34 protein-coding genes and 1 pseudogene (1 of these 35 cut by a window edge) are annotated in these 42,158 nt (G+C 67.7%); 7 read left to right on the forward strand and 28 right to left on the reverse strand.

Annotated features, from left to right (window positions below; all coding sequences use genetic code 11):
• Window positions 1–51: 51 nt before the first annotated feature.
• Window positions 52–810 carry a hypothetical protein gene (locus tag V5F78_RS00490; protein ID WP_394072093.1) on the forward strand — a complete coding sequence of 253 codons (759 nt, stop codon included), beginning with the start codon at window positions 52–54 and terminating at the stop codon, window positions 808–810.
• A gap of 168 nt (window positions 811–978) precedes the next feature.
• Here the strand turns inward: V5F78_RS00490 and V5F78_RS00495 are convergent, their stop codons facing one another.
• The 3 genes from V5F78_RS00495 to V5F78_RS00505 form a co-directional block, all read right to left on the reverse strand.
• Entirely contained in the window at window positions 979–1,665 is a 687-nt protein-coding gene (locus tag V5F78_RS00495; RefSeq protein WP_394072092.1) for a fumarylacetoacetate hydrolase family protein, read from the reverse strand.
• Between the two features lie 113 nt (window positions 1,666–1,778).
• On the reverse strand, window positions 1,779–2,435 hold the full coding sequence (gene msrA / locus V5F78_RS00500; protein ID WP_394072091.1) for a peptide-methionine (S)-S-oxide reductase MsrA: 657 nt from the start codon (window positions 2,433–2,435) through the stop codon (window positions 1,779–1,781).
• Window positions 2,436–2,641: 206 nt separating this feature from the next.
• Window positions 2,642–2,956, reverse strand: coding sequence for a hypothetical protein (locus V5F78_RS00505; RefSeq protein WP_394072090.1), 315 nt, complete (start codon window positions 2,954–2,956; stop codon window positions 2,642–2,644).
• A gap of 359 nt (window positions 2,957–3,315) precedes the next feature.
• Here V5F78_RS00505 and V5F78_RS00510 point away from each other — a divergent pair, with 359 nt between their 5' ends.
• On the forward strand, window positions 3,316–3,825 hold the full coding sequence (locus V5F78_RS00510; RefSeq protein ID WP_348847490.1) for a GNAT family N-acetyltransferase: 510 nt from the start codon (window positions 3,316–3,318) through the stop codon (window positions 3,823–3,825).
• A 52-nt stretch (window positions 3,826–3,877) separates the two neighbouring features.
• Entirely contained in the window at window positions 3,878–4,426 is a 549-nt protein-coding gene (gene ppa, locus V5F78_RS00515; RefSeq protein WP_394072089.1) for an inorganic diphosphatase, read from the forward strand.
• A 91-nt stretch (window positions 4,427–4,517) separates the two neighbouring features.
• On the opposite strand, the gene V5F78_RS00520 is transcribed toward ppa, so the two are convergent.
• The 12 genes from V5F78_RS00520 to V5F78_RS00575 form a co-directional block, all read right to left on the reverse strand.
• Entirely contained in the window at window positions 4,518–7,208 is a 2,691-nt protein-coding gene (locus V5F78_RS00520; protein WP_394072088.1) for a nitrate reductase, read from the reverse strand.
• Between the two features lie 13 nt (window positions 7,209–7,221).
• Window positions 7,222–8,829, reverse strand: a complete 1,608-nt coding sequence (locus tag V5F78_RS00525) for a sulfite reductase subunit alpha (protein WP_394072087.1) — start codon at window positions 8,827–8,829, stop codon at window positions 7,222–7,224.
• Window positions 8,826–10,586 carry a NirA family protein gene (locus V5F78_RS00530; protein ID WP_394072086.1) on the reverse strand — a complete coding sequence of 587 codons (1,761 nt, stop codon included), beginning with the start codon at window positions 10,584–10,586 and terminating at the stop codon, window positions 8,826–8,828. The genes V5F78_RS00525 and V5F78_RS00530 overlap by 4 nt, the downstream gene beginning before the upstream one ends.
• Before the next feature lie 11 nt (window positions 10,587–10,597).
• On the reverse strand, window positions 10,598–11,809 hold the full coding sequence (locus V5F78_RS00535; protein ID WP_394072085.1) for an NAD(P)/FAD-dependent oxidoreductase: 1,212 nt from the start codon (window positions 11,807–11,809) through the stop codon (window positions 10,598–10,600).
• Window positions 11,810–12,094: 285 nt separating this feature from the next.
• Window positions 12,095–12,523, reverse strand: a complete 429-nt coding sequence (locus V5F78_RS00540) for a globin family protein (RefSeq protein WP_394072084.1) — start codon at window positions 12,521–12,523, stop codon at window positions 12,095–12,097.
• Between the two features lie 14 nt (window positions 12,524–12,537).
• Entirely contained in the window at window positions 12,538–13,332 is a 795-nt protein-coding gene (locus V5F78_RS00545) for an ABC transporter ATP-binding protein (RefSeq protein WP_394072083.1), read from the reverse strand.
• Between the two features lie 10 nt (window positions 13,333–13,342).
• Entirely contained in the window at window positions 13,343–14,248 is a 906-nt protein-coding gene (ntrB, locus tag V5F78_RS00550; RefSeq protein ID WP_394072082.1) for a nitrate ABC transporter permease, read from the reverse strand.
• 62 nt (window positions 14,249–14,310) lie between these two features.
• Window positions 14,311–15,666, reverse strand: coding sequence for a CmpA/NrtA family ABC transporter substrate-binding protein (locus tag V5F78_RS00555; RefSeq protein ID WP_394072081.1), 1,356 nt, complete (start codon window positions 15,664–15,666; stop codon window positions 14,311–14,313).
• A 338-nt stretch (window positions 15,667–16,004) separates the two neighbouring features.
• Window positions 16,005–17,159 (reverse strand): CmpA/NrtA family ABC transporter substrate-binding protein, encoded by a 1,155-nt coding sequence (locus V5F78_RS00560; RefSeq protein ID WP_394072080.1) that lies wholly within the window; start codon window positions 17,157–17,159, stop codon window positions 16,005–16,007.
• Window positions 17,156–17,746, reverse strand: coding sequence for an ANTAR domain-containing response regulator (locus tag V5F78_RS00565; RefSeq protein WP_394072079.1), 591 nt, complete (start codon window positions 17,744–17,746; stop codon window positions 17,156–17,158). The genes V5F78_RS00560 and V5F78_RS00565 overlap by 4 nt, the downstream gene beginning before the upstream one ends.
• A gap of 68 nt (window positions 17,747–17,814) precedes the next feature.
• Window positions 17,815–20,790, reverse strand: a complete 2,976-nt coding sequence (locus V5F78_RS00570; RefSeq protein WP_394072078.1) for a hypothetical protein — start codon at window positions 20,788–20,790, stop codon at window positions 17,815–17,817.
• A 74-nt stretch (window positions 20,791–20,864) separates the two neighbouring features.
• On the reverse strand, window positions 20,865–21,878 hold the full coding sequence (locus tag V5F78_RS00575; protein WP_394072077.1) for a hypothetical protein: 1,014 nt from the start codon (window positions 21,876–21,878) through the stop codon (window positions 20,865–20,867).
• 95 nt (window positions 21,879–21,973) lie between these two features.
• Here V5F78_RS00575 and V5F78_RS00580 point away from each other — a divergent pair, with 95 nt between their 5' ends.
• Together V5F78_RS00580 and V5F78_RS00585 are read left to right on the forward strand one after the other, a co-directional pair.
• Window positions 21,974–23,626, forward strand: a complete 1,653-nt coding sequence (locus V5F78_RS00580) for a glycosyltransferase family protein (RefSeq protein WP_394072076.1) — start codon at window positions 21,974–21,976, stop codon at window positions 23,624–23,626.
• A gap of 65 nt (window positions 23,627–23,691) precedes the next feature.
• Entirely contained in the window at window positions 23,692–24,597 is a 906-nt protein-coding gene (locus tag V5F78_RS00585; RefSeq protein WP_394072075.1) for a hypothetical protein, read from the forward strand.
• A gap of 241 nt (window positions 24,598–24,838) precedes the next feature.
• Here V5F78_RS00585 and V5F78_RS00590 read toward each other — a convergent pair whose 3' ends face one another.
• The 6 genes from V5F78_RS00590 to ffh all read right to left on the reverse strand — a co-directional run bounded on the left by V5F78_RS00590 (window position 24,839) and on the right by ffh (window position 29,864).
• Window positions 24,839–25,711, reverse strand: a complete 873-nt coding sequence (locus V5F78_RS00590) for an alpha/beta hydrolase (protein ID WP_394072074.1) — start codon at window positions 25,709–25,711, stop codon at window positions 24,839–24,841.
• Window positions 25,712–25,850: 139 nt separating this feature from the next.
• A complete protein-coding gene (gene rplS / locus V5F78_RS00595) occupies window positions 25,851–26,252 on the reverse strand; it encodes a 50S ribosomal protein L19 (protein ID WP_348847469.1) in 402 nt (133 codons plus the stop codon).
• 176 nt (window positions 26,253–26,428) lie between these two features.
• A complete protein-coding gene (gene trmD / locus V5F78_RS00600; protein ID WP_394072073.1) occupies window positions 26,429–27,130 on the reverse strand; it encodes a tRNA (guanosine(37)-N1)-methyltransferase TrmD in 702 nt (233 codons plus the stop codon).
• 42 nt (window positions 27,131–27,172) lie between these two features.
• Window positions 27,173–27,715 (reverse strand): ribosome maturation factor RimM, encoded by a 543-nt coding sequence (rimM, locus tag V5F78_RS00605; RefSeq protein ID WP_394072072.1) that lies wholly within the window; start codon window positions 27,713–27,715, stop codon window positions 27,173–27,175.
• A gap of 118 nt (window positions 27,716–27,833) precedes the next feature.
• Window positions 27,834–28,217 carry a 30S ribosomal protein S16 gene (gene rpsP / locus V5F78_RS00610; RefSeq protein ID WP_394072071.1) on the reverse strand — a complete coding sequence of 128 codons (384 nt, stop codon included), beginning with the start codon at window positions 28,215–28,217 and terminating at the stop codon, window positions 27,834–27,836.
• 108 nt (window positions 28,218–28,325) lie between these two features.
• The gene (gene ffh, locus V5F78_RS00615; RefSeq protein WP_394072070.1) at window positions 28,326–29,864 is read right to left on the reverse strand and encodes a signal recognition particle protein; all 1,539 of its coding nucleotides are present in this window, start codon (window positions 29,862–29,864) and stop codon (window positions 28,326–28,328) included.
• A gap of 280 nt (window positions 29,865–30,144) precedes the next feature.
• Here ffh and V5F78_RS00620 point away from each other — a divergent pair.
• Window positions 30,145–31,803 (forward strand): annotated as a pseudogene (locus V5F78_RS00620) (alpha-amylase family protein); the annotation flags it as partial.
• Window positions 31,804–32,155: 352 nt separating this feature from the next.
• On the opposite strand, the gene V5F78_RS00625 reads toward V5F78_RS00620, so the two are convergent.
• The 5 genes from V5F78_RS00625 to V5F78_RS00645 form a co-directional block, all read right to left on the reverse strand.
• The gene (locus tag V5F78_RS00625; protein WP_394072069.1) at window positions 32,156–33,097 is read right to left on the reverse strand and encodes a hypothetical protein; all 942 of its coding nucleotides are present in this window, start codon (window positions 33,095–33,097) and stop codon (window positions 32,156–32,158) included.
• A gap of 155 nt (window positions 33,098–33,252) precedes the next feature.
• Window positions 33,253–34,680, reverse strand: a complete 1,428-nt coding sequence (locus tag V5F78_RS00630) for an NAD-dependent succinate-semialdehyde dehydrogenase (RefSeq protein ID WP_394072132.1) — start codon at window positions 34,678–34,680, stop codon at window positions 33,253–33,255.
• A gap of 153 nt (window positions 34,681–34,833) precedes the next feature.
• Window positions 34,834–35,055 carry a hypothetical protein gene (locus V5F78_RS00635; RefSeq protein ID WP_394083831.1) on the reverse strand — a complete coding sequence of 74 codons (222 nt, stop codon included), beginning with the start codon at window positions 35,053–35,055 and terminating at the stop codon, window positions 34,834–34,836.
• A 137-nt stretch (window positions 35,056–35,192) separates the two neighbouring features.
• Window positions 35,193–36,527, reverse strand: a complete 1,335-nt coding sequence (locus V5F78_RS00640; RefSeq protein ID WP_394072068.1) for a cobyrinic acid a,c-diamide synthase CobB — start codon at window positions 36,525–36,527, stop codon at window positions 35,193–35,195.
• Window positions 36,524–37,321 carry an MOSC domain-containing protein gene (locus tag V5F78_RS00645; protein WP_394072067.1) on the reverse strand — a complete coding sequence of 266 codons (798 nt, stop codon included), beginning with the start codon at window positions 37,319–37,321 and terminating at the stop codon, window positions 36,524–36,526. Before V5F78_RS00645 ends, V5F78_RS00640 begins: the two co-directional genes overlap by 4 nt.
• A gap of 314 nt (window positions 37,322–37,635) precedes the next feature.
• Here V5F78_RS00645 and clpB point away from each other — a divergent pair, with 314 nt between their 5' ends.
• The gene (gene clpB / locus V5F78_RS00650; protein WP_394072066.1) at window positions 37,636–40,272 is read left to right on the forward strand and encodes an ATP-dependent chaperone ClpB; all 2,637 of its coding nucleotides are present in this window, start codon (window positions 37,636–37,638) and stop codon (window positions 40,270–40,272) included.
• Between the two features lie 64 nt (window positions 40,273–40,336).
• On the opposite strand, the gene V5F78_RS00655 is transcribed toward clpB, so the two are convergent.
• Both V5F78_RS00655 and V5F78_RS00660 read right to left on the reverse strand, forming a co-directional pair.
• Entirely contained in the window at window positions 40,337–41,245 is a 909-nt protein-coding gene (locus V5F78_RS00655) for a hypothetical protein (RefSeq protein ID WP_394072065.1), read from the reverse strand.
• A 109-nt stretch (window positions 41,246–41,354) separates the two neighbouring features.
• Window positions 41,355–42,158 carry the 3' end of a peptidoglycan DD-metalloendopeptidase family protein gene (locus V5F78_RS00660; RefSeq protein ID WP_394072064.1) on the reverse strand. The gene runs 1,200 nt beyond the window's last position, so the window shows 804 of its 2,004 coding nt (coding positions 1,201–2,004); its start codon lies off the right edge, out of view; the stop codon is at window positions 41,355–41,357.

The following is a 42,158-nucleotide window of genomic DNA, read 5'->3' on the forward strand; positions in this document are numbered from 1 at the left end:
CGCCGGTTTTGTGCTTAGACCAACAGGCCAGGGTATTCGGGACGCTTGAAAATGAAGCTGTTTGGACATGCGGTGCGGATTCCGGGCCGGGTGGCGGAAGTCGGCTGGCTGTTCGACCAGGAGAAAGGCACCTTCATCTGGGAGGCGCCGCGCAAGGTGGTCCGCGAGGAGCCGGCCGCCCGCCATCCCAAGTCGGTGCGCTATTGCCCGGCGGTGATCGACCATGATGCGCGCCTGTTCGAGGTGGTCTCCCCCATCGACATGCATCTGCGCTTCCATGTGGACGAAAAGACCCGCGTGCCGAGCCTGGTGAACGCCGCGGGCGACCAGTCCAACATCCGCGCCAAGCATCTCGGGCAGATGATCAGCCTGGTTTCGGCGAAGGAATGGCGCCATCCCGAGCGGCCGATCCTTCAGCTCATCACGCCCTATGTCTTCGTGGCGGACGAGCCGATCTATATCAACCAGCTGCCGCCCTTCAATCATTACCGGGCGAACCCGCTGCCGGGACTGCTGATCGGCGGCCGGTTCCCCATCGAGAACTGGCCGCGCCAGCTCATGTGGGCGTTCGAGTGGCACGAGCCGAAGAAGGACATCATCATCAAGCGGGGCGAGCCGCTGTTCTATGCGCGGTTCGAGACCATGGACCCCTCGCGCCCCATCCGCATGGTGGAGGCGGAGATGACGCCCGAGCTGCGGCGCCACATCGACGGCATGTCGGGCGTCACCAATTATGTGAACCGCACCTTCTCGCTGTTCGACGTGGCGCGCCAGCGCCGGCCCAAGAAGCTGCTCACCAAGAAAAGCTGAGCGGCCGGCCCCGCGCGACGTTGCCCCCTCACCCGCCCGCTGCGCGGTCGACCTCTCCCCGTGGGGGAGAGGTGGGGCGGGGTGCGCCCGGTTCTTGGTCGGGAGAGAGGAGCGGGGAGACCCCTCTCCCCGACGGGGAGAGGGTTGGGGTGAGGGGCCCCCGCGCTTTTACGCGATGGTGAGGCTGATGCTCCCGACGCCCGCGACGCCACCTTCCAGCACATCGCCGGAAACCGTCGCGCCCACCCCGGCCGGGGTGCCGGCGAAGATCAGGTCGCCCGGCTCCAGGCGGAACAGGGTGGAGAGGGTCGCGATCATTTCCGGCACCTTCCAGATCATCTGGTTGAGGTCGCCGTCCTGGCGCAGTTTGCCGTTGACGTTGAGCCACACCCGCCCGGCATCCGGATGGCCGATACGGTCCGCCGGTACCAGGGCCGAGCAGGGGGCGGATTGCTCGAACGCCTTGCCCACTTCCCACGGGCGGCCCATCTTCTTGGCCTCGCCCTGGAGATCGCGGCGGGTGAGATCCAGGCCCACGCCATAGCCATAGACCAGGTCGAGCGCCGTCTCGACCGGCACATCCTCGCCGCCGCCCTTCAGCGCCACCACCATTTCCACCTCGAAATGCAGGTCGGACGTGCGCTTGGGATAGGGGATGGTGGAGCCGCTCGGGATCAGATTGTCCGGGTTCTTCTGGAAGAAGAATGGCGGCTCGCGATTGGGATCGTGCCCCATCTCGATGGCGTGGTCGGCGAAATTGCGCCCGACGCAATAGATGCGGTGCACAGGGAAACGGTCTTGCGAGCCTTCGACGGCGAGGCTCGGAACGGCGGGGGCGGGGATGACGAAGGCCATGGAACGCTCCTTCAGAGGCTCCTCGGCTTAAACGCGGCTTCGGCGTTTGGAAAGAGGTGCGGCGCGCGGGATGCTCACATCCCGCGTACCGCACCCAGCGTCATGCCGAAGGCTTATTCGGCGGCGGCCGCAAGGCCGATGGGGCAGGCCACCCCGGTGCCGCCGAGCCCGCAATATCCCATGGGGTTCTTGGCGAGATATTGCTGGTGATCTTCCTCTGCGTAATAGAACGGGCCGCCGTCACGGATCTCGGTGGTAATGGCGCCGTAGCCCTTCGCCTTCAGCGCCGCCTGATAAGCGGCCTTGGACGCCTCGGCCTCGGCCCGGCGCGCCGCGTCGGGCACATAGATGCCGGAGCGATACTGCGTGCCGATGTCGTTGCCCTGGCGCATGCCCTGGGTGGGATCATGGCTCTCCCAGAACACCTTCAGCAATTGGGCGAAGCTCACCTGCGCGGGATCATAGGCCACCAGCACGCCCTCGGTATGGCCGGTGCGGCCGGAGCACACTTCCCGATAGGTGGCATTGGGGGTATGGCCGGCCACATAGCCGACGGCGGTGACATACACGCCCGGCACCTGCCAGAACTTGCGCTCCGCACCCCAGAAACAGCCGAGCGCGAAAACGGCGGTCTCGATCCCCTCAGGGAAGGCTCCCTTCAACGGCTTGTGATTGACGAAATGGACCCGCGCCGTCTCAAGCGCGTCGGCGCGGCCGGGCAGGGCATCGGCGGCGGTGGGCAGATCCAGGGACTTCTTCGACCAGAACATGGCGGGCTCCTCTGCTGCGCCGCGCATCGCCGCAAGGGGCGGGCGCCAGGCGCTCATTTGGTGAGGGAGGCCGTCGCGACCGCCTGGAGCGAGCCGGGCAGACCGTGCGCCCGCCGCTCGTCCGGCATGGGCTCGAACGTCTCGTGCCCCAATATGGGGATCGGCCGGCGATTGCGCGAGGGGGCGCGGCTGCGTCAGTGCGCCGTTCAGTTGGCGAGGAAGCGCGAGCGCTGGCGCACCCGCCCGATGGCGAGGAACAGAAAGCCGACAATCGCCAGCAGCAGGAACAGCGGCAGGCCGAGCACCGGCACCGCCGCATCGCTCCAGGCCCAGGGCGAAAGCGCCGTGACCTTGGCCTGAGCTGCCGCGAAGCTCGCGGGGGAGAGCGCGGTCCAGGCATCCTGGGTGGAGGTGAGGATCAGCCGGCTCGAGGCGATGGAGCGCGTTCCATCCACCACCAAAGCGACGAAGCCGCCGGCCAGGATCCAGAAGCCGAAGAAGCGGAACAGGAAGCGGAACATCGCGTCTCGCGCTGGCACGTCCGGCGCGGAAGGCGCGCGGTTCGATGCTCCTTCCTAGCGCACTCGGTGGCGGGGTTGAACTGCGCGCGTCGAAAATGGGCGCTCCGGAGTCATGGGGACGAACTCTGCCCGAAATCGCGGTTTCAAGCGCCGCACAGCGGCGGAGAGGCGTCACGAAACCGCTGTTCGTCTGCGCTAAGTATATGTTTCACGTGAAACATTTTCCCGCAACCGGCATGTATGCGCACCCGTGCGCCTTTACCCCTGCGGCTTTGGCCGGCTTCGGCAAAAAGTGGATGGCGCATATTCGTGACTTGAGGCCTCTTGAAGCGGAGGCGCAGGTTTGCTCCTATTGGGCCATGAGTACGGGCCTCATCGAGATACGTCGCGCGAAGCCCCAGGACGCCCCCGCCATCGCGGACGTTCATGACAGCGCTTGGCGTTCAGTCTATCGCGGCCTCATCCCCGGCCTGGAGCTGGAGCGGATGGTGGAGCGTCGCGGCCCGGCGTGGTGGGAACAGGCCATCGGGCGCGGCAGCCGCCTTTCGGTGCTGATCGCCGGTGAAGGGGTGGTCGGCTACACCAATTACGGCGGCAACCGCGCCAAGAACCTGCCCTATGGCGGCGAGATCTACGAAATCTATCTCAAGCCGGTCTATCAGGGCCTGGGATTTGGCCAGCGCCTGTTTTCCGCCGCCCGGCGCGATCTGGCGCTCGCCGGCCTGAACGGCCTGGTGGTCTGGGCGCTGAAGGACAATGCCGGCGCCGTGGGCTTCTACGAATCGCTAGGAGGGCAACCGGTCGCAGCCTCCATTGAGCGCTTCGGCACGAAAACCCTGGACAAAGTCGCCTTCGCTTGGCAGCGGTAGCCGCGCCGTCCGTAAGGGCGCGAGACCCATAGCTTCAAGTGAGTGGCCCCCCATGCGCATCGACGCCATCAAGATCGGCAAGAATCCGCCCGACGAAGTCAATGTTGTGATCGAGGTGCCGATCGGCGGAGAGCCCATCAAGTATGAGATGGACAAGGACGCCGGGACGCTGTTCGTCGATCGCTTCCTTTATACCGCCATGCGGTATCCTGGAAACTACGGCTTCATTCCGCACACCCTCTCCGGCGACGGCGATCCGTGCGATGTGCTCATCGCCAATACGCGCGCCATTGTGCCGGGCGCCGTCATCGCCGTGCGCCCCGTCGGCGTGCTGCTGATGGAGGACGAGGGCGGCTTCGACGAGAAAATCATCGCCGTCCCCGCGCCCAAGCTCACCAAGCGCTACGACAAGGTGAAGAATTATTCCGACCTGCCGGACATCACGCTCCAGCAGATCGAGCATTTCTTCACCCATTACAAGGATCTCGAACCCAACAAATGGGTCAAGATCGTGCGCTGGGGCGATGTGGACGAGGCCAAGAAGCTGATTCTCGAAGGCGTCGAGCGCGCCAAGGCCGAGAAGGAACCGGCCGCCGACTGATCCGGCGCCAGCCTTTTGCGGTGATATTCAGGAGGCCGGGCATCTGCCCGGCCTTTTGCATTTCTCACCCCGCTCGCGTCGCGCCGGGCGGTCAGGCCGGTACGCGCGCGTCCTGCAGGATCTGCCCGATCTCCGGCAGGCAGGAGCCGCAATTGGTGCCGGCTTTGAGCCGTGCGCCGATGGCGGCGGCATCCCGGTCGCCGGCGGCGATGGCCTCCATGATGGCGCCGCGCGGCACGCCGAAGCAGGCGCAGACCAAGGGCCCGCAAGGGCCTTGCGCGCCGGCGCGCCGGCCGGAGAGAAGGATGCGGCGGTCTTGCAGGGAAACCGTCTCTTCCGCCAGCAGCCCGGCCAGCGCGTCCCATGCCTGGGGGGCATCGGGCGGCCCCATCAGCAGCGCGAACATGAGGCGCCCGTTCGCATCGAAGGCGGCGGTGCGATACTGGCCCCCCGGAAGGTCGATGAGCTCCGTACGGTCCTCCGGCAGCTCCAGGTGCTCCACCCAGTCGGCCCAATCCTGCGGTCCGCCCGCGCCCGCGAGGCGCCAGCCGAACCCACCGTCCAGCGCCGCGCGGGCCCACCAGGAGCCCGCAGGGAAAGGAAAGGCCGCGAGATCCATAAAGCTGCGGGCGAGCAGGAATCCCCGGCTGCGCATGGGCGCCGGGGCGAGGGTGGACGGCGTCGCCTTCAGGTCCGGCTGGCCGGAATGGGGGTCGGTGCGCTTGTGCACCAGGGCACCCACGGCACCGTCCGAGGCATTCGCATCGCTCCAATGGATCGGCGCGAACAGGGTGCCGATCTGCTGTCCGGCGTCGATCCGCACCTCGAGCGTCGCCGTGCCATGGGCGGACATGACACGCGCGAGCGCGCCATCCTCAAGGCCGAGCGGGGCCGCGTCCTTGGGATGGATGGCGACAAACGGGGCGCGGATATGCCCCGCGAGGCGTGGGCTGAGGCCGGTGCGCGTCATGGTGTGCCATTGGTCGCGCACCCGGCCGGTGTTGAGCAGGAAGGGCTGGCCGGCACGGGCGGCGGGCGCGACCGGCAGCGGCGTCACGAAGCGGGCCCGGCCGCTCGGGGTGAAGAAGCCGCCCTCGGCGAACAGGCGCGCGCGTCCCTCCCGCCCACCGGCAGGCACCGGCCATTGCACCGGCGCCAGGCTCTCATATTCGGCGTCCGAGAGCGTCGCGAGGCCGGAAATGTCGAAATCGCGTGTGCCGCCGTTCTCGAAGCCGGAGAGGGCGGCATGCTCGCGGAAGATATCGGCCGGGCTGCGCCAGGCGAAAGCGGCGCCGTGGCCGAGGCGCGCCGCGACCTGGGCGAGCGCCCACCAGTCCGGCCGCACCTTCTCCGGCAAGGGCAGAAAGGGCCGTTGGCGCGAAATGCGCCGCTCGGAATTGGTAACGGTCCCGTCTTTCTCTCCCCAGGCGGCGGCCGGCAGCAGCACATGGGGCGCGCAAGCGGCGGTGTCGTTGCCCAGCACGTTTTCAGACAGCACGAACAGGTCCAGCTTGCCGAGCGCGGCGCGGACTTCGCGCGCCTGCGGCAGGCTCACGGCGGGGTTGGTGCCCATGACCCAGAGCGCCTTGATCTCGCCGCGCGCGATGGCGTCGAACATCTGCACCGCCTTGTGTCCCTCGGCGGCGGCGATGGCGGGCGCGTCCCAGAACCGGCGCACAAGGTCCACCTCGGGAGCGGAAAAGCCCATGTGGGCGGCGAGCTGGTTGGCGAGCCCGCCCACCTCCCGCCCGCCCATGGCATTGGGCTGGCCGGTCAGCGAAAACGGCCCCATGCCCGGCTTGCCGATCCGCCCGGTGGCGAGGTGGCAATTGAGGACGGCGTTCACCTTGTCGGTGCCCACCGCCGACTGGTTCACCCCCTGCGAATAGCAGGTCACAACGCACGGCGTGGCCCGGAACATCTCGAAGAAACTTGAAACCTCATGGTCCATCAGCCCGGTCGCGGCGGCGGTGGCGCCGATGTCCGGGGCTAGGGTGCGGGCCTCCTTGAGGGTGGCCGCGAAGCCCTCGGTGTGGGCTTCGATGAAGGTGGGGTCGAGCGCGCCGGTATCGGCCAGATGCACCAGCAGGCCGGAGAACAAAGCCGCGTCGGTGCCGTGGGCGATCGGCAGGAACAGGTCGGCTTCCTCAGCCGTCGCGGTGCGGCGCGGGTCGATCACCACCAGCTTGGTGCCGCGCGCCGCCCGTACCGCCACCATGCGGCGGAACAGCACCGGGTGGCACCAGGCGGTGTTGGAGCCGGTGAGGATGATCAGGTCCGCTTCGTCCAGGTCCTCATAGGCGCCGGGCACGGTGTCCGAGCCGAAGGCCCGCTTGTGCCCGGCGACCGAGGAGGCCATGCACAGGCGCGAATTGGTGTCCACGTTCGCGGTGCCGAGAAAGCCCTTGGCGAGCTTGTTGGCGGCGTAATAATCCTCGGTCAGCAATTGGCCGGAGAGATAGAAGGCCACCGCCTGCGGGCCGTGGCGTTCGACGATATCGCGAAAGCCATCCGCCACCCGGTCGAGCGCGGCGTCCCACGATGCGACTTCCAGCCCGCCAGCGGCGCCGCGCATCATGGGATGCAGCAGGCGGGTGTCGCGCTCCAGCGTCTCGCCCAGCGCCGCGCCCTTGGAGCACAGGCGGCCAAGATTGGCGGGATGCGTCGCATCGCCGGCGATCAAGGCGCCGCCGCGTCCGTCTGGGGTCGCCTTCACGCCACATCCCACCCCGCAATAGGGGCAGGTGGTGGCGATCGCGGGGGCGGAGGGAAGAGCGTTCATGGCCGGCGCCTTCTCAGTAAACGTCAGCCTGATAGCGGCCGGCCTTCTTCAGGTCGGTGATGAAGGCGCGGGCTTTCTCAAGATCCATGCCGCCGTGAAGCGCCGCCACATCGGCTATCGCCAGTTCCACATCCTTCGCCATGCGCTTGGCATCGCCGCAGATATAGAAATGGGCGCCCTCCTGGAGCCAGGACCACAGTTCGGCGCCATGCTCGCGGATGCGGTCCTGAACGTAAACCTTCTCGGCGCCGTCCCGCGACCATGCGGTTTCCAGCCGTGTCAGGCAGCCCGCCGCCTGCATGCCGGCAAGCTCGTCCTCATAGAAGAAATCGCTGTCGCGCCGCTGATGGCCGAAGAACAGCCAGTTCCTGCCCGGTGCCCGTGCTGCCATGCGCTCGTGCAGGAAGGCGCGGAACGGCGCGATGCCGGTGCCCGGCCCCACCATGATGACGCCCCGGGAGGCATCTTCAGGCAAGGCGAAGCCGTGCGCCTTCTGGATATAGGCCTTCAGCCGCGTGCCCTCCGGCACCCGCCCGCCAAGGAAGGTGGAGGCGACGCCGTGGCGGGTGCGCGAGCCGATGGCATAGCGCACCGCATCCACCGTCAGGGAGAGCCGGCCAGGGGTCGCCAGCGGGCTCGACGAGATGGAATACAGGCGCGGCTGCAGCGGCTCCAGGCATTCGACGAAGGCTTCCGGGTCGGGCCGGATGCCGGGGAATTTTTCCAGCGCCGCCAGCACGTCGAGGGTGGCGGCATCGCCGTCCGGGTCCTCCCCCGCCGCGAGCGCCTTCGCTTTGGCTTTGCGCGCGCCGCCGGTGATGTAGGAGATCAGGTGGAACAGCGCGTCCGGCGCCGCGCCAAGGCACACCTCATGCGCCAGCACGTCGTGCAGGGTCTTCTCGTTGATGGGAAAATCCGCTGGCGCATGGAGCGCGGCGAGCACCGCGTCCACGAGATTGGGATCGTTCACAGGGAACAGGCCGAAGCTGTCGCCGACGCGATACTCGATCCCCGAGCCCGTCAGGTCGAACTCGACATGCCAAGTCTCCTTTTCCGAGCCGGCCTTGTTCAGGCGCGAGCGGCCGAGGAAGACCACCTCGCCGGGATTTTCCCGCGTCCCGAGGGGGGCCGAGGGGGGCGCTGCGGCGGGCTGCGCCGGCACGGCACCCGCCGGCGGGGTCGCCGGGGCGCCGTCCATCTCGGCGGCAAGCTGCTTGAGCATGCGCAGGGTTTCCTTGCCCCCCGGCGCACACAGATTGAGCTTGGCCTCGGTGCCATCGGCGATGGCCTTGGAATAGCTCTCGCACAGATAGCCGCACTGGCCGCAATCCTGCTGCGCCATGGCCGCCATCATGCGGCGGGGCAAGGCTTTTCCCTCGGCGAGCTTCATGCGCTCGTCGAGCGGCATGGAGGCATCGTGCCAGGGCGCGCCGTCGTCCTCTTCGCCGGCCGGAGCGCCGCCGAGCAGGGCCGCGCTTTCGGACGGGGAGAGGCTGGTCGCACCGACGTCGGAGGAGAAGACACCGGCGAAGAAGCCGTTGAGCCAGGAGCGCTGCTCGGCGGTGAAGGGGGCGCTCTCCGGCAGGAAGGGCACGACAGGCGGGCGGGTCTGGAGGGTCATTCCACGGGCTCCGCGGCGACGAGGGATTTCAGCTCTGCCCCATCCATGCGGCGGGTGAAGGCGGCGAAGGATTCACCGGCCGCGCGATGGGCGAGCCAGGTTTTCAGGAGCTTTTCGACCAGCACCGGCGCGTCTTCCGCCTTCACGTCGCGGAACAGCTCCTCGGCGATGGCGGCATCGGCACCGAACCCGCCGCCCACCAGCAGGTGATAGCCGTCCACCGTGTCGCCTTCGTCATTGACAGCCACACGCGCGCCGATGAGGCCTATGTCGCCGATATAATGCTGGGCGCAGCTGTTGTGGCAGCCGGTGACATGAATGTTCACGGGTTCGCTCAAGGCGACCCGGGGGCCGCAATGGGCGCCGATGGCCAGGGCCGTGCCCTTGGTGTCGGCGGCGGCGAAGCGGCAGCCTTTCGAACCGGTGCAGGCGACGATACCGGCCTGCAGCGCGCTCGCCTCCGCCGTGAGGCCGATGGCGGCGATCGCGGCGTTCGCTTCTTCCACCCGGGCATCGGGAATGCCGGACAGCAGCAGATTCTGCCACACCGTGAGGCGGATATCGCCGTCGCCCAGGCGTACAGCGAGATCGGCGAGGGCGTGCATCTGCGCCACCGTGATGCGCCCGACGGGAAGGCCGATGCCGATCCAGTTCAGCCCTACCTGTTTCTGGGGATGCACGCCCAGATGGGCCATGCGGTCGGCCTGCGGCCGCGGCAGCACCGCTTCGGCCGGGATGCGCTGCAGCTTTTGGCCGAGCTTCTCTTCCACGGCGAGAAGGAATTTCTCGAAGCCCCAGGCATCCAGCACATATTTGAGGCGCGCTTTCTTGCGGTCGGTGCGATCGCCGGCATCAATGAACACGCGCACGATCGCGTCGGCGATCCGGGTGGCGTCCCTGGGCGCCAGGATCACCCCGGTGTCGCGGGCGAAATCCTTATGGCCGGTGATGCCGCCGACCGCGAGGCGGAACCACACGCCCGGCGCGGCGCCGTAGCCCTCGCGCACCTCCACCGCCTGGAAGCCGATGTCGTTGGTGTCCTCCAGCGCGCCGATGCGCCCGGCCCCGTCGAACGCCACATTGAACTTACGCGGCAAACCATACATGGCGCGGGTGTTGAGGATGTAATGGTGCCATTCCCGCGCATAAGGGCGGGTGTCCAGCAATTCCTGCGGGTCGATGCCGGCGGTGGGCGTGCCCGTGACGTTGCGGATGTTGTCGCCGCCAGTGCCGCGCGCCGTCAGGCCGAGGTCCACCAGCTTCTCCAGCAGGATGATGCCGTCGGCGGCCGGGATCTCGCGGATCTGCAGGTTGGCGCGGGTGGTGACGTCGCAATAGCCGCCGCCATGGTCGCGGGCGATATCGGCGATGCCGCGGAACTGCCAATGCGTCAGAATCCCGTTGGGCATGCGCATGCGGCACATGAAGCTGTCCTGCGCCGGGGCGACATAGAACAGGCCGTTGTATTTCCAGCGCAAAATGTCCTGCCCTTTGGGGAATTCGCCGGCCTGTGCGGCATCCTTCATGCGGGCATAGCTGTCGAGGCCCATTTCCTCGCGCTTGGCCTTCTCCTCCGGCGAGAGCTTCTTGCCCTCGGCTTCGGTGCGGGCCATGGCCGCCAGGCTCGCGGCATCCGGGCCGGTGGGCTCGGCGGCCGGCGCGGCCCCGCCGGGGACACGTGCCACGCGCGCCACCTGGGCGCCGGAGACGAAGCCTTCGAGATAGCGCTTCTGGTCGATGGTGAAATCGCCGCCCATGTTTCTTCTCCTCAGGCCGCGGCATCGTGCGCGACCGGCCCGAAGGCGAGGTCCGCGCGCATGGCCGCGATCGGGGTGCGGTTCGTGATCAGGTCGAGATAGAACAGGCCGTCGGCCGTATCGCCGCAGAGGACGGCGCCGATCAGCAGCCCGTCCTTGATGATCAGCCGCCGGTAGACGCCGCGGGCGCGATCTGTAAGCACGATGTCTTCCGTGCCGGGGCCGCCGGTGACGTCTCCGGCGGAGAAGACGTGCACGCCCGAGACCTTCAGATTGGTCGCGACCGCGCTGCCCTCATAAAGCGCATTCTCCCCGGCGAAGCGGCGGGCGAGCACCCGCGCCTGCTCATAGGCCGGTGCCACGAGGCCATAGACGGCGTCGCGGTGCTCCGCGCATTCGCCGATGGCGTGGATCGCGGGATCGCTCGTTGCGAGGGTATCGTCCACCAGGACGCCGCGATTGCAGGCGAGCCCGGCGGCGCGCGCGAGATCGGCGTTCGGCCTGACGCCGCAGGACACCACGACCAGATCGGCCGGGATCAACCGGCCGTCGGCGAGCCGCAGGCCGGTGACATGGTCGGTGCCTTCCACGCCGGCGGTGGAGGCATCGAGCAGCACCTCGATGCCGCGCGCTTCCACGGCCTGCCGCAGCAGGGCGCCCGCGCGGGTGTCGAGCTGGCGTTCCATCAGCCGGTCCATGAGGTGGACAAGGGTGGTCTGCGCCCCCGCGCCCGCCATGCCGGCGGCCGCCTCCAGGCCCAGCAGGCCGCCGCCGATGACCACGGCCCGCGTGCCGGGCTTCGCCGCATCCATCAGGGCGGCGACGTCCGCGAGATCGCGGAAGGTGCGTACGCCCGGCAGGTCCATGCCCGGCACCGGCAGGCGGATGGGATGCGAGCCGGTGGCGAGCACCAAATGCCGATACGGCAGGCGAGCGCCGTCCGCGAGCGCGACGGTGTTCGTCGCGCGGTCGATGGCGGTGGCAGGATTTCCGTAGAGCAGCGTGACGCCCCGGTCGCGCCACCAGGCGGCCGGCTTCAATTGCGCATCGGCCACCGCGATCTTGCCTGCGAGCACGTCGGAGAGCAGCACGCGATTATAGGCCAGCTGCGGCTCGGCTCCGACGACCGCCACCGCGTAACGCCCCAGCGCACGCTGCGCCAGCTCTTCGCAAAGCTTGGCGGCCGCCATGCCGTTGCCGATGATGACGAGGGGTTCAGCCATGGTGTGCGCCCTCGATGGGGGCGAGTGTGTCGCAATTCAGAGGGCAGCCCCCTCTCCCCGAGGCGGAAAGGGTCGGGGTAAGGGGGCTGTTTTCCCAAGCTCTGTCGCCCCCGCGCCCCAAAACCTCCCTCCCCCCTTTTGGGGGAGGGCTGGGGAGGGCGGTGCGCTCTCCGCCGAACCCGGCGCAGGTGATCCGGGCGGCGCCATACCTCCCACCCCACCCCTCCCCCACAAGGGGGAAGGGGGCTGGAATGCGAAGGGGAAGAAGCGGGGCGCGCATGATCGTCACTCGGCCGGGGCCGGCGCCGCGTCCGCCGCGGCGGCGATCATGACCGAGGACAGCAGCCCATAGGCCTCGCTCCAGGCGTCCTTCACTTCCGGCGTGAAATCGGCCCCGAGGCCCTGTTCCAGCGTCCACAACAGGGCCGCGCCGACGGGGGGATAATGTTCGTCCTTCACCCCATAGGCCACGTGCCGCTTGGCCAATGCCTGTGCCGCCGGCACCACCGCCTCGAGGTTCGTCAGGCCCTTCACCACGATGGCGAGGGTCGCCATCAGTTTGCGGCCCTGCTCGGTCATGTCGCCCTTGAACAGGGGCTTCACCTGCGGGGCGATTTCGAACAGGCGGGCATAGAACAGCGCCGCCGCCTGCTCGGAGATGGGCGCGACCTTGGCGAAGGAGGATTGGATCTGTTCGATCTGGGCGGGGGTCATGGGGCGTCCTCCGCTCAGGCCGCTTCCACGAAGCGATGCCGCTCGTGGAGGAATTTGAGCACCGCCTCGCGGGCCTTGAGATAGATGGGATTGGCCACCAGCTCCAGCCGCCGGCGCGGCCGGGCGAGATCCACCGTCAGCACTTCGCCGATGCGGGCGGAAGGGCCGTTGGTCATCATCACGATGCGGTCGGAGAGCAGCACCGCCTCGTCCACGTCGTGGGTGATCATGAGGATGGTATTGCCCAGGGTCGCGTGGATCTGCATCACGCTGTCCTGGAGATGGGCGCGGGTGAGCGCGTCGAGCGCGCCGAACGGCTCGTCCAGCAGCAGAACCTTGGGTTCCATGGCCAGCGCGCGGGCGATGCCGACCCGCTGCTTCATGCCGCCGGACACTTCGCCCGGGCGCTTGTCCTTGGCGTGGACCATCTGCACCAGTTCGAGATTGTGCAAGGTCCATGCATCGCGCTCGGACCGCGACTTGGTGCCGGAAAACACCTTGTCCACCGCGAGGCGGACGTTGTCGTAGACCGTGAGCCAGGGCAGCAGGGAATGGTTCTGGAACACGACCGCGCGGTCGGGACCCGGCGCATTCACCTCGCGCCCCTCCAGGATCACCCCACCTGAGGTGGCGGAGGTGAGGCCAGCGACGATGTTGAGCAAGGTGGACTTGCCGCAGCCGGAATGGCCGATGATCGAGACATATTCGCCCTTCTCGATCTCCAGCGTGACCTCCTTCAGGACTTGGGAGGTCGTGCCGCCGCGCACATAGGTCTTGTCGATATGATCGAGCTTCAGATACGCGCTCATGGCTGCCTCCTCAGGCTGCGGCGGTGCCGCGGGTGACGAAGGCGCCGATGCCGGCAATGATGCGGTCGAGGATGAACCCGACGATGCCGACATAGATGAGCGCCACGATGATGTCGCCGATGAGCGACGAGTTCCAGGCATCCCAGATGAAGAAGCCCACGCCCACGCCGCCGATCAGCATCTCGGCCGCGATGATGGCGAGCCAGGACAGGCCGATGCCGATGCGCAGGCCCGTGAAGATGTAGGGCGCGGCGGCCGGGATCATGATCTTGACGAAGAATTCCAGCGGATTGAGCCGAAGCACCGCCGCAACGTTGCGATAATCCTGCGGAATATTGCGGATGCCCACTGCGGTATTGATGATGATCGGCCAGATGGCGGTGATGAAGATCACGAAGATGGCTGCCGGCTGGCCATCACGGAACGCCGCCAGGGAGAGCGGCAGCCAGGCCAGCGGCGGCACGGTGCGCAGCACCTGGAACAACGGGTCGAGCCCGCGCATGGCCCAGGTGGACTGGCCAATCAGCGTGCCGAGGCCCACGCCGGCCACCGCCGCCAGCGAATAGCCGATGGCGACGCGCTGGAGCGAAGCGAGGATGTGCCAGAACAGGCCCTTGTCGAGGCCGCCCCGGTCATAGAACGGGTTGGAGATCAATTCCCAGGAATTCTGGAGGATCGACGAGGGTGCGGGCAGGGGCGAGGTGGGCGAACTGCACAGCACCTGCCAGAGCCCCACCAGCAGCACCAGGACGATGAAGGGCGGCACCACATTCGCCGCGATCATGCCGAGCACCGGCCGCAGGCGCGCGGTGAGCGGCTTGCGCTTCGGGCTCGGCATGGCGACCACCGTTGCACGCGGCGCGCGGGCAGGGGCGGGGGCGTCCGGGGCAGGGAATTTCAAGGCGGGTGTGGTCATCGGCTCACTCCGGAAAAGGGCAGAGGCAGGGGCGCCCGGTGCCAGGCCGGGCGCCGCGCGGATCAGGCGATGCGCTTGATGCCGAGGCTGGCGAGATAGGCGCCCGGATTGGCCGGGTCGAAGACCTTGCCGTCGTAGAAGGTCTCGATGCCGCGCGAGGTGGAGGTGGGGATCTCGCTGGCCGGCACGTTCAGCGCCTTGGCGGCCTCGCGCCACAGGTCCTCGCGGTTCACCTTGGCGACCAGCGCCTTGGCGTCATAGTCGGGCTCGAACTTGCCCCAGCGCTGATCCTCGGTGATGAACCAGAGGTCGTGGCTCTGATACGGATAAGAGGCGGAATCGGCCCAATACTTCATCATGACCGGGCTCTTCTCGACCACGCGGCCGGTGCCGTAGTCGAACTTGCCCTTCATGCGGTCGGTTACGTCGGCGACCGGCACGTTGATCCACTGGCGCTTGGCGCAGATGGCCGCCGCTTCCTCGCGGTTCTCCATCTTCTCGCACCACATCTGCGCTTCCATCACCGCCTTCAGGAGCGCCATGGACGCCTTGGGGTTCTTGTCCACATAAGCGGCGCGCATGCCGAACGCCTTCTCGGGATGGTCTTTCCACATTTCCCCGGTGGTCAGCGCGGTGTAGCCGATCTTCTGGTGGATCAACTGCTCATTCCACGGCTCGCAGACGCAGAAGCAATCCATGGTGCCGACCTTCATGTTGGCCACCATCTGGGCGGGCGGGACCACGATGGTCTCGATGTCCTTGTCCGGGTCGATGCCGCCGGCGGCGAGCCAATAGCGGATCCAGAGGTCATGGGTGCCGCCCGGGAACGTCATGGCGGCCTTCACGGCCTTGCCGGAGGCCTTCTTCTGCTCGAGCGCGGCCTTGTAGGGCTTGGTATCCAGCCCGACCTTCAGGTCGAAATACTCCTGCCCCACCGAGATGCACTGGCCGTTCAGGTTGAGCCGCGCCAGGATATACATGGGGGTGGGTACGTTGTTCTGGGTCACCTTGCCGGCGGAGATCAGGTAGGGCATGGGCGTCAGGATGTGCGCCCCGTCGATGCCGTTGCCTTCTGAGCCGAGCACGAGATTGTCTCGGGTGGTGCCCCAGGAGGCCTGCTTGGCGACCGTCACGTCGGTCATGCCGTATTTGTCGAACAGGCCCTTTTCCTTTGCGACGAACAAGGGCGCGGCATCGGTCAGAGCGATAAAACCGAGCACCGCCTTGTTGGTCTCCGGCCCCTCGGCCGCATAAGCGGAAGGCACGCCGCCCGGAAAGGTCATGCGCACCGCATCGAACAGCGCCGCCGCGCCCAGGGCGGCCGCGCTGCTCTTCAGCAGCGAGCGGCGCGCCGGAGAGGCGGGCTGGTCGTTCTGGGCGGCGGACTGGCCGGGCCGGGTGGTCGAAAACTCGGTCATTCTGGTTCCCCTCTGGTCGGCATCTGTGACGGGTCAGAAACGAAAAAAGCCGCGGACAGCACGATGGCGATTGCCATCGGTGTCAGCGGCTTTGCTGAATGTCCCGTCAGTGGGACGAATTTTTTGACGCGGACATCATTGGCCGCGTCTGGAACTTATCTATTCAAGATGCGTGCCAGACACAGACGATCGGAAGGGCGTTGTATTTGCTTTGGATTTTGTATGCCAAAATTTTGTGCAGGCGCACTATGCGCCAGTGCGGTGCGAAGAATCCGGGCAAATGATGCGGAATTGAGCGTGCTCCTGGGGCGCGCAAGGCGCGCTGGAGCGTGTAATCGCTATCCTTGCGCGGCGTCGTCCGGCCCGGATTTGAGAAAACGCGCGGCATCGAAGGGCGCCCCGAGCCGGGTTGCCACGCAGTCGGGTTCGGCGGTGTGGTGCACCGGCGCATGGCCCACGGCATGGTCGAAAATATCCGGCCGGTAGACCGAGATCGCCTCGCGCGCCGCATCTGCCCCCCATTCACCCTGGTGGGCCTCGACGATCTGGCTGTACATCCACAAGGCATGGTCCGGCTCGGGCCGGTTGGCGCCGTCGCGATGCAGGACGAGATAATCCTGGTGCGCCCGCAACGGGCCGCCCGGCGCGGTATGGAGCCGTCCATCGAGGGTCCGGCGTAGCACGTCGGCGGGCAGGGAGAGATGGCGCGGCTCGCCCAGCAGGCGGGCGAGATCCTCATGATTGGCGGGGTCCTCGCACCAGCGCGCGGCGGCATAGAGTGCCCGCACCAGACGATGCAGCACGTCGGATTCCGCATTGGCGAAGCGGGCGTGCACGCCCAGCACCTTTTCCGGCACCCAGCCGAAGATTTCCGCCCCAAGCACGGCGATGCGCCCCACGTCGGCATCCACCGCGACGCTGTTCCAGGGGCTGCCGACGCAGAAGCCGTGCACCAGCCCATTGCGCAGGCTCTCGGCCATGAAGGGCGGGGGGATCACGACGAGGCGCACGTCGCGGTCCGGATCGACGCCGCCGGCTTTCAGGAAATTGCGCACCAGATAGGTATGGGTGGAGAAGCTGTAGACCGAGGCGAAGATCAGGGGGTCGCGCCCGGCGGCGCGGCGCTGCGCCACCACCCGGCCAAGTGCGCGCGCCGCCGCCGGCGCGGTGGACAGGTCGATGCCGGTGTCGCCCATCTCGGCATAGACATCCTTGGCGATGGTAAGCGCGCTGCCGTTGAGATTGAGCGCGAACGGCACCACCAGCGGCACCCGCACATGGCCGAGCCCGAGCGAGGAGGCGATCGCCAGCGGGCCCAGCATGTGCGCGCCGTCGAGCAGGCCGACATTCACCTTGTCGCGGATATTGGCCCAGGAGACCTCCTTGTGAAGGTCGATCTCCAGCCCCTCGGCCATGGAGAAGCCGCGCTCTGCGGCGGCAATCAGCACGGCGGCATCGGTGAGGGGAATGAACCCCATGGCAAGGCGTCTCATCGCAACATCTCCGCGGCGGTGATGACGGATTGGGCGATGTCCACCATCCGCTTCTTTTCGTTCATGGCGGTCCGGCGCATGAGGCCGTAGGCCGCCTGTTCGTCGATATTCTTCATCTTCATGAGGATCAGCTTGGCGCGATCCACCAGCTTGCGTTCCTCGAGCTGGCTCTTCGCCTCCTCCAGTTCCTCCCTGAGGCGGGCGAAGGCGCGGAAGCGGGAGATGGTGGTTTCCAGGATCGGCTTCACGCGGTCCTTGCGCAGCCCGTCCACCACATAGGACGCGACGCCGGCGGCGATCGCCGCCTCGATGGTCTTCCCGTCGGACTGGTCCACGAACATGGCCACGGGGCGCTTCACCTCCCGGCTCATCTGGAACATCTGCTCGATGGTGTCGCGGCTTGGATCCTCCAGGTCGATCAGGATCACGTCCGGATCAATCGCATAAATGCGTTCCAGCAGGTTCTTGTGGCCCTCGACGCGCAGCACGTTGACGTAGCCCGCCTCGCGCAGACCCTCGCTCAGGATGGCCGCGCGCACCGGGCTTTCGTCAACGATCACGATACGCAGGTTCAGATCACTGGCCATGGGATCCGTGGGCTGGAGCCATTTGTAAAAAAGCCGGGCCGGCCTGAAGCCAGGGCGCCGCCCTCGCGCTATTTTTCAACCGTGGCCGCGGCGAAGTCCATGATCCTTTTGCGCAGTGCAAAAAGTTCCGGGGGGTGTTGGGCATAGGCCTGCCAATCGGCGGGTATGGCGGCGAACAGTTCGTCGCGCAGCGCCTTGGCGGCCGGGTCGCCCACGGCCCGCGCGTCCAGCCAGTGCAGCCATTGAAGGTCGCCCATGCCGTCGGCCGTCTCAATCAGCCGGGCGTCCACGGTCGCCACCGGCTGGCAGCGGCTCGCGCTGAGCGGAAGGATGGCATATTCGCTCTCGCGCCCGTCCGTCGGGTCGCGCGGATCCGCGGTGAAGGCGCGGGCGTGCCATTGCAGATAGCCGTGCGCGCCCACCCGCCAGAACAGGAACCCCGCGGCGGCGCGATAATCCAGCATATTGTAGAGCCAGGGAGTGATGCCGCGGCCCTGCAGTTCCGCAAATCCGGCGGCGCTCACCCCATAGCCGAAATTCACCAGCACCGTGTCGAACAGGCCCAGCAGCTTGCGATTGCTGGGATTGTTGAGCTGCCCGGCGCGCTTCGCCCCGGGCGCGCGGGCTTGGAGGGCATCGTGCACCCGTTGCAAGGCCGCGATGCCGGCGGGATCGTCCGCCGGTTCGTCGGTGATCGCCCACAGCGGCGCGGGCAGCCCGGCGGCGGCAAGCTGGCTCTCGGCGGCTGCGACATCGGCGGCCATCGCGGCGGTGCCGGCGGCCGCGTCCAGGCGCTTGACGGAGGTATAGTCGAGGAAGGGCGGCCGGAAGCCGGCGTCGCGCGCGAGGCGCGTCTGCTGAAGGTAGCGCGGCAGCTGCGCCGGTGTCGGTGTCACGAGATCCGGCGAGATGCCGGTCATGCCGAAGCTGCGCAGCGCGGCATAATCGCAGGCCATCTCCCGGTCCGCCTGGTCGGGCGTGGGGCGGAACCAGGCTTCATAGGGCGGCGCGTTGAGATAATAGCCGATCGGATCGCTGATCTGCGGCAAGGCCAGGGGCAGCACGTCAACCACCGCCGTCGCCGAGACCTGGGTGCCAGCGATATCGAGGGTCAGCGTCACCGGCAGCGGGCCGGCGGGCGCGTCGGCCGGCACGGTGAGCGTTACGTTCAGCCGGCGCGGAATGCCGCTGGCGATGCGCAGGAAGGAGAGGTCGCCCTCCAGCACGTCGGAGGTGATGGCGAGGGCATTCTCGCCGACTCCGCGCCGCATATAGGTCCATTTGCCCCAGCGCACCTGTGGCGTGATGCCGTTCGGCGCAGAAACGGACACATTGGCCGAGAGGTCGTCCACATTGGAGAGCGCGAGGAAATCCACCGACACGAGGCTGCCGCGCGCCGCGCGCACGCGGGTTTCCACCGGCAGGTCGGCGCGCCAGAAGGGATGCTGGCTGCGCGGCGTGCCCACGGGCAGCACGCGCAGGGTGACGCCCTTGGCAAGCGCCGGGTCCACCGGCTTGTCGAGCACCGGCCAGCGCTCGCCATAGCGCTGGCGCCGCCAGGCCTCCACCGCGTCCACGGCGGCCGTGCTGGCGCCGGGCGCGATCACCATGGCGGCGATATAGCCATTGTTCGGCGGCTGGTCGGAGGCCAGCTCCACCACGATCTTGCCGTCCACGACGGGCACGGTGGCCGTCACCAGCCCGCCCCGGTCGCGCGCATAGACCGACCAGGGATCGCCGTCGATCATCGCTTCCTTCCACAGGCCGCGCCGATAGACTTGGTCGATCCATTCATCCGGGGTGTAATGCTTGTCGAGCACCACTTGCCCGTCGATGGTGATGGTGCGGTTCAGGGAATGGGGGAAATATTCCCATTCCCCCTGGTCCTCGGTCCAGAGCGATACGGTGGCGGTGGTGCTGCGGGTCCAGGGCACGGTGATGGTGCGGATGCCGTTGAGGCCGCTCGACAGCAAGGGATCGCTCTGGGTGCGCACCAGCGCGCCAGCGCCGGGGCTGAGGCGCGGATCGTTGGGCAGCACGGTTTCAAAGCCCGGCACCGCGATGTCGGGCGTCGGCGCGAACCTCAGGCCGAGGGCGCCTTGGGGCAGGGGATTGGCATTCTCCACATGCACGTCGCCGAGCGCGATCCCTGGCTGGGGCGGATTCACGAACACGATGAGGCGCTTGATCTGTGTGCGATCGAGCCGGCGCTTGGACGGCGTCACCCAGGAGGAGACCGGGGAGCGCAGCACGAACGGCCCGGGCGGCACCGTCTGCACCGCCGAGCCGCGCGAATGCCAGTCGGTCGAAGAGACGTCGTCGATGCGCAGATTGACTGTGAGCGGCTTGCCGGTGGTGTTGTCGCCCTGCACCACCACTTCCTGTTCCGCGTCGAACGCCACCGGAGTGGCGAAGTCCTGCACCGCCGTGGTGCGCGCGCCGGCGAGCCAGCTGCGCCCATCCGGCACGCCCGCGAACGCCGGCGGTGGTGGCGGCGGTTCGGCCGGCGCGGCGGGCACCGGCGGGGCGATGATGAGGGAGGCGAGCGTGGCGGCGGGCTCGCCCTCGGGCGTGAACAGCAGCAGGCGGGTCAGCGCCGCGGGGTCGAGGCGGCCGCCGCCGGGCGTCTGCAGCGCGCCGAGCGGGACCCGCCATTCGAACGCGCCGGGGGCGAGATCATGCTCGTCGTTGAACCGCGACAGGCCATCCACGGACTGGGCGTCCTCGATCCAAAGCACCAGTTGCAGCGTACGGCCGGTCGCGTTGCTGCCGCGGATCACCAGGTCCTGCTCCGGCGGCACCGCGCGGGGTGGGTCGAACCGCAGTTCCAGCGGCTGAGCGGTGGTGGTGGCGGTCGTGAGGAAGGGAGCGGACGGGTCCGCGTCGGGCGCGCCGGTGTCCGCTATGGTTTGGACCGGAGCGGCGGTGCGTGACCCGCCCACGAGATCGGCGCGGAACACCAGCACGCCGACGGCCGCGCTGCCGACGAGGCCGAGCAGGACGCCCCATCCGAAGCCGCCCGCCCACACATGCAGCCTGCCCATCGCACAGCTCCTGGCGCTCAAGCGCGCGTCTCGAATTGAGGCTTGGGGTTTGAGGGCCCGGCCGTGGGCGATGCTCAGGGTGTGAGCGTGTCGAGCCGCAGTTCGCTCAGAGTGACAGGGCCCGGACCGTCGGTGACGAACACCACCACCCGACGGATGTTCGTGCGGTCGAGCAGGGTCTTGGCGGGTGTGATCCAGGACGCGGCGGGCGCCCGCAGCACGAACGGGCCGGGCGGCACGCTGAGGCTGGTCTGGGCGCGCGAGTTCCAATCCATGGACGCCGCGTCGTCCACCCGCAGGTTCACGGTCAGCGGCTTGTCCGAAGGGTTGGTGCCGGAGAGGATGAAACCCTGGTTCGCGGCGACCGAAAGGGCGGGGCTGAATTCCTGCTCGGCCGTGGTCTTCGCGCCGCGCAGCCAGGATTGGCCGGCCGTGGGCGCGGCCTTCTGCGTCTCGATCTGCACGCTGTCGATATCGAGCACGCCCTTCTGCGAGAACACGACGATGCGGACGATGGCATTGATGTCCAGCTCCGCCTTGCCGGAGGTGGTGATGCCGTCGAACGGCACCCGCACCTCGAACGGCCCCGGGGCGACCGTGTCGGTGCGATTGTAGCGGCTGTTCCAATTGCTCGATTTGGCATCGTCGATGCGCAGGTTGAAGTCCACCGGCTCGGCATTCATGTTGCGCCCGCGCACCACCAGTTCGTCATTGCGCGCGAAGGCGCGGGGCGGGGTGAAGGCCTGTTCCAGCGCCGCCGTGGTGCGCGAATTGATGATGAAGGGCGGGCTTTTCGCCGCCGGTCCGGGGGCGGCCTGTCCTGCGACCGGCAGTTGGGCTGTGGGCGGTGTCGCGGGTTTCGGCGCCACGCTGGTCGCCGCCGCGGGGGCCGGGCGAAGCTCCGGCGGGCGCGCCGGCGCGGGCGGAGCGGAGGCCACCGCCTGTCCGGCGGGCGCGGCCGGGCGTTCCATGGTGATGCGCTCGACGATGTCCGGGCGGAACAGCACGATTCCGGCCGTGGTGGCGCCGACGATGCCGAACACGGCGCCCCAGGCAAAACCGCCAAACCAGGTTTGGATCGCGCTCATGGCTTTGCTCCGCACGGGCATGGACGGCGCCCTTGCCGAACTTTAGAAAGCCCTCGCGGCCTTTAGGCAAGGGGCTTCGTGACGCGGGGGTGTTCGTGGCGCACAAGGGCGGGGACGACCGGATCAGGGCGCTGGTGGGCTCCGCCCTTCAAGCGCTGCTGTTCGCAATTTTCGCGGCCTTTCTCCTGGTGCTGCTGGCGCTTCTTCAGCGGGCCTCCGGCGCCTATTTCGCGGAGTTTTCCGCGACCGAGGCACAGGAGGCGGGGCATTATGTCACCGGCTTGATGTTCGCCGATTACGCCCGTGCGCACTTTCCGCCCCTGTTCGCCTTCATCGAGACCTTCTTCCTGCATTATCCGCGCGTCGCGCTGGGGCTGAATCCGCCGCTGTATTATCTACTGGAAGGCGCCTGGTTCCTGGCGGTGTCGCCCTCCACGCCCGCCGCCCTGGTGCTGCCTTGCCTGATGGCCGCGATCCTGGTGGTGAGCGCGGGCTTCGTCACCGCGCGCCAGCTCGGCCCGCTGCCGGGGGTCGCGGTGTGCGCGGTGCTGCTCGCCCTGACGCCGCTGCGGGAGGCGATTCTGGTCGTTTCGCTGGATATGCCGGCGGCGCTGCTCGCCTTTCTCGCGATGCTCGCCTTCTGGCGCTATCTGGAGACCGGAGGTTGGGGCGCCGCGGCTGGGTTCGGCCTGCTGGCGAGCGCGGCCATGCTCACCGATTTCGGCATGATCGCGCTGGGTCTGGTGCCGCCGCTCGGCGTCCTGGCCGCCCGGCGGCTGACGCTGATGCGTCGCGCCGGCTTCTATCTGCCCTACGCGCTCATGCTGGTGCTGGCCGGCCCCTGGATCGTCGGCACCTATCCGCTGGTGGCGGGGCATTTCGCCGGCGGATGGGGCGCCGGCTTCGCGCGCATGGCCGTGCCCTTCTACGGCACGGCGCTGACGGCCGGCCTCACCGCTTTGATCCTTGCCCTGGCCGGATTCGGCGCGTTGTCGGCGGTGCTTGCCAACTGGCGGGAGGGAACTCCCTCCGCCAGCCTGTTCGCCGCCCTCGCCGCGCTCGCCGGGGCGGTGCTGATCGGCTGTGTGATGGTGCCGCTCGCGCCGGAGGCCCGCCATCTCCTGCCGGCGGTGGTGCCATTGGTGATGCTCGCGGCCTATGGCGGCATGAGCCTGATCGGCCTTCTGACCACGGGATGGCCGATTCTGTCCGGGCTGATGGTGTCCATGGTGATGCTGCTTGCCGCCCTGCCGGCACTGCTGACGCCGCTCTCGAAGCCACCCATCGGCATGCTCCCCGCCGCGCGCGCGATCCTCGACCGGGGCGCCGCCGCCCCTTTGATCCTGGTGGCGGCGGACGAAAAGGGCGAAGGCGCGCTGATCGCCGCGATCGCCCAGCACGATGCCGCCCGCACCGCCTTCGTGGTGCCCGCGCGGCGCCTTCTGGCGGCGGAGCCCGTGCCCGGCGGGGATGCTCAGGCGACCGCCCGTGCCACCGCAGGCATGCTGGGCGACAGCGCGGTGGCGTTCGTGGTGCTCGATACCGCGCCCGGCGCCGCCGCGGTGCCCCAGACCCGGCAGTTGCGCGCCGCGCTTGAGGCTGCGCCGGGAGATTTCAACCTGCTCGGAACCTATCCCCGCGCCGACGGCACGGGCGAGGTGCGCCTTTACGGCGTGACGCAGAATGCGTCGCGTCCGGCGGACCCCGCGCGCCTGAGGCAGCTGCTGCTGCCGAAGTTGGGGGGCTGAGCGGTGACATTCGCTTACAATCTGCGCCTTGACGGCGGGCGGCCGCGCCGCGAAAACGCGGCTCCATGCGCGCCTTGAGAGATTATTCACCGTTGGAATGGGTGCGGGCCGCACCGCTGGCGCATGGCGCCAGGCGCGGGCGCAACATTCTCGTGGATCGCATCTACCGCCGCTTCCGCGTCCCGGGCCAGGACGAGGTGCAGCGCGCACTTGCCGCGCATCGCGGCGGCACGCTGGCCTTCACCGTCGCCTTCAACTTGCCGGAAGCCGTGGCGCTGCTGTCGCAAGCCATGGCGCGGTTCCTGCCGGGTACGCCGCTGGTGGTGTGCGACAATTCCAATCAGCCCGAGGCCCGCGCGCGCATTGCAGCCGTGTGCGCCGAACGCGGCCACATCTATTGCCCGCTCCCGCCCGCGCCGCTCGGGCGCTTCAGCTCCAACGGGTCGCGCAGCCATGCGGTGGCGCTGAACTGGATCTATCACAACCTCATCCGGCCGACCGAACCCAAGGTGTTCGCGCTGCTGGACCATGACCTCGTGCCGCTGGCGATCGACGATTTCGCCGACCGCGTCGCCAGCCAGCCGGCCTATGGCATGGTGCGCCATGGCGCACGGTTCGGCTGCTGGTTCCTGTGGCCCGGCTACAGCGTGTTCGACTATGCCGCCACCGCCGAGATGGACCTGGATTTCGGCACCGACACCCCCCTGACCCTCGATACCGGCGGGCAGAACTGGCATCGCCTCTATCGGCGGATGCGCCTCGGGGACATGCGCCAGGCGCAGACGCGGGAGGTCTATCTCGGTGATGGAGCGGGTGGGCGCGAGCCGTATCTTCTCGCCGACACCTGGATGCATGTGGGAGGCGCCGGGCATCGCGGCGGCGGCGCTGCGGCGCTCGCGCGGGTGCGGCAGGCCTTCGAGGCGGACCCCCAGGGCCTGCTCGCCCGCCTGCTGGAAAACGCGGCGGGCTGAGGCTAGAGCGCGATCGACATTCAGCGGCGAGGTGTCTCGAGGCGCCTGACGTTGGGTGCGCGCGATTGTCTTTCTTTCACCGGTCGTCATGGCCGGGCGCGTCCCGGCCACCCACGCCGGGCCGACTGTGCGGGCTTTGAAGAGCCGGTGCCAGCGGTGCCGCGTGGATGCACGGGACAAGCCCGTGCATGACGTTTCTCTCCTGAACAGCGTCAAGCCATGAATGTCGATTGGCTCTCGCCTATTTCAGCTGCGCGTCGATCCACGCGGCGATCGCCGCGACCGCCTTGTCCTCGATCCCATAATAGCCGTGCGGCGACAGCGAGCCGCAGGGCTTGCTCTTCAGCACCCCGCCGGAGAGGTTCAGCACCTGCGCGGATGGCGCGGTGGTGAGGTGCGCGGCGATCTTCGGCGCATCCTGCGGCGGCGCGACGAAGCAGCCGTCGTCCGCATTGGCGACCACCAGCACGGGCACAGTGACCGCCTCGGGATGGGCATCGAACACGGTTTCCCCGCTCGCGCCGAGGCGCGAGACCGATTCCGTGAGCACCACTCCGGCGATTTCCCCCTGCCGCAGCGTGGCCGCCCCGTTCATGGCGGCGATAGAGCCCTGGCTGGTTCCCACGAGAAATACCGGTCTGTCCGCATGGTCCCGGGCGAAGGCGACCAGCGCGCGCACCGTTTGCGCATAGGCCGGAGTGCTGCGCCGGCCGCGCAGGGTGCGGTCGACGGGAGCGTCTGGGATCAGCACCGCATATCCGCGCGCAAGCCACAGCGCGCGGGTTCGCACGAGGAAATTAGCGGGGTGTGCGAAGGTCCCATCGCACCGGATGCCGATCTTGCCAGTGCCTCCGGGCAGCATCACGAGGGTTGCGCGGGGCGCGGGCGGCGACAGCAGGACAAGGCGCTGCTGTTGGCCATTCACCATCAGATCGCGCACGATCCCCCCGGCCGCGACATCCTTCGCCACAATCACGCCCGCCGCGCATCGGTCCGGCGTCTGGGCGGCCAGCGGCGTGGCGAAAGCGACCAAAGCGAGCGTGACCACGCCGAGCGTGACCCGGGCGAGCATGACCTGGGCGAGGGCGAGCGGGATCAAGGCCAAGCGTTTCATGCCGGTGATGCTAACCCAGAAGCCTTGTCGCGGGACTGCCCCACGCTGGCCGTCGATCGGATCGAGGGCAATAAAAAACGCCGCCGGGCGAGCCCGACGGCGTTGAAAAGCAAGCCGAACCTTCAGGCTCGGCGAGGTCTCACTTCGAAGCGGACTTGATCTTCTTGCCGCTCTCGTCGCGGCGATCGGTACGCTCGGCGATACGGGCGGACTTGCCGCGACGGTCGCGCAGATAATAGAGCTTCGCGCGGCGCACCTTGCCCCGGCGCACCAGCTTGATGGAATCGATCAACGGCGAATAGACCGGGAACACGCGTTCCACGCCTTCGCCGTAGGAAATCTTGCGGACGGTGAAGCTCTCGTTGAGGCCGCCGCCGTTACGGGCGATCACAACGCCTTCATAGGCCTGCACGCGGGTGCGCTCGCCTTCCACGACCTTCACATTGACGATCACGGTATCGCCGGGCTGGAAGTCCGGGGTGGGCCGCTTTTCAGCGAGGCGGGCGGCCTGTTCTGCTTCGAGGGTCTGAATGATGTTCATGTGTCACCAACTTTCATGCGGTCGCCATACGCCGCCAGCCCGAGGACTGGGTTGCCCCGGCGCCACATCGTGTCGTTTTAAATTAGGGGGACGGCGCGGCTATACCGCAGAACGCTTCGCCTGTCATGCCCTTTGTTCATGCAGGCGTCACACGCGCAGCGGGCGCAAGCTCCGCCTCACATGCCGTCCTGATCGTCCGGGCCGAGCAGATCGGGCCGGCGGGCGCGCGTCGCCTTTACCGCTTCCGACCGACGCCAGGCGCGGATGCGGGCGTGATCGCCGCTGGTGAGCACCTCGGGGATCGGCGCGCCCTCGAACAGCTGCGGGCGGGTGTATTGGGGATATTCCAGCAGGCCGGCGGAGAAGCTCTCGTCCGTTCCGCTCTCGATCTTGCCCATGACGCCGGGAATGAGTCTTACGCAGGCGTCGAGCAGAAGCAGCGCCGCGCTTTCCCCGCCGGACAGGACCACGTCGCCGACACAGATCTCCTCCAGCTGGCGGGCGGCGATCACGCGCTCGTCCACGCCCTCGAAGCGGCCGCACAGGATCACCGCGCCCGGACCCGCGGAGAGGTCGCGCACGCGCGCCTGGGTCAGCGGACGGCCACGCGGCGTCATCAGCAGGCGCGGGCGCAGATCGCCTTCGGGCGAGACCGCATCAATGGCGGCGGCGAGCACGTCGGCGCGCATCACCATGCCGGGGCCGCCACCCGCCGGGGTGTCGTCCACCGAGCGGTGCTTGTCGCGGGCATGATCGCGGATCTGCACCGCTTCCAACTCCCACAACCCCGCCGCCAGCGCCTTGCCGGCGAGTGCATGGCCGAGGGGACCGGGAAACATCTCGGGATAGAGCGTGAGGACGGAGGCGCGAAACATCATGGCGTTGTGATGGGGGAGGCGGACGGCGGCGTCAAATGGCGCCTATTCCTCGCCTTCCTCCACATCGTCCTCGGCGCCCTCAGGCGCGTCTTCGTCCTCTGCCTCCTCCACCACCACGACCCGCCGGGCGGCGAGGTCCACAACCGGGACGGCGGCTTTGGTGAAGGGTACGAGGCGGGTTTTGCCGCCGCCCTCCGGCAAATATTCGAGAATGTCGCCGGCGCCGAAATCGTGCAGCGCGGTCACGGCGCCGAGGCGCGTGCCGGCCGCGTCCTCCACCGAGAGGCCGATCAGGTCCGCATGATAGAAGGCGTCCTCTTCCGGCGGGGGCAGGTCGGCGCGGGCCACGAACAGGTCGGTATTGGTCAGGGCCTCGGCGGCGGTGCGATCGGCGACGCCGTCGATGCGGGCGACGAAATGCTCTTTCGCCTCGCGCAGGGACAGGATGCGGATCCGCTTGCCGGCGGCCGTGGAGAGTTTGTAGCGCCGCAGGGCGAGGGGGTCCTCGCCGAATGCGAACAGGCGCACCTCGCCCCTCACGCCATGGGGCGCGCCGATGCGGGCGATCAGGATTTGGTCTGTCATGGAATGCTTCTGCCAGATCGCCGGGCGGTCCGGGCGAAGAAAGGCGGGGGCGCTTCCCGAAGGTGGAAGCGCCCTGCCGGGTCGTTAGCGCGCCGGACGCTGGGCCCGGCGCAAAGCCTCACTCGGCGGAGGCTTCCGTGCCGGCGGCAGCGGCAGCAGCCGCAGCTTCGGCGGCCTTGGCACGCTCGGCGGCGCGCTCCTGGGCCTTCTTGCCGGGCTCGCCCTTCTTGGGGTTGGACGGGGTTTCCCGCTTCAGCAGGCCCTGGGCGTCGAGGAAGCGCGCGACGCGGTCGGTGGGCTGGGCGCCCTTTTCGAGCCAGGCCTTGGCCTTCTCCACGTCGAGCACGACGCGTTCGGCCGAATCCTTGGCGAGAAGCGGGTTGAAGGTGCCGATCTTCTCGATGAAGCGGCCATCACGCGGCGAACGGGCGTCGGCGATCACGATGCGATAATAGGGACGCTTCTTGGCGCCGCCACGGGCGAGCCGGATCTTCAGGGACATTTTGGTCTTCCTTTCAAACGTCTGTCTTTGGGTTCGTATCGGTCTTCCAGCGCCACCTGCCGGGTCCCGAGGAGCCGGGCGGGCGGTGCTGAGAATGGGGTGAAAAGGCTATTTCTTCTTCGGCCCTCCGAGGCCCGGGAGACCGGGGCCCTTGGGAAGGCCGGGGAATTTGGCCGGAAGGCCACCGCCGCCCAGGCCGGGGAAGTTCGGCGGGAGACCGCCGGGTCCGCCGCCGGGCATGCCGCCCGGCATCTTCTCGGCCATCTGCTGGAGCATTTCCGGCGAGGGGCCGCCGCCGCCAATGCCGAACATGCTGGCGAGGCCCGCCATGGGGCCGCGCTTGCCGGCCGCCCCGCCCATGGCCTTCATCATGTCGGCCATCTGGCGGTGCATCTTCAGCAGGCGGTTGATCTCTTCCACCTTGGTGCCGGAACCGGCCGCGACCCGGCGCTTGCGCGAGGCGTCGAGCACCTTCGGGTTGCGCCGCTCCTGGCGGGTCATGGAATTGATGATGGCGGTCTGCCGCTTGAAGACCTTGTCGTCGAGATTGGCCGAGGCGATCTGGTTCTTCACCTTGGCGATGCCGGGCAGCATGCCGAGCACGCCCGTCATGCCGCCCATCTTTTGCATCTGGGCCAGCTGGTCGCGCAGGTCTTCCAGATCGAATGCGCCCTTGCGCATCTTCTCGGCGACCGCCTTCGCCTTCTCGATGTCGATGTTCTCGGCGGCTTTCTCCACCAGGGCGACCACGTCGCCCATGCCGAGAATGCGGCCGGCCACGCGGCGGGGATCGAAATCCTCCAGCGCGTCCATCTTTTCGCCGGTGCCGAGCAGCTTGATGGGCTTGCCGGTGACCGCGCGCATGGAAAGCGCCGCGCCGCCGCGCCCATCGCCGTCGGCGCGGGTCAGGACGATGCCGGTGATGCCGACGCGGCCGTCGAAGGCCTTGGCGGTGTTCACCGCATCCTGGCCGGTGAGGCTGTCGGCCACCAGCAGGATCTCGTGCGGGTTGGTGGCGGCCTTCACCTCGGCCACCTCGGCCATCAGCGCCTCGTCGAGCGTGACGCGGCCGGCAGTGTCGAGCATGACGACGTCGTAATTGCCGAACTTCGCCGCCTCGATGGCGCGCTTGGCGATCTGCACCGCGCTCTGGCCCGGAACGATCGGCAAGGTGGCGACGCCGACCTGGGTGCCGAGGGTCGCGAGCTGCTCCATGGCGGCGGGGCGGCGGGTGTCGAGGGAGGCCATCAGCACGCGCCGCTTGCCGCGCTCGGTGAGGCGCTTGGCGATCTTGGCGGTGGTGGTGGTCTTGCCCGAGCCCTGGAGGCCGACCATCAGCATGGGCACGGGGGCGGCGGCGTGCAGGTCGATCGGATCGGCGTCCGAGCCCAGCACCGCCACCAGTTCGTCATGGACAATCTTGACGACCATCTGGCCGGGCGTCACCGACTTGATGACTTCCGCGCCGACGGCACGCGCGCGCACCTTGTCGATGAACTCACGCACCACGTCGAGCGCCACGTCGGCTTCGAGCAAAGCGCGCCGAACCTCGCGCATGGCTTCGGAGACGTCGGCCTCGGTGAGGGAGCCACGCCGCTTGAGCTTGTCGAGTATGCCGCCGAGGCGGTCGGAAAGGCTGTCGAACATGGGTCCGTCCGGGTATCTCCGGCTCATCGCCGAAGGGCTTTTCCCAAGAACAGGCGCAACGCAGAACACGCCCGAGGGCGCACAGCGCTGTCGGGCGGGGACCTCCGGGCTCTCGGCCCGGTCGGCTGGATCGGCGTTGCCGTCCGTGAGAAGGGCGCGTTCTTAGCACCGACAAGCCGCGAGGGCAATGGCGTGAGGCGAAAGGCGCCGCGCGGGGAACCATCCGCGCCATGCCGCGGTTGCCCGTGTGGCGCACAGGGCGCCAGGGAGGCCCGTGCGGATGATCAATGACCTCTGGTACAAGAACGCGATTCTTTATTCCCTCAACGTCGGCACCTTCATGGATTCCAACGGCGACGGGATCGGGGATTTTCCGGGCCTGATGCGTCGCCTGGATTACCTGCACGGGCTGGGCGTGACGGCGGTGTGGCTCGCGCCGTTCCAGAAATCGCCCTGCCGCGACGACGGCTACGATATCAGCGATTATTACAGCGTCGATGAACGCTACGGCACGCTCGGCGATTTCGTGGAATTCACCCACGCCGCCAAGCAGCGCGGCATGCGGGTGCTGATCGACCTCGTCGTGAACCACACGTCCGACGAGCACCCCTGGTTCAAGCAGGCGTGCGCGGATCCCTCGTCCATGTATCGGGATTGGTATGTCTGGTCCAAGACCAAGCCGAAGAACGCCGACACGGGCATGGTGTTTCCCGGCGTGCAGAAGAGCACCTGGACCCGGAACAAGGAAGCCGGTGCCTATTACTTCCACCGCTTCTATGATTTCCAGCCGGATCTCAACACGCAGAATCCGCAGGTGGTGGCGGAAATCCTCAAGATCATGGGATTTTGGATCGAGCTTGGGGTCAGCGGCTTTCGCATGGATGCGGTGCCGTTCGTGATCGCCGAGAAGGGCGCCGACGTCACCAAGCCCAAGGAGCGCTTCGATCTGCTGCGGACCTTCCGCGAGTTCCTGCAATGGCGGAAGGGCGATTGCATCGTGCTGGCTGAGGCCAATGTGCTGCCGGAAGTGAATTTCGACTATTTCGGCCGCGACGGCGATCGCATGCACATGATGTTCAATTTCCAGGTCAACCAATCCTCTTTCTATGCCCTCGCCGCCGCCGATGCCGGCCCGCTGACAACCGCTCTGCTGGCCACCAAGGCGCGTCCCGCCACCGCCCAATGGGGCCAGTTCCTGCGCAATCACGACGAACTGGACCTCGGCCGTCTTTCCAAGGACGAGCAGGCCAAGGTGTTCGCCGCCTTCGGGCCGGAGAAATACATGCAGCTCTACGACCGGGGCATTCGCCGCCGGCTCGCGCCGATGCTGGACGGCGACCGGCAGCGGTTGGAACTCGCCTATTGCATGATGCTCTCGCTGCCCGGCACCCCGGTGCTGCGCTATGGCGATGAGATCGCCATGGGCGACGACCTCTCCCTGCCCGAGCGCAACGGCGCGCGCACGCCCATGCAATGGTCCACCGAGCCGCAGGGCGGGTTCACCAAGAGCGACACGCCGCTGCTGCCGGTGATCAGTGACGGGCCCTATGCCTATGCGCATGTGAATGTCGCGGAGCAGCGGCGCGACCCCAATTCCTTCCTCAACTGGATGGAGCGCATGATCCGCATGCGCATGGAAATGCCGGAAATCGGCTGGGGTGATTTCACCATATTGGACACTGGCAATCCGGCTGTGCTCGCGCTCCGCTACGATTGGCGCAACAATTCGGTGCTCACGGTGCTCAACCTCTCGCGCTCGCCGCTGGAGGTGGAAGTGGACGTGCAGCATGGCCCCGAGGGCTCGCGGCTGGTGGATGTGCTCGCCGATAGCCACAGTGATGCCGACGCACGGGGCCGCCACTGCATCTATCTCGAAGGCTACGGCTATCGCTGGTATCGCGTCGGCGGGCTCGACTATCTCCTGAAGCGCAGCGACATCGGCATTCCCGAGCGCGATTGGGCGCGCGGACCCGAAGCGGCCAAGGATGGCGCGGGGCCAAAGCGCCGGGCGAGCCGCACGGCGGGAGCGGCTGAAGCCAAGGGGCGCAAAAGCGAGGCCGTGCCAGGCGCGCCGCCCACCAAGGCCAGGTCTCGGCACAAGGGTGCGGAAGCGAAAGCCGCAGCGAAGGCGGGCACGGCAGGCAAAGGGCCCGCCGACGCCGGGAAAGCCAAACGTGCCGGTGGCGCGGCCAAGACGCGGGCGCGGCGGCCCAATCCCCGTCCGCGCGGCTGAGACCGCGGAGCCGAGGCGCGGTCGCCACGGGCTTGCCCGCGCCCGGCAGGCCGCCGCGCTATTGTGCGGAGAACGGGCCGAACACCATGTCCGGGGCGCTGGTGTTGTGGCGCGAGGGCACGAGGCGCCCGGCCCATAGGTCGAGCACCGGGCCGCCCTTGAAATCCAGGATATCGCCCTCGCCCCAGCCCTTCAGGCCCGGCGCGCGCCAGGCGACCCGCGCCACGTCGGCGTTGAAGGCGGTGACATACATGGAGCGCAGCGCCGCGAACGGCTTGCCCGCCACCGCGGAGTCCAAGGTCACGTCCAGCACCATCTCGTCGCGATCCAGGCCGGACACGGCAAGCCGCGCCGTACCACCGCCGGCGAAGGACAGCACGAAGGTGCGCGTGGCGGGTTCGAAGGCGATCTCCTTCAGCTTCACCAGCGGACGCCCCTCGGTCTCCACCGGCCCGAGCAGGAAGGACGAGCCATAGGCGGTGTTGGCGAGATGAGCCGGGGCGAGCGGGCGGGCACGCCAATAGCCGTCGGGCGGATAGACCACTAGAACTTCTTCCACGCGCTCGCCCTTGCGCACCCAGAGCTGCACCATGTGCAGGCCCTCAGTTACTTTGTCCCCGACTCGCACCGGAACGCTTGCCGGGCGCCAGAAGGCGGGAAACGTATAGCCCGTCAGCCAAAGGTCCGGCGTCTCGTAGAAGGTGACGCGCTTCGGCGCCGCCGGGAAGGAGGGATCGCCGGTCATGTCGCAGGCAGTCCAATTGGGCTCGGTCCGGTCTGCGACCAAGGCGCCGAGATAGGCGGGATGCGCCGCCTGGATGCGGAACCGGCGCACCTCGGGCGAGGAGAAGGTCAGCGCCACATTGTCCTTTTCGGCGCACAGCACCGGCTCGCTCTCGTTGCGCACTTCGACCGCGAGCGGTGCGCCGGCGGCGGGGTGTGACAGGCCCGCCGACAGGCAGAGCAGAAGCAGGATGGGGAGAGAGCGCAGGGGCGGCATTGCGGTTTCCGGCAGGAGCATGGCGGGATCACCAAAGCACGGGCCCGCCTCCCTGCGCCATCGTCATGCGCGACCCGTCAGGAGGCCGCCGGCGCACGCGGCAAAAGAAAAGGGGCGCCGAAGCGCCCCGTCTCATTTCCATTGTGCCTGCTGGCTCAGAGGCCGGCGAGGCACATGTACTTGATGTTCAGATATTCATCGCAGCCGTACTTGGAGCCCTCGCGGCCGACGCCGCTCTCCTTGTAGCCGCCGAACGGGGCGACTTCCGAGGTGATGACGCCGGCATTGATGCCAACCTGCCCATATTCCAACGCCTCGGCCACCCGGAACGCGCGGCCGAGATCCTTGGTGAAGAAATAGCAGGCGAGGCCATATTCGGTGGCATTGGCGAGGCGCACCGCCTCTTCCTCGGTCTCGAACTTGAACACCGGGGCCATGGGGCCGAAAATCTCCTCACGGGCGAACGCCATGTCGGACGTGGCGTCGGCGATCACGGTGGGCTCGAAGAAGGTGCCGCCGAGCGGGCTGCGCTTGCCGCCGGTGGCGATCTTGCCGCCCTTGTCCACCGCGTCCTTCAGCAGACGCTCAACCTTGGCGACCGCCTTCTCCTCGATCAGCGGGCCGGCCACCACGCCATCGTCGAAGCCGTTGCCCACCTTCAGCTTCTTGGAGGCGGCGACGAACTTCTCGATGAAGGCGTCATAGATACCGGCCTGGACATAGAAGCGGTTCGCGCACACGCAGGTCTGGCCGGCGTTGCGATACTTGGAGGCGATGGCATTCTCCACCGCCGCGTCGAGGTCGGCATCGTCGAACACCAGGAACGGTGCGTTCCCGCCGAGCTCCATGGAGATCTTCTTCATGGTGTCGGCGGACTGCTTCATCAGCAGCTTGCCCACCGGGGTCGAGCCGGTGAAGGTGATCTTCTTGACGATCGGGTTCGAGGTCATCTCGGCGCCGATGGCCTTGGCGTCGCCAGTCACGATGTTGATGACGCCGGCCGGAATACCGGCCTTCTCCGCCAGCACGCCCCAGGCGAGGCCCGAATAGGGGGTCAACTCGGAGGGCTTGCACACCACGGTGCAGCCGGCCGCCAGCGCCGCGCCGATCTTGCGCGACAGCATGGAGGAGGGGAAGTTCCACGGGGTGATCGCCGCGACCACGCCCACCGGCTCCTTGGTGACGAGGATGCGGCGGCCGGGCCAGGGGGAGGGGATCACGTCGCCGTAGAGGCGGCGGGCTTCTTCCGCGAACCAGCGCACATAGGCGGCCGAGGCGCCGACTTCGCCGCGCGCTTCGGCCAGCGGCTTGCCTTGCTCGCTGGTGAGGATGGAAGCCAGTTCCTCCTGGTTGGAGAGGATCAGGTCCGCCAGCTTGTGCAGCAGGGTCGCGCGCTCGGCGGCGGTCTTGGCCCGCCAGGCGGGCAGCGCCTTGGATGCGGCCTCGATGGCGCGCCGCGTTTCGGCGGCACCGGCATGCGGGACGGTGCCGAGCAGGTCGCCGGTGGCCGGGTTCTCGACGGTGACGGTGCTGCCACCGTCGGCATCAATCCATTGTCCGCCGACAAGGATCTGTTCCCGCATCAAGGGGAAGGCGGGCGTATTGCCGGGGATGGGGGCGAGAGCGGGCATGGGATGCTCCTGAGGATACAGTCGTGGAACAAGCAAATATGTCCGAGCCGCCGCACCGTCCATGGTGCGGCCTCGGGCAAGGCGGATTGAAGGGCGATGCGCCGGTCAGCGCACGCAGGTGATGGAATGAAGGGGGACGATCTGTTCCTTCTGGTTCTCGCCGCCTGCGATCTGGCAGCGCAGATAATCGCGACCGACGCTCAGCGGGGCATAGCCGGTGATGGTCGTTCCGCCGACCACCTGAATAATGATTGCCTGGCCTGCCTTGGCGCCGACGATTTCCAGGATGGCCTGGCGAAAATCGTCGTCCTTCATCTGGCACCGCATGTGGCACTCCCTTTGGGATCTGCGTTTCCTCGCTCGGCCGTTCCGGCTCTCACGTCGGGAACTATAACGCCGATGGCGTGCGCTGACACATGCGGTGCGCGCAAATCTTCACCGGGAGGTCTGTGCGGTGCGTGCGCCTATGCCGTGGGGGCGATGGCGTGGAAGAATGCGCCGGTCACCCTCCCCCGCCGGCTGCCGGAAGGGCCGAGCGGCTGGGCCTGGGAATCGCTCAGCTCCGCCAGGGGCGCGTCGGACCCACGGGTGAGGATGGTCGCATAATGGAACTCGTGCCCGCGCACCCGTGCGCCCTCCGGGCCGAGGGGGGAGGGCGCCACCAGGCGGGCCTCGCGATAGCCGAGGTTCATCTTGCGCTTGGCGAAGCTGGTCTCGAGCGCGAGCAGGCCGAGCATCTCATGCGCCGCGCCCGAGGCGTCGGTGAGCGCGGCGCCGAGGGCCATGTAGCCTCCGCATTCCCCATGCACCGGCTTTGACTGCGCAAATTCCCGCACACCCGCCTTGAAGTGCGCCGCCGCCGCCAGCGTGCCGGCATGCAGCTCGGGATAGCCGCCCGGCAGCCAGCAGACGTCGCAGCTTTCGTCCGGCGCTTCGTCGGCGAGGGGAGAGAAGGGCAATATCTCCGCGCCGCTCTGCCGCCAGGATTGCAGCAGATGCGCATAGACGAAGCTGAAGGCCGCGTCCTGCGCGAGTGCGATCCGCTGGCCGGGCGGCGGCAGGTTCGGCGCCCCGTCATGCGCGGGCAGGGCGGCGAGTGGCGCGGCCAGCATGCGGATGGCGTCGAGGTCGCAATGGGCTTCCGCCATGTCCGCGAGCGCCGCATAGCGCGCGGCGAGGTCGTCGTGCTCACCCGCCTGGACCAGGCCGAGATGGCGCTCGGGCAGAACCAGGCTGTCGGTGCGGGGAATGGCACCGAGCACCGGCAGGCCGAGCGGCGCCATGGATTGGGTCACGAGGCGGGTATGACGTTCGCTGCCCACGCGGTTGAGGATCAGTCCGCCGATCCGCACGCGCGGATCATGGGTGGCAAAGCCCCGCGCCACGGCGGCGGCGGTCTGCGACTGGCCGGAGACATCGAGCACCAGCAGCACCGGGATGTTCAGCAGCGCGGCAACATCGGCGCCCGCGCCCGAGCGGCCTTCCATACCGGGAACGCCGTCGAACAGGCCCATGGCCCCTTCCACCACCAGCAATTCGCCGCCCGCCGCCGCATCGGCCGCGAGGGTCTCCAGCAGCGCGGGCGGCATGGCCCAGCTGTCGAGATTGAGGCCGGGCCGGCCGGTGGCGGCGGCATGGAAGGCAGGGTCGATATAGTCCGGCCCCGATTTCGCCGCGCGCACCTTCACCCCGCGCCGTGCGAAGGCGGCGAGCAGGCCGAGGGTGACCGTGGTCTTGCCCGAGCCCGAGCGCGGAGCGGCGATGAGCAGGCCGTGCGCGCTCGTTCCAGACGCGCTCATGCGAGGTCGAGGCGCGCTTGCACCAGACGAATTTCGTCACCGGGCCTGATGCGCCCGCCGGCCACCACCTTGGCATAGATGCCGCAGTCAGTGTGGCCGTAGCTCTTGGCGAGCCCCTTGACCACGTTGAGGTCGCGCTCCGCCGTGGTGGGATTGACGCTGGTGGCGGCGCAGCGCTCCGTGCGCTTGAGCACTTCCAGCCGCACCTGATCGCCGATGGCCAGAGTCTGGCCCGCAAGGTCCAACTCGGCGCCGGCGGGCAGGCCGTCCAGATGCAGGTTCATGCGGAAGCGGATCGGGTCGATCTCAGCGCCCATCTTCGCCTCCAGGTCGCGCACGCTGGCGAGATTAAGCAGCGAGACGAAGCCGGAGCGCAGGGAATCCATGAAGCGATGTCCCTGCGGCGCGGTGAGCAGCTTCAGCGGGCCGCGCGCCTCGCTCTCCATGAAGCCGGTGAGGAAACCTTCGATGGCCGCCCGCCCTGCCTCGGTGGAGAGGTCCCCCCGCGCCAGTTCCGCGCCGTCCTTCGAGAGGGTGAACACCTTGCTGGCGGGATCGTAGGTCGTGCGCAGAGCGGCGATGCGGGCATTGCGCATCAGCACCACGAACGCAGTCTTCTCCTTGTGAGTGGGGGCTGCGGGGTCGAAGCCGCTCGGCCCGTTCTCCACCGCATAAAGCCGGTCGCCGGGGAAGAAATCGCCGGTGTGGAGCTCCACGCTCTCCATGGGCTCGGGAGAAAAGCCTTTCACCGGATAGCGGTTGATGGCGATGAGGGTGGCGGCCGGCACGCTCATGGATAGGGGTCCTCGACTGGCGCAATGCGTATGGCTCGCATTGCGATGCGGGCGGGTCAAGGGCAGGTCGGCGCACGGGCCCGCGCATTGATGCGCAAGCGTGTGATCCGCATCAAGGCGTCCCTGCGCCGGAGGTAGAAAATTCCTAAACGTGGAAGGGCATCCCCCCCTTCCACTGTGCACCGCGCATCCCCACATCCCCCAACGGCGGCGCGCCAAGCGCGACCGCTGCGGCGGCCGGGGATACCGGAGCCGCATCCGATCGTTCTCCGTCGTGCTTTTTCGAGGCGACGGGGGCGCCGAGGAGGAACGATATGAATTTCGAAATCTACACCGAACGCGCGCGCGGATTCGTGCAGTCGGCCCAGTCGCTCGCGGTGCGCGAAGGCAACCAGCAGTTCGCGCCCGAGCATTTGCTGAAAGTGCTGCTCGACGATCCCGAGGGCCTGTGCTCGGGCCTCATCCAGCGTGCCGGCGGCAATCCGACCCAGGTGCGCGACGAGGTGGAGCTTGCCCTGCGCAAGCTGCCCAAAGTTCAGGGCGGCTCCGGCCAGGTCTATCTCAGCCAGCCTTTGGCGCGCGTGTTCGAGGCGGCCGAGCAGGCGGCCAAGAAGGCGGGCGACGGCTATGTCACCGTTGAGCGGCTGTTGCTGGCGCTGGCCATCGAAAAGGAAACCGAGGCCGGCAAGATCCTGGCGCGGGCCGGCGTGACCCCGCAAAACCTCAACACCGCCATCGAAGCGCTGCGCAAGGGCCGGACCGCCGATACGGCGACCGCCGAGAACGCCTATGACGCGCTGAAGAAATATGCCCGCGACCTCACCCAGGCTGCGCGCGACGGCAAGCTCGACCCGGTCATCGGCCGCGACGAGGAAATCCGCCGCACCATCCAGGTGCTGGCGCGCCGCACCAAGAACAATCCCGTGCTCATCGGCGAGCCGGGCGTCGGCAAGACCGCGATCGTGGAGGGCCTCGCCCGCCGCATTGTCGATGGCGACGTGCCCGAAAGCCTGAAGAACAAGAGCCTGCTCGCGCTCGACATGGGCTCGCTCATCGCCGGCGCGAAATATCGCGGCGAGTTCGAGGAGCGCTTGAAGAGCGTGTTGAATGAGGTGCAGTCGGCGGAGGGCGGGATCATCCTGTTCATCGACGAGATGCACACGCTCGTCGGCGCCGGCAAGACCGATGGCGCGATGGACGCCTCCAATCTGCTCAAGCCCGCCTTGGCGCGCGGCGAGCTGCATTGCGTCGGCGCGACCACGCTGGACGAATACCGCAAGCATGTGGAGAAGGACGCCGCGCTCGCCCGTCGCTTCCAGCCCGTCTTCGTCTCTGAGCCCACGGTGGAGGATACCGTCTCCATCCTGCGCGGCTTGAAGGAAAAGTATGAGCTGCACCACGGCGTGCGCATCACCGACAGCGCGCTCGTCGCCGCCGCGACGCTCTCGAATCGCTACATCACCGACCGGTTCCTGCCGGACAAGGCGATCGACCTCGTGGACGAGGCCTCCTCGCGCCTGCGCATGCAGGTGGATAGCAAGCCGGAGGCGCTGGACAATCTCGACCGCGAGATCGTGCGTTTGAAGATCGAGCAGGAGGCCCTGAAGAAGGAGACCGATCAGGCCTCCAAGGACCGCCTGAAGCGGCTCGAAAAGGAATTGGCGGATCTTGAGGAGCGCGCCTCCGTCCTGACCTCCAAGTGGAAGGCGGAGAAGGAAAAGCTCGGCACGGCGACCACGCTCAAGGCCAAGCTCGACCAGGCGCGCGCCGATCTGGCCACCGCCCAGCGCCAGGGTGAATACCAGAAGGCGGGCGAGCTGACCTATTCGGTGATCCCGGAGCTGGAGAAGAAACTGGCCACCGTCGAAGCGGCCGGCGACAAGGGCGGCACCATGGAAGAGGCGGTGACGCCCGACCATATCGCCGGCGTCGTCTCCCGCTGGACCGGCGTGCCAGTTGACAAGATGCTGGAAGGCGAGCGCGAGAAGCTGCTCAAGATGGAGCTTGAGCTGGCCAAGCGCGTCATCGGCCAGGACGAGGCGGTCACCGCCGTGTCCACCGCCGTGCGCCGCTCGCGCGCCGGACTGCAGGACCCGAACCGGCCCATCGGCTCGTTCCTGTTCCTCGGCCCCACCGGCGTCGGCAAGACCGAGCTGACCAAGGCGCTCGCGAACTATCTGTTCGACGACGACACGGCCATGGTGCGCATCGACATGTCGGAATACATGGAGAAGCACTCCGTGAGCCGGTTGATCGGCGCGCCTCCGGGCTATGTCGGCTATGAGGAGGGCGGCGCCCTGACCGAAGCCGTGCGGCGCCGGCCCTATCAGGTGGTGCTGTTCGACGAGGTGGAGAAGGCCCATCCGGACGTCTTCAACGTTCTGCTCCAGGTGCTCGACGACGGGCGCCTCACGGACGGGCAAGGGCGCACGGTGGACTTCCGCAACACGCTGCTGGTGATGACCTCCAACCTCGGCGCGGAGTATCTCTCTGATCCGCGCCAGCCGGTGGGCTTCGGCATTCCTGGCCACGAGGGCGAGAAGGTGGTCTCCGACGACGAGGCCTATGAGATGGTGATGGGAGCCGTGCGGCGTCATTTCCGCCCGGAATTCATCAACCGCATCGACGAGATCGTCATGTTCCACCGCCTGAAGCGGGACCAGATGGCGGGCATCGTCGATATCCAGATGGGCCGCCTCGCCAAGCTGCTGGAGGATCGCAAGATCGTCCTCGACCTCACCCCGGAAGCGCGGACTTTCCTCGCCGACAAGGGGTATGACCCGGCCTATGGGGCGCGTCCGCTCAAGCGGATCATCCAGAAGCTGGTGCAGGACCCGATGGCGGAGAAGATCCTCTCCGGCGACATCCTGGACGGCACCCGCGTGCGGGTCGGCCTCGAGGGTGGCCGGCTGACCTTCGCCAATGAGGGGCCGGTCGAGCAGGCCGCCTGACGCAGCAGGTTTGTTTCGCACCATTGAGGGCCCTCCCACCGGGAGGGCCCTTTTTTGTCGCCGGTCAGTTTCCGCGCATCTTCTGCAACAGGGCCTCGGCCTTCTTGCGAACCGCGGCAAACTGCGGCTGGGCCACGATCTCGCGCGTATAGCATGCGCGCACCGCGGTGGCCGCCTCGTCCCTCAAGGCGTTGGCCTTGTCCCACCGTGGATCGTCCGTCCCTTTCCCACCTTTCTGGACCGCGGCGAACAAAGCGTTCGCCCTGGATTCGAAGTCATTCCACACCTTGGTGCAGGCGGGGATGAGCTTGGAGGCCTCCGGAACGGGGGTCGTGCCGACGCTCACCCGGCCGCCGGAGCGACGGCCGATCACGATCACATCGGGCGGCACATTGCCGATATCGCCCTGGGCGAACAACCCGAGTACGGCATGGAGCGTTTCGCCGTCCTGCGCGGGGAGGGGCAGAGCCACATATCCCTCGAAGGCGGCATCGCTGCCGGTGGCCTGGGTATAGAAGGGATCCCACTTGAGCGCGCTGTCCAGCCCTTCGCCCGCCCGCAGGCCAAGGTTCTCCGCCTCATGGCCCACCCAATTGGCGAGCACGGGCTCAGGCGAGACGAAGATGCGCGTCTCATATTCCGCATCGTGGAACAGCAGCCCGTCCGGGCGCCCGCTTTCCATATCACCGTCGAACAATGCGCCCGGCGAGAAGCTCGGCGTCTTTTCCAGCCCCGCGAAGGCGAGCGGACCGAGCAGGGCCGCCATCTTCTTTAGAAGATCGGCGCGGGCGCGCGCGTCTTGCTTGAGCACCGCATCATTGTCCGCTCCGGCCTTTTCGGCCGCGGCGATGGCGGCGACATATTTGTCGCGCGATGCGATGTAGGCGTCATCGGCCGGCCCGCTAACGGCCGACGCGGGAAGGGCGAGGGCCAGCAGAAAGGTCCAGGCGATTCGCCCGCCGGCACGGGGCATACAGGTTTTCATGAATAAGCTCGCGGATCGCACTCTAGGCAGACCGCGAGCTTATCCGAACCTGCCGGATGGGAACACAGGAGCTCGATGGCCGCCCCGTGTTTCCGGCCTATTTGGAACGGCTGGTGCTTGCCGCAGAGGCCACTTTCGGTGGCACAGGGGCGTGGGCGAGCAGAAGCTCGATGCGCTCGCGCTCCTTCTTGAACTCCGCCAGGAACCGGCCTTCGAGGGCCCGCCCGCGCGGCAGCTTCACGCGCATGGGGTCCACGAACGACCCGTTGATCTTCACCTCATAGTGCAGATGCGGGCCGGTGGAGAGGCCGGACGAGCCGAGATAGCCGATGACCTGCCCCTGGCGCACCTGAACTCCTTCGCGAATACCCTTCGCGAAGCCAGACTGGTGGGAATAGGTGGTGACATAGCCGTTGGCGTGCTGGATTTCCGTGTGGCGTCCGTAGCCGGATTTCCAATTGGCATAGATGATCGTGCCGTTGCCCGCCGCGAAGATCGGGGTTCCTACCGCATCGGCCCAATCGACACCGGTGTGCAGTTTGGAATAGCCGAGGATCGGATGGCGGCGATATCCGAAGGGCGAGCGCATGACGCCACCGGCCATGGGTTTGCGCACCAGGAACTTCTTCGCGCTCTTGCCGTCCTCGTCATAATAATCGACCAGCCCGTCGTCGGAGGTCTGGAAACGATAGTAGCGGCGCGTCTCGCCATTGGTGCTGAGCGCGGCGAAGAGCACTTCCTCGTCGCCGCCGTCCTCGGTGTACAGGACTTCGAAATTGTCGCCCGGCTTCACCCGGCGCTGAAAGTCCACATCGAAGGAATAGACGCGCACCAGATCGGCGATGATATTGCGCGGCACTTCGTTGCGCAGAGCGGTTTCATAGAGGCTGTCGTAGAGGCG

The sequence above is a fragment of the Roseixanthobacter glucoisosaccharinicivorans genome, from assembly GCF_043195095.2.
Lineage (GTDB): Bacteria > Pseudomonadota > Alphaproteobacteria > Rhizobiales > Xanthobacteraceae > NCEH01.

Coding starts and splice junctions, on each gene's coding strand:
- msrA (WP_394072091.1), bottom strand. CDS start 2,435: ATGTTCTGGTCGAAGAAGTCCCTGGATCTGCCCACCGCCGCCGATGCC.
- trmD (WP_394072073.1), bottom strand. CDS start 27,130: ATGATGTTTCGCGCCTCCGTCCTCACGCTCTATCCCGAGATGTTTCCC.
- rpsP (WP_394072071.1), bottom strand. CDS start 28,217: ATGTCCCTGAAGATCCGGCTCGCCCGTGGCGGCGCCAAGAAGCGTCCC.
- V5F78_RS00585 (WP_394072075.1), top strand. CDS start 23,692: ATGCGCGCCTTGAGAGATTATTCACCGTTGGAATGGGTGCGGGCCGCA.
- V5F78_RS00630 (WP_394072132.1), bottom strand. CDS start 34,680: ATGCGGGAACAGATCCTTGTCGGCGGACAATGGATTGATGCCGACGGT.
- V5F78_RS00655 (WP_394072065.1), bottom strand. CDS start 41,245: ATGCCCCGTGCCGGCGGGCGAATCGCCTGGACCTTTCTGCTGGCCCTC.
- V5F78_RS00490 (WP_394072093.1), top strand. CDS start 52: ATGAAGCTGTTTGGACATGCGGTGCGGATTCCGGGCCGGGTGGCGGAA.
- V5F78_RS00555 (WP_394072081.1), bottom strand. CDS start 15,666: ATGACCGAGTTTTCGACCACCCGGCCCGGCCAGTCCGCCGCCCAGAAC.
- V5F78_RS00525 (WP_394072087.1), bottom strand. CDS start 8,829: ATGACCCTCCAGACCCGCCCGCCTGTCGTGCCCTTCCTGCCGGAGAGC.
- V5F78_RS00570 (WP_394072078.1), bottom strand. CDS start 20,790: ATGGGCAGGCTGCATGTGTGGGCGGGCGGCTTCGGATGGGGCGTCCTG.
- rplS (WP_348847469.1), bottom strand. CDS start 26,252: ATGAACATCATTCAGACCCTCGAAGCAGAACAGGCCGCCCGCCTCGCT.
- V5F78_RS00575 (WP_394072077.1), bottom strand. CDS start 21,878: ATGAGCGCGATCCAAACCTGGTTTGGCGGTTTTGCCTGGGGCGCCGTG.
- V5F78_RS00540 (WP_394072084.1), bottom strand. CDS start 12,523: ATGACCCCCGCCCAGATCGAACAGATCCAATCCTCCTTCGCCAAGGTC.
- V5F78_RS00505 (WP_394072090.1), bottom strand. CDS start 2,956: ATGTTCCGCTTCCTGTTCCGCTTCTTCGGCTTCTGGATCCTGGCCGGC.
- V5F78_RS00560 (WP_394072080.1), bottom strand. CDS start 17,159: ATGAGACGCCTTGCCATGGGGTTCATTCCCCTCACCGATGCCGCCGTG.
- V5F78_RS00530 (WP_394072086.1), bottom strand. CDS start 10,586: ATGGGCGGCGATTTCACCATCGACCAGAAGCGCTATCTCGAAGGCTTC.
- ffh (WP_394072070.1), bottom strand. CDS start 29,864: ATGTTCGACAGCCTTTCCGACCGCCTCGGCGGCATACTCGACAAGCTC.
- clpB (WP_394072066.1), top strand. CDS start 37,636: ATGAATTTCGAAATCTACACCGAACGCGCGCGCGGATTCGTGCAGTCG.
- V5F78_RS00495 (WP_394072092.1), bottom strand. CDS start 1,665: ATGGCCTTCGTCATCCCCGCCCCCGCCGTTCCGAGCCTCGCCGTCGAA.
- V5F78_RS00520 (WP_394072088.1), bottom strand. CDS start 7,208: ATGAACGCTCTTCCCTCCGCCCCCGCGATCGCCACCACCTGCCCCTAT.
- V5F78_RS00640 (WP_394072068.1), bottom strand. CDS start 36,527: ATGAGCGCGTCTGGAACGAGCGCGCACGGCCTGCTCATCGCCGCTCCG.
- V5F78_RS00545 (WP_394072083.1), bottom strand. CDS start 13,332: ATGAGCGCGTATCTGAAGCTCGATCATATCGACAAGACCTATGTGCGC.
- V5F78_RS00510 (WP_348847490.1), top strand. CDS start 3,316: ATGAGTACGGGCCTCATCGAGATACGTCGCGCGAAGCCCCAGGACGCC.
- rimM (WP_394072072.1), bottom strand. CDS start 27,715: ATGACAGACCAAATCCTGATCGCCCGCATCGGCGCGCCCCATGGCGTG.
- ppa (WP_394072089.1), top strand. CDS start 3,878: ATGCGCATCGACGCCATCAAGATCGGCAAGAATCCGCCCGACGAAGTC.
- V5F78_RS00645 (WP_394072067.1), bottom strand. CDS start 37,321: ATGAGCGTGCCGGCCGCCACCCTCATCGCCATCAACCGCTATCCGGTG.
- ntrB (WP_394072082.1), bottom strand. CDS start 14,248: ATGACCACACCCGCCTTGAAATTCCCTGCCCCGGACGCCCCCGCCCCT.
- V5F78_RS00590 (WP_394072074.1), bottom strand. CDS start 25,711: ATGAAACGCTTGGCCTTGATCCCGCTCGCCCTCGCCCAGGTCATGCTC.
- V5F78_RS00535 (WP_394072085.1), bottom strand. CDS start 11,809: ATGGCTGAACCCCTCGTCATCATCGGCAACGGCATGGCGGCCGCCAAG.
- V5F78_RS00625 (WP_394072069.1), bottom strand. CDS start 33,097: ATGCCGCCCCTGCGCTCTCTCCCCATCCTGCTTCTGCTCTGCCTGTCG.
- V5F78_RS00565 (WP_394072079.1), bottom strand. CDS start 17,746: ATGGCCAGTGATCTGAACCTGCGTATCGTGATCGTTGACGAAAGCCCG.
- V5F78_RS00635 (WP_394083831.1), bottom strand. CDS start 35,055: ATGCGGTGCCAGATGAAGGACGACGATTTTCGCCAGGCCATCCTGGAA.